This window comes from Streptosporangium sp. NPDC049376 (assembly GCF_044466505.1).
In the GTDB taxonomy this organism is placed as follows: domain Bacteria; phylum Actinomycetota; class Actinomycetes; order Streptosporangiales; family Streptosporangiaceae; genus Streptosporangium.
The window spans coordinates 1-51,889 of record NZ_JBITMT010000035.1; the positions used below are offsets into that span (position 1 = coordinate 1).

46 protein-coding genes are annotated in these 51,889 nt (G+C 70.2%); 21 read left to right on the plus strand and 25 right to left on the minus strand.

The window, feature by feature from the left end; genetic code table 11:
* From ACIBVQ_RS39265 to ACIBVQ_RS39275, 3 genes are all read left to right on the plus strand, one after another.
* Window positions 1-549: dipeptidase (locus ACIBVQ_RS39265; protein WP_399183957.1), on the plus strand; the 549-nt coding region annotated here is incomplete at its 5' end.
* Entirely contained in the window at window positions 546-1,637 is a 1,092-nt protein-coding gene (locus ACIBVQ_RS39270; RefSeq protein WP_352016430.1) for a M20 family metallopeptidase, read from the plus strand. The genes ACIBVQ_RS39265 and ACIBVQ_RS39270, both read left to right, overlap by 4 nt.
* A 171-nt stretch (window positions 1,638-1,808) precedes the next feature.
* Complete coding sequence (locus ACIBVQ_RS39275; protein ID WP_362911669.1) at window positions 1,809-3,152, plus strand: HAMP domain-containing sensor histidine kinase; 1,344 nt, start codon at window positions 1,809-1,811, stop codon at window positions 3,150-3,152.
* On the opposite strand, the gene ACIBVQ_RS39280 is transcribed toward ACIBVQ_RS39275, so the two are convergent.
* Entirely contained in the window at window positions 3,149-4,033 is an 885-nt protein-coding gene (locus tag ACIBVQ_RS39280; protein ID WP_352016432.1) for a DMT family transporter, read from the minus strand. The two genes, ACIBVQ_RS39275 and ACIBVQ_RS39280, sit on opposite strands and share 4 nt — an antisense overlap.
* Before the next feature lie 490 nt (window positions 4,034-4,523).
* Here ACIBVQ_RS39280 and ACIBVQ_RS39285 point away from each other — a divergent pair, with 490 nt between their 5' ends.
* The 3 genes from ACIBVQ_RS39285 to ACIBVQ_RS39295 all read left to right on the plus strand — a co-directional run bounded on the left by ACIBVQ_RS39285 (window position 4,524) and on the right by ACIBVQ_RS39295 (window position 8,905).
* A complete protein-coding gene (locus ACIBVQ_RS39285) occupies window positions 4,524-7,139 on the plus strand; it encodes a chitinase C-terminal domain-containing protein (protein ID WP_352016433.1) in 2,616 nt (871 codons plus the stop codon).
* A gap of 162 nt (window positions 7,140-7,301) precedes the next feature.
* Entirely contained in the window at window positions 7,302-7,877 is a 576-nt protein-coding gene (locus ACIBVQ_RS39290) for a copper resistance protein CopC (RefSeq protein WP_399183960.1), read from the plus strand.
* Window positions 7,874-8,905: a copper resistance D family protein gene (locus ACIBVQ_RS39295; RefSeq protein ID WP_399183962.1), complete on the plus strand. Its 1,032-nt coding sequence runs from the start codon at window positions 7,874-7,876 to the stop codon at window positions 8,903-8,905. Before ACIBVQ_RS39290 ends, ACIBVQ_RS39295 begins: the two co-directional genes overlap by 4 nt.
* Here the strand turns inward: ACIBVQ_RS39295 and ACIBVQ_RS39300 are convergent.
* Complete coding sequence (locus tag ACIBVQ_RS39300) at window positions 8,863-10,020, minus strand: hypothetical protein (RefSeq protein WP_399183964.1); 1,158 nt, start codon at window positions 10,018-10,020, stop codon at window positions 8,863-8,865. The two genes, ACIBVQ_RS39295 and ACIBVQ_RS39300, sit on opposite strands and share 43 nt — an antisense overlap.
* A 185-nt stretch (window positions 10,021-10,205) precedes the next feature.
* Here ACIBVQ_RS39300 and ACIBVQ_RS39305 point away from each other — a divergent pair, with 185 nt between their 5' ends.
* Entirely contained in the window at window positions 10,206-12,785 is a 2,580-nt protein-coding gene (locus ACIBVQ_RS39305) for an alpha/beta fold hydrolase (RefSeq protein ID WP_399183966.1), read from the plus strand.
* A complete protein-coding gene (locus tag ACIBVQ_RS39310) occupies window positions 12,782-13,693 on the plus strand; it encodes an ABC transporter permease subunit (RefSeq protein WP_352016438.1) in 912 nt (303 codons plus the stop codon). Before ACIBVQ_RS39305 ends, ACIBVQ_RS39310 begins: the two co-directional genes overlap by 4 nt.
* A 13-nt stretch (window positions 13,694-13,706) precedes the next feature.
* On the opposite strand, the gene ACIBVQ_RS39315 is transcribed toward ACIBVQ_RS39310, so the two are convergent.
* Complete coding sequence (locus tag ACIBVQ_RS39315) at window positions 13,707-13,886, minus strand: hypothetical protein (protein WP_352016439.1); 180 nt, start codon at window positions 13,884-13,886, stop codon at window positions 13,707-13,709.
* A gap of 153 nt (window positions 13,887-14,039) precedes the next feature.
* On the opposite strand from ACIBVQ_RS39315, the gene ACIBVQ_RS39320 reads away from it, so the two are divergent.
* Window positions 14,040-16,157: an AAA family ATPase gene (locus ACIBVQ_RS39320; RefSeq protein WP_362911673.1), complete on the plus strand. Its 2,118-nt coding sequence runs from the start codon at window positions 14,040-14,042 to the stop codon at window positions 16,155-16,157.
* A 9-nt stretch (window positions 16,158-16,166) separates the two neighbouring features.
* Here ACIBVQ_RS39320 and ACIBVQ_RS39325 read toward each other — a convergent pair whose 3' ends face one another.
* Window positions 16,167-17,078, minus strand: coding sequence for a 4-epi-cubebol synthase (locus ACIBVQ_RS39325; protein ID WP_352016441.1), 912 nt, complete (start codon window positions 17,076-17,078; stop codon window positions 16,167-16,169).
* A 133-nt stretch (window positions 17,079-17,211) separates the two neighbouring features.
* Window positions 17,212-17,613: an ankyrin repeat domain-containing protein gene (locus ACIBVQ_RS39330; protein WP_399183969.1), complete on the minus strand. Its 402-nt coding sequence runs from the start codon at window positions 17,611-17,613 to the stop codon at window positions 17,212-17,214.
* A gap of 104 nt (window positions 17,614-17,717) precedes the next feature.
* Between ACIBVQ_RS39330 and ACIBVQ_RS39335 the strand changes: the two genes are divergently transcribed.
* Window positions 17,718-18,626 (plus strand): proteasome assembly chaperone family protein, encoded by a 909-nt coding sequence (locus tag ACIBVQ_RS39335; RefSeq protein ID WP_399184008.1) that lies wholly within the window; start codon window positions 17,718-17,720, stop codon window positions 18,624-18,626.
* Between the two features lie 23 nt (window positions 18,627-18,649).
* On the plus strand, window positions 18,650-19,699 hold the full coding sequence (locus ACIBVQ_RS39340; protein ID WP_399183971.1) for a Gfo/Idh/MocA family oxidoreductase: 1,050 nt from the start codon (window positions 18,650-18,652) through the stop codon (window positions 19,697-19,699).
* Here the strand turns inward: ACIBVQ_RS39340 and ACIBVQ_RS39345 are convergent.
* From ACIBVQ_RS39345 to ACIBVQ_RS39355, 3 genes are all read right to left on the minus strand, one after another.
* Window positions 19,696-20,493, minus strand: a complete 798-nt coding sequence (locus tag ACIBVQ_RS39345; RefSeq protein WP_399183973.1) for a tyrosine-protein phosphatase — start codon at window positions 20,491-20,493, stop codon at window positions 19,696-19,698. The genes ACIBVQ_RS39340 and ACIBVQ_RS39345 overlap by 4 nt on opposite strands.
* 122 nt (window positions 20,494-20,615) lie before the next feature.
* Window positions 20,616-23,204, minus strand: a complete 2,589-nt coding sequence (locus ACIBVQ_RS39350) for a tetratricopeptide repeat protein (protein ID WP_399183976.1) — start codon at window positions 23,202-23,204, stop codon at window positions 20,616-20,618.
* Between the two features lie 224 nt (window positions 23,205-23,428).
* Window positions 23,429-25,528, minus strand: coding sequence for a M6 family metalloprotease domain-containing protein (locus tag ACIBVQ_RS39355; protein ID WP_362911676.1), 2,100 nt, complete (start codon window positions 25,526-25,528; stop codon window positions 23,429-23,431).
* Window positions 25,529-25,696: 168 nt separating this feature from the next.
* Between ACIBVQ_RS39355 and ACIBVQ_RS39360 the strand changes: the two genes are divergently transcribed.
* From ACIBVQ_RS39360 to ACIBVQ_RS39370, 3 genes are all read left to right on the plus strand, one after another.
* Window positions 25,697-26,767 carry a hypothetical protein gene (locus ACIBVQ_RS39360; RefSeq protein ID WP_362784867.1) on the plus strand — a complete coding sequence of 357 codons (1,071 nt, stop codon included), beginning with the start codon at window positions 25,697-25,699 and terminating at the stop codon, window positions 26,765-26,767.
* 74 nt (window positions 26,768-26,841) lie between these two features.
* On the plus strand, window positions 26,842-27,240 hold the full coding sequence (locus tag ACIBVQ_RS39365) for a YbaB/EbfC family nucleoid-associated protein (RefSeq protein WP_362784864.1): 399 nt from the start codon (window positions 26,842-26,844) through the stop codon (window positions 27,238-27,240).
* The gene (locus tag ACIBVQ_RS39370; RefSeq protein ID WP_352016450.1) at window positions 27,237-27,566 is read left to right on the plus strand and encodes a hypothetical protein; all 330 of its coding nucleotides are present in this window, start codon (window positions 27,237-27,239) and stop codon (window positions 27,564-27,566) included. The genes ACIBVQ_RS39365 and ACIBVQ_RS39370 overlap by 4 nt, the downstream gene beginning before the upstream one ends.
* 38 nt (window positions 27,567-27,604) lie before the next feature.
* On the opposite strand, the gene ACIBVQ_RS39375 is transcribed toward ACIBVQ_RS39370, so the two are convergent.
* From ACIBVQ_RS39375 to ACIBVQ_RS39385, 3 genes are all read right to left on the minus strand, one after another.
* Window positions 27,605-28,165 carry a type VII secretion system-associated protein gene (locus ACIBVQ_RS39375; RefSeq protein ID WP_399183979.1) on the minus strand — a complete coding sequence of 187 codons (561 nt, stop codon included), beginning with the start codon at window positions 28,163-28,165 and terminating at the stop codon, window positions 27,605-27,607.
* A 14-nt stretch (window positions 28,166-28,179) separates the two neighbouring features.
* Window positions 28,180-29,247 (minus strand): hypothetical protein, encoded by a 1,068-nt coding sequence (locus ACIBVQ_RS39380; RefSeq protein WP_399183981.1) that lies wholly within the window; start codon window positions 29,245-29,247, stop codon window positions 28,180-28,182.
* A 168-nt stretch (window positions 29,248-29,415) separates the two neighbouring features.
* On the minus strand, window positions 29,416-29,832 hold the full coding sequence (locus ACIBVQ_RS39385) for a MarR family transcriptional regulator (RefSeq protein ID WP_352016453.1): 417 nt from the start codon (window positions 29,830-29,832) through the stop codon (window positions 29,416-29,418).
* Between the two features lie 122 nt (window positions 29,833-29,954).
* On the opposite strand from ACIBVQ_RS39385, the gene ACIBVQ_RS39390 reads away from it, so the two are divergent.
* Entirely contained in the window at window positions 29,955-31,709 is a 1,755-nt protein-coding gene (locus ACIBVQ_RS39390; RefSeq protein ID WP_399183983.1) for an ABC transporter ATP-binding protein, read from the plus strand.
* Window positions 31,710-31,816: 107 nt separating this feature from the next.
* Complete coding sequence (locus tag ACIBVQ_RS39395; RefSeq protein WP_352016455.1) at window positions 31,817-32,170, plus strand: PRC-barrel domain containing protein; 354 nt, start codon at window positions 31,817-31,819, stop codon at window positions 32,168-32,170.
* A gap of 133 nt (window positions 32,171-32,303) precedes the next feature.
* On the opposite strand, the gene ACIBVQ_RS39400 is transcribed toward ACIBVQ_RS39395, so the two are convergent.
* Window positions 32,304-32,603, minus strand: a complete 300-nt coding sequence (locus ACIBVQ_RS39400) for a hypothetical protein (protein WP_399183986.1) — start codon at window positions 32,601-32,603, stop codon at window positions 32,304-32,306.
* A gap of 355 nt (window positions 32,604-32,958) precedes the next feature.
* Here ACIBVQ_RS39400 and ACIBVQ_RS39405 point away from each other — a divergent pair, with 355 nt between their 5' ends.
* Entirely contained in the window at window positions 32,959-34,608 is a 1,650-nt protein-coding gene (locus ACIBVQ_RS39405) for a hypothetical protein (protein ID WP_399183988.1), read from the plus strand.
* A 347-nt stretch (window positions 34,609-34,955) separates the two neighbouring features.
* Here ACIBVQ_RS39405 and ACIBVQ_RS39410 read toward each other — a convergent pair whose 3' ends face one another.
* The 7 genes from ACIBVQ_RS39410 to ACIBVQ_RS39440 form a co-directional block, all read right to left on the minus strand.
* Entirely contained in the window at window positions 34,956-35,180 is a 225-nt protein-coding gene (locus ACIBVQ_RS39410) for a DUF397 domain-containing protein (RefSeq protein ID WP_352016458.1), read from the minus strand.
* An 18-nt stretch (window positions 35,181-35,198) separates the two neighbouring features.
* Window positions 35,199-36,056, minus strand: a complete 858-nt coding sequence (locus ACIBVQ_RS39415) for a helix-turn-helix domain-containing protein (protein ID WP_399183990.1) — start codon at window positions 36,054-36,056, stop codon at window positions 35,199-35,201.
* Window positions 36,057-36,520: 464 nt separating this feature from the next.
* The gene (locus tag ACIBVQ_RS39420; RefSeq protein ID WP_352016461.1) at window positions 36,521-37,249 is read right to left on the minus strand and encodes a PIG-L family deacetylase; all 729 of its coding nucleotides are present in this window, start codon (window positions 37,247-37,249) and stop codon (window positions 36,521-36,523) included.
* A 100-nt stretch (window positions 37,250-37,349) separates the two neighbouring features.
* Window positions 37,350-37,982 (minus strand): SRPBCC family protein, encoded by a 633-nt coding sequence (locus ACIBVQ_RS39425; protein WP_352016462.1) that lies wholly within the window; start codon window positions 37,980-37,982, stop codon window positions 37,350-37,352.
* Window positions 37,979-38,377, minus strand: coding sequence for a metalloregulator ArsR/SmtB family transcription factor (locus ACIBVQ_RS39430; RefSeq protein ID WP_352016463.1), 399 nt, complete (start codon window positions 38,375-38,377; stop codon window positions 37,979-37,981). Before ACIBVQ_RS39430 ends, ACIBVQ_RS39425 begins: the two co-directional genes overlap by 4 nt.
* Before the next feature lie 32 nt (window positions 38,378-38,409).
* Window positions 38,410-38,805: a DUF5360 family protein gene (locus ACIBVQ_RS39435; protein ID WP_399183993.1), complete on the minus strand. Its 396-nt coding sequence runs from the start codon at window positions 38,803-38,805 to the stop codon at window positions 38,410-38,412.
* A 10-nt stretch (window positions 38,806-38,815) separates the two neighbouring features.
* A complete protein-coding gene (locus tag ACIBVQ_RS39440) occupies window positions 38,816-39,376 on the minus strand; it encodes a TetR/AcrR family transcriptional regulator (RefSeq protein WP_362784833.1) in 561 nt (186 codons plus the stop codon).
* Between the two features lie 84 nt (window positions 39,377-39,460).
* On the opposite strand from ACIBVQ_RS39440, the gene ACIBVQ_RS39445 reads away from it, so the two are divergent.
* Window positions 39,461-39,772, plus strand: a complete 312-nt coding sequence (locus tag ACIBVQ_RS39445; RefSeq protein WP_399183995.1) for a DUF5709 domain-containing protein — start codon at window positions 39,461-39,463, stop codon at window positions 39,770-39,772.
* A 33-nt stretch (window positions 39,773-39,805) separates the two neighbouring features.
* Here ACIBVQ_RS39445 and ACIBVQ_RS39450 read toward each other — a convergent pair whose 3' ends face one another.
* The 5 genes from ACIBVQ_RS39450 to ppgK all read right to left on the minus strand — a co-directional run bounded on the left by ACIBVQ_RS39450 (window position 39,806) and on the right by ppgK (window position 47,264).
* Window positions 39,806-40,450 (minus strand): HAD family hydrolase, encoded by a 645-nt coding sequence (locus ACIBVQ_RS39450; protein ID WP_399183997.1) that lies wholly within the window; start codon window positions 40,448-40,450, stop codon window positions 39,806-39,808.
* A gap of 100 nt (window positions 40,451-40,550) precedes the next feature.
* Window positions 40,551-41,708: an RICIN domain-containing protein gene (locus tag ACIBVQ_RS39455; protein ID WP_399183999.1), complete on the minus strand. Its 1,158-nt coding sequence runs from the start codon at window positions 41,706-41,708 to the stop codon at window positions 40,551-40,553.
* A 166-nt stretch (window positions 41,709-41,874) separates the two neighbouring features.
* Entirely contained in the window at window positions 41,875-45,747 is a 3,873-nt protein-coding gene (hrpA, locus tag ACIBVQ_RS39460; protein WP_362911688.1) for an ATP-dependent RNA helicase HrpA, read from the minus strand.
* A gap of 111 nt (window positions 45,748-45,858) precedes the next feature.
* Entirely contained in the window at window positions 45,859-46,413 is a 555-nt protein-coding gene (locus tag ACIBVQ_RS39465; RefSeq protein ID WP_352016470.1) for a hypothetical protein, read from the minus strand.
* Window positions 46,414-46,529: 116 nt separating this feature from the next.
* Window positions 46,530-47,264: a polyphosphate--glucose phosphotransferase gene (gene ppgK / locus ACIBVQ_RS39470; protein WP_362911690.1), complete on the minus strand. Its 735-nt coding sequence runs from the start codon at window positions 47,262-47,264 to the stop codon at window positions 46,530-46,532.
* A gap of 129 nt (window positions 47,265-47,393) precedes the next feature.
* Here ppgK and ACIBVQ_RS39475 point away from each other — a divergent pair, with 129 nt between their 5' ends.
* Window positions 47,394-47,873: a hypothetical protein gene (locus tag ACIBVQ_RS39475; RefSeq protein WP_399184002.1), complete on the plus strand. Its 480-nt coding sequence runs from the start codon at window positions 47,394-47,396 to the stop codon at window positions 47,871-47,873.
* Between the two features lie 7 nt (window positions 47,874-47,880).
* Here ACIBVQ_RS39475 and ACIBVQ_RS39480 read toward each other — a convergent pair whose 3' ends face one another.
* Complete coding sequence (locus ACIBVQ_RS39480; RefSeq protein ID WP_399184005.1) at window positions 47,881-49,518, minus strand: ABC-F family ATP-binding cassette domain-containing protein; 1,638 nt, start codon at window positions 49,516-49,518, stop codon at window positions 47,881-47,883.
* Window positions 49,519-49,808: 290 nt separating this feature from the next.
* Between ACIBVQ_RS39480 and ACIBVQ_RS39485 the strand changes: the two genes are divergently transcribed.
* Window positions 49,809-50,552, plus strand: a complete 744-nt coding sequence (locus ACIBVQ_RS39485) for a hypothetical protein (RefSeq protein ID WP_352016474.1) — start codon at window positions 49,809-49,811, stop codon at window positions 50,550-50,552.
* A gap of 356 nt (window positions 50,553-50,908) precedes the next feature.
* Window positions 50,909-51,715 carry an SAM-dependent methyltransferase gene (locus ACIBVQ_RS39490; RefSeq protein WP_362911692.1) on the plus strand — a complete coding sequence of 269 codons (807 nt, stop codon included), beginning with the start codon at window positions 50,909-50,911 and terminating at the stop codon, window positions 51,713-51,715.
* Window positions 51,716-51,889 lie beyond the last annotated feature (174 nt).

Consider the following 51,889-nt stretch of genomic DNA (forward strand, 5'->3'; position numbering starts at 1 on the left):
GAAACCCTCCACGAGATGGAACGCCTCGGCATCCTCTTCGACGTCTCCCACCTCAGCGCCACCGGCCTCTCCCACGTCCTGGAACTGGCCACCCGGCCCCTCATCGCCACCCACTCCAGCGCCCGCGCCCTGCGCGACCACCACCGCAACCTCACCGACGACCAACTCCGCGCCATCGCCGCCACCGGCGGCGTCATCTGCGTCAACTTCTTCGCCCCCTTCCTCGCCGACACCCCCGAACACCACACCCTCGACCGCCTCATCGACCACATCGCCCACATCGCCGCCATCGCCGGCATCGACCACGTCGGCCTCGGCCCCGACTTCGTCCGCGAAGTCATCCACGACACCACCCCACCCTGCTGCGAGGACACCGCCCCCGACGGACTCGACGCCACAGCCGCCATCCCCGGCCTGGCCGGACCCTCCGGTTTGCCTCTGGTGACAGAAACCCTGCTCAAACATGGATTCTCGGACGAAGAGATCGTCAAGATCCTCGGCGACAATGTCCTGCGGTTGTTCCGCTCCGAACTGGGAAGGCCCGCATGAACCTCGATCTGATGCTCGACGACCTGGAGGAACTCGTCGTCTGTGAATCCTTCTCCGCCGACCACGAGGCGCTGGCCCGCAGTGCCGCCGTGGTCGCGGACCAGGGGTTCAGAAGGCTCGGCGCGCGCCCCGAGACGATCGTGATCGGCGGTGTCCCCCACCTGCGCTGGACCTTCGGCACGCCCAGGGTCCTGCTGGTCGGCCACCACGACACCGTCTGGCCGATCGGCACGCTGCGTGAGCACCCGTGGTCGCTCGACGACGGGATCGCCCGGGGTCCCGGTGTCTTCGACATGAAGGCCGGGCTGGTGCAGACCTTCCACGCCCTGGCCTCCCTGCCCTCGCCCGAGGGGGTGTGCGTGCTGGTGACCGGGGACGAGGAGGTCGGTTCGCAGACCTCGCGCGAGCTGATCGAGGAGTCGGCGCGCGGGTGCGCCGCGACCTTCGTCCTTGAGGCGAGCGCGGACGGCGGCGCGCTCAAGACCGCGCGCAAGGGCACCTCCGACTACCGGATCACCGTGCACGGCAGGGCCGCCCACGCGGGTCTCGAACCGGAGAAGGGGGTCAACGCCGGGATCGAGCTGGCCCACCAGATCCTGGCGCTCAGCACGATGGGCGAGGGGCCGACGACGGTGACCCCGACCGTGCTGTCCGGCGGGACCACGGTCAACACGGTGCCCGCGACCGCGGGGGTCTCCGTGGACGTGCGGGTGCCGAGCGTCGCCGAGCAGGACCGGATCGACCGGCTGGTCCGTGAGCTGCTCCCCCGGGTTCCCGGGGCGCGGATCGAGGTGAGCGGGGGGCCGAACCGTCCTCCGCTTGAGGAGACGTCCTCGGCGCGGCTGTTCGAGCTGGCCTGCGCGATCGCCGCGGATCTCGGCATGGAGCCGCTGCGCGGGGCCGCGGTCGGCGGCGCCTCGGACGGCAACTTCACCGCCGGGGTCGGCTGCCCGACGCTCGACGGGCTCGGCGCGGTCGGCGGCGGCGCGCACGCGCCGCACGAGCACGTGATCGTCGGGGAGATGCCCGCGCGGACGAGACTGCTGGCCGGGCTGATCACCTCCGTGCTGAAGAACGAGACCGTCTGACGGGCCCGCGACCCCTGGGCCGCCGTGCCGGGCCGTCCCCCACGGCCCTCCGTGCGGACCAACACTCCGCAATGGAAGGGGTTCGGAACTTTGCCCCTCCTTGGCCATGAATGGCCAGGAAATGGCAATTAGTCCGCCTAGGAAGATCGTCGGACCTCGGGGGAAGCTGGCGTGGTCACCAAGGGCGCCTGGTCGGTGCGGACCCGGTTGACGCTGATCGCCGTCACCGTGGCCGCCCTGTCCGGCCTCACCCTCGCCCTGGTCGCCACCTTCTCCCTGTACGGCCTGGCGGGCAGTTTCCGGGCCCAGGAGATCGCCAACGCCGCCCTGGAGACCATCAACCTGACCGTCCGGGAGCAGTTACCCGCCGGGCTGCCCCAGGGGACCCTGGACGGCGTCCAGGTGCTCGACCCGTCGGGCCAGGTCCTGTCCTCGACGCCCAACCTGCACGGAAAGCCGCGGATGGCGGACTTCGTCCCCCCGCCGGGAGAGGTCAGCGCGGACAGACAGGTGTGCGACAGCCCCGAGTTCCCCGGCAGGTGCATGGTCGTCGTGGCCTTCCGGGTCCACCAGGCGGGCGGCGACTGGATCATCTACGCCGCCGACGACGTCGTTCCCTGGTACGTCCATCCCGGCCTGTTCGCCGGCATCGTCGGCGTCAGCGTGACGCTGGTGCTGCTGGCCGGGGTCGGCGCCTACCAGACGGTCAACAGGGCGCTGGCCCCGGTGGACTCGATCAGAGGCGAACTGGCGGAGATCACCGCGACCGACCTCGGCCGCCGGGTGCCCGTCCCGTCCGACTCGGGGGAGATCAAACAGCTGGCCATCACGATCAACCAGACGCTCGACCGGCTTGAGGCGGCGGCCGAGCAGCAGCGCAGATTCGCCTCGGACGCCTCGCACGACCTGCGCAGCCCGCTGACCGCGATGCGGGCGCAGGTGGAGGAGGCGCTGCACTACCCGGAGGACACCGACTGGAAGGCCAAGGCCGGGGAGATGCTCGCCAGCCTGGACCGGCTCCAGGCCATCGTCTCCGACCTGCTGATGCTGGCCAGGCTCGACTCCGGCGCGCCCATGGCCCGCCAGCCGGTCGACCTGGGCGAGCTGTGCCGGGAGGAGATGACCCGCCGCAGGCGCGGTGTCGAGATGAACTGCCGCGCGGAGCCCGGCGTCGTGGTGCAGGGCAGCCGCCTGCGGCTGGTGCGGCTGCTGACGAACCTGCTGGACAACGCGGAACGGCACGCGACCTCGCGGGTCACGGTGACCGTGGCCGCCCGGGGGGACACGGCCGTGCTTGAGGTGCTCGACGACGGCGCGGGGATCGCCCGTGACCAGTGGGAGGTGGTCTTCCGCCGCTTCGCCCGGCTCGACGCCTCACGTAACAGGGACGCCGGGGGCACCGGGCTGGGGCTGCCCATCGCCAGGGAGGTCGCCGAGGCGCACGGCGGAACCCTGGTGATCGAGGAGAGCGAGCGGGGTGCCCGGTTCGTCCTGCGCCTTCCCCTCAGCCGTTAACGGGCCCGGCGGGGCACCAGGACCAGGAGCATGGCCAGGGCGATCAGGCCGCCGCCGACCAGGACGGTCCAGGTGAGGCGTTCGCCGTACAGGGTGATGGCCAGGGCGGTGACCCAGAGGGGCTGGGCGGACAGGATCACCGCGGCGGGGGCGGCGGGCACGTGGGCCTGGCCGAAGGAGCGCGCCAGGAACCCCAGGGCACAGGCCACGACCGACAGGTGGGCCATGGCGGCCCAGTCGGCGGCGGTCCGGGGCAGGGTGAGGCCGTCGGGCACGGCCAGCACCCCGGTCATGAGCGCGATGACGCCGAGCTGGATCACCGCGAGGGCGTAGGCGTCGCGTCCGGCGCCCTCGAAGTCGCCGAGCACGAGGGTGTGTCCCGCGTACAGCACGGCCGACAGCAGCGTGACGGCCAGGGCGAGCAGCGGTACCGACCCGCCCTCCGCCCCCCTGAGCAGGGTGAAGATCGTCATCGCGGCGGTGGCCAGCGCGACCGCGACCCAGGTGCGGAAGGGGACCTCCGCGCCGAGCAGGATCAGCCCGAGAACCGGGGTGATCACCACGTAGGAGCCGACGGTGAACCCGGAGACCGACGAGGGCAGGTCGTGCAGCGCGATCGCCTGCGCCGTCTGTCCCACGCCGAACATCAGGCCGAGCAGGACGCCGGTCAGCCAGGTCTTCTCCGGCAGGCCGCGCAGGCAGCGTGGCCGCAGGGCGAGCAGGGCGATCGCGGCGACGGCGTAGCGCTCGGTGAGCAGGTCCGCGACGGGTACGCGGGCCATGAGGTCCTTCATCAGCGGGAAGGCCGACCCCCAGGCGGCGCTGACGAACAACAGAAGCACGGCTCCCATGAGGGGGCGGGGAGCGGAGACCGCTGCCATGCCAGCAGCATTCCATTACGCCCAGCTACCGGAGGGACGCGTAGTCCGTGGTGGAGTGGCCCGAATACCACGTTGAGTGAATGACCTCACCCCGGAGTAAGGGTCCTGTCACCCCTCAACCCCCGACCGCCCCTCGGCCGCCCCTCGGCGCGGAGAACGTTGAACGCGGCCCGTCCGGTCACGGGGGTACCGAGCCGGAGGGCCGCCGGAGTCGCCGGGGGTTTCCCGGAACGCGAATCCACTGGACACGGGCACGGGCCGTCCCGGCGCACCGCACGGGTCCGGGGTCGTTGGACGGCGCGGTCACGGGGGACAGGCCGTGGCCCGTCGTGGCCCAGCAGAGCCACCCCCAACTAACTATCAGGAAACTTTCTTAAAAGAAAGCATTGACGGACCTGGTGGGAGCGCATAGTTTCCAAAATCAACAACCCGTGGGGGGCCTCGGGGTTGGGGTAACTGCTGTGTTTCCTCATTCGGAGGTAGCTCTCCCATGTCCTCACGCTTACGCGCGGGCCTCGCGGCGGCCGGTGCGTCGTTCGCCCTGATCGCCTGCGCGCTCGCAGGCACGGCCACCGCCGCGGCCGACGACACGTCGTGCCGCCCCGACGGTCTCTACACCACCCCGGGCCTCGACGTGCCCTACTGCCAGGTCTACGACGAGTCGGGCCGGGAGAAGATGGGCGCGGACCACCCGCGCCGCATCATCGGCTACTTCACGAGCTGGCGGACCGGCAAGAACGGCCAGCCCTCCTACCTGGCCAAGAACATCCCCTGGGACAAGGTCACCCACATCAACTACGCGTTCGCGCACGTTGGCGCGGACAACAAGATCTCGGTCGGCGGTGACGGGGCCGACAACCCCTCCACCGGCATGGAGTGGCCGGGGATCGACACCATGGACCCGGCGCTGCCCTACAAGGGGCACTTCAACCTGCTGAACAAGTACAAGAAGGCCAACCCGAACGTCAAAACGCTGATCAGCGTCGGCGGCTGGGCGGAGACCGGCGGGTACATCGACGACACGGGCGAGCGCAAGCCGTCGGGTGGCTTCTACACGATGACCACCAACGCCGACGGCTCGGCCAACACGGCCGGGATCAACGCCTTCGCCGACTCCTCGGTCGCCTTCATCAGGAAGTACGGCTTCAACGGCGTCGACATCGACTACGAGTACCCGACGTCGATGAAGGACGCGGGCAACCCGCTCGACTGGCAGGTCGGCAACGCCCGCCGCGCCTCGCTGATGAAGAACTACGCGGTGCTGATGAAGACGCTGCGTGACAAGCTCAACGCGGCCTCGGCCGCCGACGGCAAGTACTACCTGCTCTCGGTCGCCGCGCCCTCCTCCGGCTACCTGCTGCGCGGCATGGAGACCTTCCAGGTCACCCAGTACCTGGACTACGTCAACATCATGTCCTACGACCTGCACGGCGCCTGGAACGAGTTCGTCGGCCCGAACGCGGCCCTCTACGACGACGGCAAGGACGCCGAGCTGGCCAAGTGGAACGTCTACAACACCGAGGCGTACGGCGGCATCGGCTACCTCAACACCGACTGGGCCTACCACTACTTCCGCGGTGCGATGCAGGCGGGCCGGATCAACATCGGCGTGCCGTACTACACCCGGGGATGGCGCAACGTCACCGGCGGCACCAACGGCCTGTGGGGCATCTCCAAGAGCACCAGCGGCTGCCCGATCGGCCTGACCACCTGTGGTGACGGCGCGCGCGGCATCGACAACCTCTGGCACGACCTGGAGAACAACAGCGAGGTCGGCGGCGGCGGCAACCCGCTCTGGCACGCCAAGAACCTGCTGGACGGCCGCGCCGGATCGTACGGCCCCGCCTACGGTCTCGACCCCAACAAGGCCGACGACAAGCTGACCGGCACCTACACCCGCAACTACAACCCGACCCTGGTCGCGCCCTGGCTGTGGAACGACAGCAAGAAGGTCTTCCTGTCCATGGAGGACGACCAGTCCATCGGCGTCAAGGCCAACTACGTCAAGGACAAGGGCATCGGCGGCCTGATGATCTGGGAGCTGGCCGGCGACTACGCCTGGGACTCCGCCAAGAGCGAGTGGTTCATGGGCAACACGCTCACCAGCCAGGTCTACGACGCCTTCAAGACGGCCACGCCGTACGGCGCGACCCGGGCGAAGGTCAGCATCCCCAACGAGAAGCTCGACGTGAGCGTGGACATCAGCGGGTTCCCCTCCGGTGACAGCAACTACCCGATCACCGGCAAGCTGAAGGTCACCAACAACTCCAAGACCACGATCCCCGGCGGCGCCGAGTTCCAGTGGGACTACGCCAGCTCCGCTCCGAAGACGGCCAAGGACCAGTCCGGCTACGGCCTGACCGTGATCAGCAGCGAACACGGCGGCGGCAACAACATCGGCGGCCTGAAGGGCGACTTCAACCGGATCTCCTTCAAGCTGAAGGCCAACGAGTCGCTGGCGCCCGGCGCGTCGCTGAGCATGGACTACGTCTACTACCTGCCCGCCCCGGCCCCGGCCAACTTCACCGTGAGCTTCGGCGGCAAGACCTACGGCCTGACCGGTGACTACGCCCGCGGCGGCGTGGTGGTCAACCCGACGCCGACGCCGACCGGCAGCGGCGGCCCCGGCGGCGACTGCTCGGCTCCCCCGTGGTCGGCCGGTGAGGTCTACAACGGCGGCGCCAAGGTCTCGCACAAGGGTCACCTGTGGCAGGCCAAGTGGTGGACCCAGAACAACGAGCCGGGCACCAACTCCGTCTGGACCGACCTCGGCGTCTGCGCGACCCCCACTCCGACCGTCACGCCCACTGTCACCCCGACCGTGACGCCCACCGTGACGCCCACCGTCACCCCGACGGTGACGCCCACGGTGACCCCGACGGTCACCCCGACCGTGACGCCCACCGTCACCCCGACCGTTACGCCCACCGTGACGCCCACCGTCACCCCGACCGGGAACTACCCGGCCTGGAAGGCGGGGACGTCCTACTCCTCCGGCACCCGGGTCACCTTCTCGGGCGTCAACTACGAGTGCCGCCAGGCGCACACCTCCGCCGTGGGATGGGAGCCCACGAACGTGCCCGCGCTCTGGCAGCGCCTGAACTAGCCACCTCTCCCATCGGCGCCCGGCGATCCATTCCTGCCACGGATCGCCGGGCGCCCCCGTCTTTTCCGCCGCCTGCGGCTGTTCCGTGGCCGATTCCCGCCCCCGCCCACCAAGATGGGAGCATTACCGGAACACGACGAACCCACAGGAAGGCCACGATCGGTGAGGCGGCTACTGACTGTCCTGCTGCTCACGGGCACCGTGCTCCTGAGCGTGGTCACCCCGGCGCGGGCCCACAACATCCTGGTCGGCAGCGACCCCGAGGACGGCGCCTCGCTGGCCACGGCCCCCGGGCGGATCACCCTGACCTTCGACCAGCCGGTACGGCAGGGCTTCGCGCAGATCAGTGTGACCGGTCCCGGCGAGACCCGCTGGGAGGAGGGCAAGACCGCCGTCTCCGGCGCGAAGGTGAGCGTCGGGGTCAGGCCGCTCGGCCCCGCCGGGCAGTACGTGGTGGGCTACCGCATCCTGTCCTCTGACGGTCACCCGGTCTCTGACAAGGTGACCTTCACCCTGACCGCGGCCGGCACCGGCTCCCCCGCGCAGGCCGCCCCAAGTGCCCCTGAGGCCTCCGGCGCCCCGGCCCAGGAGCTCGACCTGAGCGCCCAGGCCGCCGAGGCCGCGCAGAACGGCGGCGCCGGGATGGCCGTGCTGTGGATCGTGGCCGCCCTCGTCCTGCTCGGCGGTGCGACCGTCGTCGCGATGCGCCGCAGCGGAGGACGGGAGGAGACCCGGTGACCGCGACGCTGGAGCGCTCCTCGGAGGCCGGATCGGTCAGGAGGCTGGTGGCCGGTGGCTTCGTCTCCGGCGCGCTGCTGGCCGTACTGGCCGCGACGACGCTGACCGCGGAGGCCGCCGTGCCGGGCATCGCCGTGCCCGGCCCGGTCGTCGAGTACGGCCTGCCCGTGCTGCGGGTGCTGCTCGACCTGGCGGCGGTGGCGGTCGTCGGGCTCAGCGTGCTGCCGAGGATCCTCGGCTTCGACGACCCCGAGCGCACCGAACCGGTGATGCGCAGGGCCAGACCGGCCGCGGTGACGTTCGCCTGGGCGTGGGCGGTGCTGGCGCTGGTCGTCATCGTCTTCCAGACGGCCCAGCTCAACCCGGGGACCGTCCCCACCCCGGCGATGATCGCCGCGTACGTCAGCGAGGTCGGCGCGGGCCAGGGAATGCTCTTCAGCGCCGCCTGCGCCCTCGCCTACGCGGGCGTCGGGCTGCTGGCCGTACGGTTCGGGGAGAAGGTGCCCGCCGAGCTGCGGATCGTGATCGCCTTCTTCGGGCTGCTGCCGATCCCCGTCACCGGGCACGCGGTGAACTCGATATGGCACGACCCGATCATGATCTCGATGGAGCTGCACGTGATGGGCTCCGCCGCGTGGACCGGCGGGCTGCTGGTCATCATGCTGCTGGTCGCGCGGGACCGTGAGCTGCTGGCCGGGGTCCTGCCCAAGTTCTCCAGGCTGGCGACGCTGGCCCTGGTGCTGGTGAGCGTCTCCGGGCTGGTCAACGGCCTGGCCTCGATGGCCCTGACCCAGGGGGTCGAGTTGCCCGGAGCGCTGCTCGACGGGCACTACGGGCTGCTGGTGATCGCCAAGGCCGTGTGCGTGGGGCTGCTGATCCCGTTCGCCGCCCACATCAGGTTCCGCCTGCTGCCGCGCATCGCCGCGCGGCAGGGAACGGCCGTCGTCGCGTGGGCGGCGGCGGAACTCACCGTGATGGGCCTGGCCTACGGGTTCGCGGTCGCCCTGACCACGGCCTCCATGTCCTGAGCCCGGAGCCTGAAGCGGGTCAGCGCCCACTCGGCGCCCAGCCAGAGCACCGCCAGCAGGACCCCGCCCGCCGCCAGGACCATCGGTGAGACCAGCGGCGGGGTGAGGTAGGCGGCGCTCTGCAGGCGCAGAGCCTGGGCCACCACGACGGTGACCGCGAGCGATCCGGCCAGCGCCCGCAGCGCCGGGTTCCTGATCAGGAACGCCAGGTCGACCATGAGCGCCCCGGCGATCAGGAAGACGGGCACCGCCGAGCGCGGGAAGCCCGTCACGGCGAGCAGCGGCCAGATGACGGCGCGGTAGGCGACGTAGGAGGCGGCGACGGCGGTCGCGGTGAGGACGCGTCCCGTCATCGCGCGGGCGACGACCAAGACGATCATGGCCGCGGCCACCCCGTAGACCGGGTAGAGCTCGTCCGGCACCGGGAGCGAGAACTTGACCACCATGTCCCGGTCAATGGCGCGGCCCATCTGGTCGGCGGCGAACTGCAGCAGGATGGGTTCGGCCTCGGGCCGGCCCCGGTCCCAGGCGGCGATGCCGAACACGCCGTACTCCTGGTGCTGGGCCGGGAACCAGACGTTCTCCAGCAGGAAGACGCCCAGGGCGCCGAGGACCAGTGTGCGGGTGCGGCCGGGAGGCGCCCCCGTGAACCATCCCCTGGTCACACCGGAGACCATCAGCAGCGTGCCGATGTAGAGCATCATGTGCGACGGGCTCCACGAGGTGATGTCGAGCCCGTTGACGCGGTGGTTGATCAGGTCCAGCGGGACGGCGATGAGGAAGACCGCGGTTCCCCAGCCGATGAGCCGCTGCGCGGTCCTGTCCACGCCGTAACCGGTGTAGAGGTGGATGATCGTGAGCGTGAGCGCGATGGCGGTGCCGACGCTGTTGAGCAGGTGCGGCGGCGCCAGGTCGTCACGGAGCCACTTGAAGTGCCAGGAGACGTCCCAGGAGGCGCCCAGGACCTTGAAGGAGAAGGCGACCAGCCAGCCGAAATAGAGCACCCGGAACAGGTCCTCCGGGGTCTGCCTGCCCGCTTTTCCCCTGGTCCAGTAGGGCAGGGCCCACTGGATGGCCTGTGTGGCGCTTCGTTTTGGACTCACGACGAACTTCACGCGCGAAATGATGCCCGTCCTTTACCTTGGTCCGCAATCAGGAACATCCCTGAGAGATCGGCAGGGGTTAGTCCCATACGAAGATGCTTGCACCCTTCAGGGGCTTTTGTCGCCACTTGCCCCCTATGTTCTCACTGTCGGACCGTCTCAGGTCGCTCTCAGGCTGCCCTCAGTAAGCTCGCCGCATGAAGCTCGCGGGCAAGCCTGTCGCCGGAATCACGCTGGTCACCGTACTGGTGGCCGCCGTGATCACCTGGGTCCTGTGGCCGTCGGCCCAGGAGACACACCCCCGGGAACAGAGCGTCACGGTGCTCGACGGTCCCCGTGACGACCAGCAGGTCACGCTGGACGCCACGTTCTTCCCGCCCGCCGGGGGTGGCAGGGCCCCTGCGGTGCTGCTGGCCCACGGCTTCGGCGGCAGCAAGGAGAGCGTGCGCGAGGCGGCCGTACGGCTGGCCGGGGAGGGCTACGCCGTACTGACCTGGTCCGCCCGTGGCTTCGGCCGCTCGACGGGACAGATCGCGCTCAACTCCCCCGACTACGAGGTCAAGGACGTGCGGCAGCTCCTCGACTGGCTGGCCAGGCGGCCCGAGGTCAGTCTCGACGCGGCCGGAGACCCGAAGGTCGGCGTCGCGGGAGGCTCATACGGCGGCGCCATCGCGCTGATGGCCGCCGCGTACGACAACCGGATCGACGCGATCGTCCCCCAGATCACCTGGCACGACCTGGCCGACGCGCTGTTCCCCGAGGCGGGCGGGCGGGGCCCGCTGAACGGGGTGTTCAAGCGGATGTGGGCCGGACTGTTCTTCAGCAGGGGCGGCACCTCCCCCGCTCCCGGCCCGCTGCGGGGCGCCACCCCCACCGGCGAGGCGCCTCCGGCGAGCGCGCAGGAGGTCAGGTGCGGCCGGTTCCTGCCCGAGTTGTGCGACGTCTACCAGCGGATCGCCGAGACGGGCCGGGCGACACCGGAGGCGATCGAGACCCTGCGCAGGTCGAGCCCCGTCTCCGTGCCCGGCAGGATCAAGGTCCCCACGCTGCTGCTCCAGGGGACGCGTGACTCGCTCTTCCCCCTGGGCCAGGCCGACGCCAACGCCAGGGCCGTGGCCGCGACCGGCGCCCCGGTGGCCGTCGCCTGGTTCGACGGCGGCCACGACGGCGGCGACGGCGAGGCCGACTGGATCCACGAGCGGACCACCGCCTGGTTCGCCCGCTATCTGAAGGGGGATGCCGGGCAGGCCACCGTCCCGTTCACCGTCACCCGCGACGGCGGGCGCGACCCGGGCACCCGCCGCCCCGTCCAGCTGCACGCCACCGCCCCCGCCTACCCCGGCCTGTACGGCGCCACGACGACCCAGGTCGCCCTGACCGGGCCCGCCCAGCCGGTCGCCAACCCGCCGGGCGGCTCCCCCTCCTCGATCTCCTCCGTCCCCGGGTTCGGCGGCCTCGGCGGTTCACCCGGGGTGAGCCTGTCCACCGAGATGGCGGGCCAGAGCGCCCACTTCGACTCCGCCCCGCTCACCGCCCCTCTCCAGGTCACCGGCAGCTCGACGGTCCGGGTCCGGGTGCGCGCCGAGGGCACCGGAGGCACCGGAGGCAAGGTCTCCGAGGAGGGCGTGACGCTGTTCGCCAAGCTCTACGACGCCGGACCGGGTGGCCAGGCCCCGATCCTGCCCGACGGCCTGGTGGCCCCGGTGCGCGTCGCCCTCTCCCCGGACGGTACGGGCGAGGCCACCGTCGCGCTGCCCGCCGTCGACCACCGCTTCGACGCCGGGCACCGGCTGCGGGTCGCCTTCACCACGACCGACCTCGGCTACAGCACCCCGGCCGCCCCTGCCGTCTACCAGGTGGAGCTGGCCGCGCCCACGCTGACCGTCCCGGTGGACGCCGCGCTGCGGACCCCGCAGAACGGCCCGTCCTGGTGGACGTGGGCGCTGCCCGCAGCCGCCGTCGTGGCCGCCGCGGTCCTGCTGCTCACCGGGCGCAGGCGCCGCCGTACGGACCACGATCCGGCCCTGGCCGACGTCCCGCTGCGGATCGACGGCCTGACCAAGGCCTACCGCAACGGTGAACGGGCGGTCGACGACCTGTCCTTCACCGTGGAACGCGGCCAGGTGCTCGGCCTGCTCGGCCCGAACGGGGCGGGAAAGACAACGACCATGCGGATGATGATGGGCCTGATCCACCCCGACGCGGGCGAGATCAGGATCTTCGGCCACCGGATCTCCCCCGGCGCCGCCGTGCTGTCGCGGCTGGGGTCGTTCGTCGAGGGGCCCGGCTTCCTGCCGCACCTGACGGGACGGGCCAACCTGGAGCTCTACTGGAAGGCGACCGGCCGCCCGGAACACGACGCGCACTTCGCCGAGGCCCTGGAGATCGCCGGGCTCGGCGCCGCGCTGGACCGGGCGGTCCGGACCTACTCCCAGGGCATGCGCCAGCGCCTGGCCATCGCCCAGGCCATGCTCGGCCTGCCCGACCTGCTGGTGCTCGACGAACCGGCCAACGGCCTCGACCCGCCGCAGATCAGGGAGATGCGCGAGGTGCTGATCGCCTACGCGGCGCGGGGCCGTACGGTCATCGTCTCCAGCCACCTGCTGGCCGAGGTCGAGCAGACCTGCAGCCACGTGGTGGTCATGCGCCGGGGACGCCTGGTCACCGCGGGCCCGGTGCGCGACCTGCTGGGCGAGCACACCTCGGGTGGCTCGGGTGGCGGCTCCGGCAGCCGCCTTGAGGACGTGTTCCTTGACCTGATCGGGGAGAAGGCATGAGCGAGATCCTGACGCGGACCGGTTCGCCGGTCGAGGAGGTCCCCGAGGGCCCGGGGCGGGGCGAGGGCCAGGCGGCCGGTTACCTGCCCGGCCGTACGCTGCCGCTGTCGGTCGAGTTCGCCAGGCAGCTCAGGCGGCGCCGCACACTGGTGATGTTCGGCCTGCTGCTGGCGTTGCCGTGGATCCTGGTGGCCGCCTTCCAGCTCGGCGCCGGGTCCGGTCAGCCCTCCGGGGTGCCGCGCCTGTCCGACCTGGCGACCGAGGGCGGCCTGAACTTCGCGGCGTTCGCGCTGTCGGTCTCGGCGAGCTTCCTGCTGGCGGTGGCGGTCGCGCTGTTCTGCGGCGACACGGTGGCCAGTGAGGCGAGCTGGTCCTCGCTGCGTTACCTGCTGGCCGCCCCGGTCCCCCGCGACCGGCTGCTGCGGCAGAAGCTGGTGGTCGCCCTGACCTACTCGGCGGCGGCGGTCGTCTGCCTGCCGGCGATGGCGTTGCTCGCCGGGACCCTGGTGTTCGGCTGGCACGACGTGCGGGTGCCGGGCACCGGCGAGACGGTCGCCGCCCTGGACGTGCTGCCCCGCTTCGGAGTCGTGGTCGGCTACGTGCTGGTCAGCCAGTTCGTGGTCGCCGCGCTCGCCTTCCTGCTCTCGGTCGGCACGGACTCACCCCTGGGCGCCGTCGGCGGAGCGGTCGGCCTGGTGATCGTCAGCGGCATCCTGCAGGCGGTCGACGCCCTCGGCTCGCTGCGGGAGTTCCTGCCGACGTTCTGGAGCACGGCGTGGCTGGACGCCCTCGCGCCGCAACCCGACTACGGCGGCATGGTCAAGGGCGTGGCCGTCTCGGTCACCTACTCGGTGGTCCTGGTCGCCCTCGCCTTCCGCCGGTTCCGGCGCAAGGACGTGGTTTCGTGATCCCCGGCCGCCCCTACCAGTGGGGCGGCCGGTCCTCCAGAAGCCTGTCGTCGTCGCTGGGCTCACGCCAGGTGCCCCAGCCGATGTCGGTGTCGTCCCCTGTCTGGTCAGGCAGGATCGGCGGGCCGTCGTCGGAGAGATCGACGGGACGCAGATCGTCGGGATGCAGGTCGTCGGGCTCAAGCGAAGTCACGGGTCCATGCTAGCCAGCGTCGCGCCGACTCCTCCGCGCCACGAGCTGACGGATGGGGAAACTCCTGCCCGCTTTGCGGCCTCAGGGACAGCCGGCCGCCCGGACGGGTACGATTCGGATGGTCAGGTGTCAAGCTACCCCCGTGAGGCGGCCATGGCAGCGCCATCAGGATGGCGGCGAGACGGCAATCTCCCGAACGAGCTCACCAGCTTCGTCGGGCGCACCAGGCTCCTGACCATCCTGCGGCAACGGCTGCGCGAGCACCGCCTCGTCACCGTGACCGGCATCGGCGGGGTCGGCAAGTCGCGTACGGCGCTGCGCATCGCGCACCAGATGCGCGACCAGTTCAAGGACGGCGTCTGGTTCGCCGACATCGCCAGGCAGCGTGACCCGGGGATGCTCAGGCACACGATCAACTCGGCCCTGGGCATCGCCGACCAGTCGTCGCGCTCCGCCGAGGAGGCGCTGGTCGAGTGGCTGAACGACCGCGAGGTCCTGCTGGTCATCGACGCCTGCGAGCATGTCGACTCGGCCTGCGCCGAGCTCTTCGAGGAGCTGCTGACCCGCGCGAGCGGCCTGACCATCCTGGCGACCAGCCGTCACTCGCTCAACGCCAGGGGCGAGCACACGGTCACCGTCCCGCCGCTGACGGTGCCGGGCAGCGTGCCGGGCGAGAACGTCTTCACCAACGAGGCCCTGCTGCTGTTCGCCGCGCGGGCGAGCGCGGTGGTGCCCGGCTTCGAGCTCGACGAGCGCAACGTCGGCTCCGTCAGCGAGCTGTGCCGCCGCCTCGACGGCATCCCGCTGGCCATCGAGCTGGCGGCGGTGCGGCTGCGGGCGCTGTCCGTCGAGCAGATGCTCGACCTGCTGGCCGACCGGTTCAGCCTGCTGGCGGGCGCCAGCCGTACGGCGCTGCCCAGGCACCAGACGCTGCGTGCGGCGATCGGCTGGAGCCACGAGCTGTGCGAGCCCGCCGAACGACTGTTATGGGCGCGGCTTTCGGTGTTCGCGGGCGACTTCGAGCTGGACGCCGTCCACTACGTCTGCGCCGGGGACAACCTTCCCCACGAGACGATCGTGGACCTCATCAGCAGCCTGGTCGAGAAGTCGATCCTGCTGAGCGACGGCACCCCGTCCGGGCACCGCTACCGGCTGATCGACACGCTGCGCGACTACGGCGAGGAGTGGCTCAAGCACCTCGACGAGCGGGAGCGCATCAGGGAACGGCACCGCGACTACTACCTGCAGCTGGCCTACCGGAGCGAGGAGGCCTGGTCGGGTCCCCGTCAGGTCTACTGGCACGTCCGGATGCGTCACGAGCACGACAACATCAGGGTCGCCCTCGACTACTGCCTGAACACCCCGGGTCAGGTGCTCTCCGGGCTGAAGCTGCTGTCGTCGCTGTGGTTCATGTGGGTGGCCTGCGGGCTGGCGCGCGAGGGCAGGCTCTACCTTGAGAAGACCCTGGAGCTCTCGCCCGAGCCGAGTCCCGAGCGTTGCAAGGCGTTGTGGGTGCTCTCCTACATCCACAGCGCCCAGGGCGACATCACCGGCGCCATCGCGGCGGCCGAACAGTGCAGCGCGGACGCGGTGCGCGTCGGCGACTCGGGCGCGGTGATCCTGGCCACCAAGATGCTCGGCACGGCCGCCTTCCTCCAGAACGACCTGCACAAGGCCAGCGCGCTGCTCGGCGTCGCCATCGAGTTCCACAAGAGCGGCCGGGAGCTGAACCCCGGTCTGCTGCCCTCGATCGTCGAGCTGTCGATGGTGCTGCTCATGCAGGGTGACCCCGGCGAGGCCGAGACGCTGCTGCGCGACTGCATCACCGTGTGCACCCAGCGCGGTGAGCTGTGGCTGCGTTCCTACGCCATCTACGCGCTGGCCAGCGTCCACCAGGCGATGGGCCAGACCACCGAGGCCATGACGAACGCGCGTGAGGCGCTGCGTCTCAAGCGTTACTTCCACGACGTCCTGGGCATCGGCCTGGCGATCGAGGTGGTCGCCAGGCAGGCGCTTGAGGCCGGTCAGCCGGAGCTGGCCTCGCGCCTGATGGGCGGTGGCCAGGCGAACTGGCGCACGTTCGGGATGCCCCAGCTCGGTTCGCCCTTCTTCAACGCCGAGCACGACCGCTGCGTCAAGGAGTGCAAGAGCCTGCTGGGTGAGCAGGAGCACGAGAAGGCCTTCGCCGCGGGCAAGAAGCTGGGTCTGGAGGAGCTGATCGAGCTCGCACTCGGAGAGCAGGAGAGCGACGACCGGCTCCCCCAGGACTGAGCGCTCGGTTCACTCCTCGGCGATCCGCTGCCGCCAGGCCATCGTGTAGCGGGAACTGGTCAGTGAGTAGTCGACGCTTCCGCTGATCCAGAACTCCAGGCCGCGCACGTACGCGTGCACCGCCTCCGAGCCGAGTGCCTCCAGCGTGGGGCGCCGCTCGATCATGTCGGTTATGGCCTTGTTGCGCATCATGCCGATCCGCTCCATCGCGGCCTGCCTGGAGACCCCGCCGTGTACGGCCAGCACGTTCACCAGGTTGTTCCTGGCGTTGCCGCTCTCGCTCTCCTTGGCGTAGGAGATGAGGTCGTTGTCCCACACGACGACGTCGTTGGCGCTCTCGGTGATCGCGCGCACGGCGGGGTGCCGCCACTCGGCGGGGGTCAGGCGATGGCCCGCGGCGATGTCGATCAGGGCGAAGACCGTGAGCATGGCACCGGTCCTGCGCCGCATGAACAGGTAGTCCTCGATGGAGGGAACCACCTCGTCCTCACGGTTGGCCGCCTCCCAGACCTGCGCGAAGAGATAGTCCTTCGTGACGGAGCACCAGCGGTCGAGCTGGTCTCCGTCGGCGTGCGCGGAGATCCTGTTCTTGATCTCCAGCAGCATCCTGGCGAACCTGTCGTCGACCTCGTACCCACCGTCCAGTCCTTCGAGGACGGCGTAGAACTGGGGCAGCGCGCGGGCTATCTCGGCGGCTCTGCGGTCGGACTCGCAGAAGGCGTCGTCGAAGGCGAACAGCCACACGCACCAGTCGGTCACCAGGCGGAGCAGGTCGTGCTCCGCGTAGGGGTAGGTCCGGCCACCCAGCCAGCCGTACCTCGCCTGTCTGTAGCGCTCGACCGTTTCGGCGTCCTTGAGCATTCCCGAGGCGATGAGCCAGTCCAGGGTCTCCCGGTCGACTCTCTCGACGTGGGGACTCACCTCACTCGGGAAGGGGCAGGGCAGCGGGGGGATGTGCAGACGCCGATCGGACTGAGGTGTAGTAGTAGTTCCCACCTGTCAAGGATCCCCGAACGCCACATGATTTCAATATGTCGCCATATAGGAGACATCACTAATCAGGGTAACGTTCGAACCATTTCAGATACTGCTCGTGGCCGAACATCCGGGCGGTCTCCCGCGCGGACGGGGTCCCCTGGTCCGGATCGGCGCCCGCGTCCAGAAGCGCCTTGATCACCTCGGGCTCCTTCTTGAAGACCGCTCCGGACAGCGGGGTCTGGCCCCGGTCGTTCGCCCGGCCGGGATCGGCGCCGAGGGCGGTCAGCGCCCTGACGGTCTCGGCGTGGCCGTGGTAGGCGGCGAGCATCACCAGGGTGTCGCCCCTGTCGTTGGTCAGGTCGGCCGGCACCCCGGCCTCGACGTACGCGCGGAGTCTGTCGGTCTCACCAGCCCTGGCCAGGTCGAACAGGCGGGTGGCGAACTCCTCCAGCTCAGGGTCGGACTGCATGGGAACCATTCTGCCCCGGTAGGGTTCCCAGTGATCGCCGGGGTGCGTGGAATTCACCGGACGGCCCAGGGGTTCATGCTGTGGAGAGACGACCGACGAAAGGCTGGGAGACGGTGTTCGACCCGACGGATCTCTACCGGCTCAGCGGAGAGATCCCTGAACTGACCGATCCGGTGCTTCTCTACCACTTCGACGGGTTCGTAGACGCGGGCGGCGCCGGACGGCTCGCCCTCGGTCACCTGCTGGGCGAGCTTGAGCACCGCGTCGTGGCCACGTTCGACGTGGACCGCCTGCTCGACTACCGGTCCCGGCGCCCGATCATGACCTTCGACACCGACCGCTGGGTGTCCATGGAGAGCCACGAGCTCGCCCTGCACCTGGTCCACGACACGACGGGAACCCCGTTCCTGCTGCTCACCGGCCCCGAGCCGGACCGCGAGTGGGAGCTGTTCACCGAGGCCGTCGGCACGCTCGTCACCAGGCTCGGCATCGGCAGGCTGGTGACCCTGCACGGCATCCCGATGGCCGTGCCGCACACCCGTCCGCTCGGGATCACCGGCCACGCCAGCCGTCCCGAGCTGGTCTCCGGCCACAACAGCGCCTTCGGCAGGGTCCAGGTCCCCGGGAGCGCAGCCGCGCTGGTGGAGTTCCGGCTCGGCGCCCGGGGGCACGACACCCTGGGTTACGCCGTGCACGTCCCGCACTACCTCGCCCAGGCGGAGTACCCCGCGGCGGCTCTGACGGCGCTGGAGGCGGTCACCAGGAGCACCGGCCTGGTGTTCCCGCTGGACGGCCTGCGTGAGGCGGCGGCCAGGACCGACAACGAGATCGCCGAGCAGATCAGCGCCTCCGAGGAGCTCTCGACGGCCATCACCGGCCTGGAGCAGCAGTACGACGCCTTCGCGGCGGGCGCGCAGCGCGAGAACCTGATGGCCGAGTCCTCCGAGATGCCGACCGGCGACGAGCTCGCCGCCCAGTTCGAGGCCTTCCTCGCCGAGCGTGACGAGCAGCGCGGTGACTGACCAGGCCCGGCGGGTGCCCGGTGATGGGTGAGACGGTGCCCGCCCTGCGCGTCGGTCTCGCCGGGTACGGCGTCGCCGGGGCGCTCTTCCACGCCCCGCTGATCGCCGCGACCCCCGGCCTGAGCCTGTCCGCCGTGGTGACACGCTCTCCGGAACGGGCCGCCGAGGTCGCCAGGAAGTACGGCGCGCGGGCGGTCGGCGACGCCGAGGAGCTGTGGGGCGTCTGCGACCTGGTGGTGGTCGCCTCCCCCAACCGCACCCACGTCCCGCTGGCCGAGGCGGCGCTGCGCGCGGGGGTGCCGGTCGTGGTCGACAAGCCGCTGGCGGCGACCGCGGCGCAGGCCCGGGGGCTGGCGGAGCTGGCGCGTGAGCGCGGCCTGATGCTGACCGTGTTCCAGAACCGGCGCTGGGACGGCGACTTTCTGACGATCCGGCGGCTGCTGTCGTCGGGGGAGCTCGGCACGGTGAACCGCCTGGAGTCCCGGTTCGAGCGGTGGCGGCCCGTGCCGAAGGGCGGCTGGCGTGAGTCGGGCGGCGCCGAGGAGGTGGGTGGCCTGCTGTACGACCTCGGCAGCCATCTGGTGGACCAGGCGCTGAGCCTGCTTGGCCCGGTGACGCGTGTCTACGCCGAGTCCGACGCCCGGCGGCCCGGGGTCGCCGCCGACGACGACACCTTCGTCGCGCTGACGCACGTCTCGGGCGCCCGCTCCCATCTGTGGATGAGCGCGCTCTCACCCATGCCCGGCCCGCGTTTCCTGGTCGCGGGCTCACGGGCCGGATACTCCAAGCACGGTCTCGACGTGCAGGAGGAACGGCTGCGCGCCGGGCTCTCCCCGAGCGTCCCCGGCTTCGGCGACGAGCCGCCGCAGCGGTGGGGCACGATGGGGGCCGGTGACGACCTCCATCCGGTCCGCACCGAACCCGGCGCCTATCTCGACTTCTACCGTGGCGTCGTGGCGAGCCTGCGCGAGGGGGCGCCCGCGCCGGTCGACCCCGAGGAGGCGGTCGAGACCCTCACCGTCCTTGAGGCCGCCCGCCGCTCGGCCACGGAGGGCCTGGTCGTCGGGCTCTAGTCCCGCAGGCGTGCGTGCAGGGCTCCGGTGTCGTCCTCGTTCCACCCCTGGGCGCCCAGCCAGGTCAGCGGGCCGCCGAACCGGTTGTCGAGCACGTCGAGGAACTGCTGGATGTACTCCGCGCGCGGCCGGTGGTCGGAGTCCGGACGGGAGTCGAGGTCGGCACGGTAGGTGGGGCTGGAACGCAGGCGCGCCAGGATGTGGTCGATGCGGTCGCCGGTGGCGACGTAGTCGGCGACGATCGCCTCCCGGGTGACCCCGGCGACCTCAAGGGCGAGGGCGGTGACCACGCCGGTGCGGTCCTTGCCCGCCGCGCAGTGCACGATGGCGGCGCCGTCGTCGTGGGCCAGGGCCCGCAGCGCGGCCACGACCGAGTCGGGGCGCTCGCGAAGGTAGCCGTAGTAGTAGCCGGTCACCCGCAGTTCGGCGAGGGTGTCCTCGTCCATCTCCTGCCAGGGAAGCACCCGGTCCGCGTCGATCCTGTCGGCGTCGACGTCGGTGTTCACGCCGCCCTCGGCGAAGAGGGTGAGATGGTGGATGCTCACCTCGGGGAAGCGGGTGAGCGGTCCAGGGCCCTCCAGGGTCACCTCGGCCACCGAGCGCAGGTCGACGACGTGGCGAAGCCCGAGGTCGCCGACGAGCAGGCCGAGGTCGCGTTCCGTCAGCGCCTGCAGGTTGTCCGACCGGTACACCCGGCCGAAGCGTGTGGTCCCGCCGTCCTTCGTCGCGAGCCCGCCGAGGTCGCGCACGTTGACGGCACCTTCAAGATGAATCCATCGCGTCAGTTCGTTCATCACTGCTGAGCTTATACGTCAAGGTATGACCAAGCAGTGAACGTCTGGGGCAGATTGCCGCAAATGACAACCCCCATTGGGCGATGCCCTTTCCCGGGATACCGTCGCGCCGAATACCGCTCTCAGGAGGTCACCTGCCCGAGGCACTCCTGCGCCCTGCGGAGGAGTTCGAGCACCCGGCCCACATCCCCCTGGTTGCCGAGGCTGCGGTAGATGTCCTGGGCCTGTTCGAGCAGGGGCAGGGCCGCCTCGCAGTCGCCCGCCTCCAGGTGCGTCTCGCCGAGGTAGCGCAGGCTCCTGGCCATCCACCAGCGGTCGCCCAGTTCCTCGAACTGCCGTACGGCCCGCGTCAGCGCCTGCTGCGCCTCCCAGGTACGGCCCAGCCTGCCGTGGGCGCGCCCCGCGGAAAGCTCGGCCCTGGCCACGCCCCAGGAGTCGCCGAGCGCGGTCAGCATCTCGGCGGCCCGCCGTACGTAGATCAGCTCGCGCAGTCCGTTGGCCGGGTTGCCCACCTCGCCGGCCGCGCGCAGGCACCTGGCCTCCTCCCACAGCTCTCCGCGCAGCCGGAACATCTCCGCGGCCCGGTCCAGGCTGAACCCGGCCCGGGTGAAGTTCTCCCCCGCGGCCTTGGCGTCTCCCTGGCTCTCCAGCGCCCGCGCGGTCGCGCCGAGCACCTCGCCGTAGACACGCAGGGTCTGCGCCTCCGAGTAGCGGTTACGGTCGTGCTGGAAGACCGCCAGTGCGTCCTCAAGCAGCTCTCCGGCCTCCTCCGGCCTGCGCTGGGCGAGCCTGAGCTCGGCCAGGTTGCGCTGGCTCCTGGCCGTCCACCAGCGGTCGTCCTCCGCCTTGAACGCGGCGATCGCCTCGTTCAGGTAGCCCTGGGCCCGGTCGAGGTTGCCGTCGTTGAACAGGGTCATGCCGACCGAGCGCATCGCCCGCGCCGCCCACCACGACTCCCCCAGCTCGGTGAAGATGTCCAGTGCCCTCTCGGCGTCCTGCCTGGCGCTGTCGCGGCCGCCCTGCCCACCGGCGACCGCGGCCCGGTCCAGCAGCGCGATGCCCAGGGCCCGCCGGTCGTCCAGCCGGGTCGCGGCCTCGCAGACGATCTCGGCGACCGCGCGCCAGTCGGACCAGTAGGCCCGCAGCGAGTGGCACAGCGAGCAGAAGGCACGGCCCAGGCTCCAGGCCAGCTCCCACATCTCCAGGCTCTTCGCCTGGTGGATCATGGCGACCAGGGTGCGGCGCTCGGCGTTGAGCCAGTCGGCGGCCGAGGCCTGGGTCAGCTCACCCGAGACGGCCAGGTCCGCCCGCCTGCCGCTGCGGCCCCAGTCCTGCGGCCACCGGGCCACCGCGGCGCCCTCGGCCCGGCGGCGGTAACCGGACAGCACCCGTTCGATGGCCGCCCTTCTCTGCACGTCGTCGTCACGGGCGAAGGTCACCTCGCGGGCGAAGATCCGGACCAGGTCGTGCAGGCGGTAGCGCATCGCGCCGGAGAAGTCGACGCCTGCGGAGTCGGCGAGCTGGGCGTCGATGAGCGCCTCAAGCTGGTCGGCCCCCTCAAGCTCCGAGGCCGCCAGCAGCTCTCCGGGCACCCAGCCGGGCACGTCGGGGGCGGTGAGCAGGCTGAGCATGCGCAGCAGGCGGCGCTGGATGCCGGTGCAGTCGTCGTAGCTGAGCTGGAGCGAGGCCCGCACGCTCCGGTCCTGCCCGCCGCGCAGTTCGAGCTGGTCCAGGCGGCGCCGTTCGTCCCTGAGGCGGTCGGCCAGCCGGCGCAGGGTCCAGTTCTCCCGGGTGGCCAGGCGCCCGCCGCAGATGCTGATGGCCAGCGGGAGGTGGTCGCACATCCGTACGATCTCGTCGGCCGCCTCAAGGTCGGCGGCGACCCGCTCGCCTCCGGCCAGCCTGGCCAGCAGTTCGACGCCCTGCGCCGAGCTGAACACCGACAGCTGTTTGTCGTAGGCGTTGAGCAGGAACAGCGGGTTCCTGGAGGTGACCATGACCACGCATCCGGGGTCGGCCGGGATCAGGTCCCTGACCTGGCTCGCCTCCTGGGCGTTGTCCAGGCCGATCAGGATGCGCTTGCCCTTGGTCCAGGTCAGCCAGAGTCTGCGCAGCTCGGTCAGGCCCCCGGGGTCGGTGGTCAGCCGCACGCCCAGCGCGCGCAGGAAGCCGATCAGCACCTCCTCCGGGCGGACCGGCGCCTCGATCGTGCCGCGCAGGTCGGCGTGGAGCCTCCCGTCGGGGAAGCGGTCGGCGACCTCCTGGCCGAACCTGGCGATGAGCGCGGACTTGCCCACCCCGCCTCTGCCGTACACCGAGATGACCAGCGGCGCGAGGGGCTCGGTGCGGGAGCGGTCGCGGTGGCGTTCGGTGAACACCCGGCGCAGTTCGGCCAGTGACTCCACGCGCCCGGTGAAGTGCGCCGGCCTCGGCGGCCACTGGTCGGGCGGACGCCAGAACGCCCCGTCGTCCGCGACGGTCTCCTCCCGGCGCGGTCTTGAGGTCGCCCAGGCGATCGCCCCGGCCAGCATGCCGGAGACCATGACGATCGCGGCCCTCCACCACGGTGAGAGGGAGACCACGTCCGGCAGCGCCGTCAGGACGCTGGCGCCGGTGGCGGCGATCGCCAGCGCCGCCGGGGCCGCCAGCGGTATCCGTCGCCTCGGCGAGGCGGTGTCACGACGAGCAGGCACCTTCGGCGGACCGGGCATTCACACCCTCCGGAGAGAAGCACACCACGGCGCGGCCCCCCGACTCAGCCGACGCGTCGTCTCTGCCTCGATTCAACCAGACACCCGGCGGACGGAGGCGCCCGCCGAGGGACTGATCATCCGATAGAGCGATATCTCGGAAAATTGATGATTTATCGCTGTACAGCGGGATACGGCGGCCTCCTCGCGAGAGCCCTCTCGCGAGGAGGCCGTGGGGTGTCAGGTCACAGGCCGACCACGTGACAGGTCGCCCTGGCGGTCTTGGACGGGTCGCTCTCCGAGGTCGCGGTCAGCGTGACCTTGGCCAGGCGCGAGCCGCCCGAGGCCCGCTGGGCGTTGACGGCCACGAGGGTCCGATCGCCGAAGCCGGCGGTCGCGAGCTGGTTGGGCAGCGTGGCCGTCCAGCCCCTGCCCTCGACGCTCGCCGACAGACGGTAGACGTCCTCACCGAGGTAGGCGCTCACGTCCTCGGGGTGGCTCCCCTGGGCGGGAGCCTTCCTGCCGGTGTTGAACAGCGGGAAGCGGCAGGTGGACAGTCCCCGGTCCGTGGGCAGCCCGGCCGCGGGCAGCAGCCGTACCCCGCGCTTCTGGGGACCGGCGCCGTCCAGGGAGCGGATCGCCACCGTGTAGGACAGGACGCCCTTGCGGTCGCGCTCCACGTCGAGGACGTAGAAGTGGAGCCGGTTGGCCTGGTCCACGTACTCGAACTCGGAGCCCGAGTCGCTGCCCGCGTGGAACAGGGCGTCCGACAGCTGACGGTAGTCGCCGATCGTGATGGGTACGGCGGTGCCGTCCGGCAGGACGTAGTCGGTCATCCCGATGTCCTGCGGGTTGGCGTCCACGACCCACTCGAAGGGCGCGCTGTCCACGTTCTTGGTCTTGGCCAGCAGCACACCCGAGTCGGGGGTGAAGGAGTCGGCGCCCATCCGGTCGACGACCTCGACGGTGTAGTTGTCGTAGCCGCCGCCGTCGCAGAACGGGTCCTTCGTGACGTCGCAGGCGGGGCTCCGGTCTCCGGTGCCGAAGGCGATGTTGACGCCGGACAGGTCACGCGGCCCGGGCTGTACGGCTCGCGCGGTCACCCTGGCCACGACGAGACCCGACTGGGCCAGGGCGTCGCGGGACAGGCGCAGCACGTTCCGCTCGTCGACCATCTCCAGCTTGATCTTGTTGCGGAGCATGTGCTGGGCGCCCATGGAGCCACCCGAGGTCGGCGGGATCAGCCAGCGGCTGTGCGGTCCGCCGGGGCCGTTGAAGCTGCCCCGGCTGAGCATCTCCCAGACACCGGTGTAGGCGCGGCGCGGCGGCACCCCGAACGGGTTGTTGTAGTTGTCGCCGATGCCGAGGATGTGGCTGAACTCGTGGGCGTAGACGCCCTGCCCGGAGCTCTCCGCCTGGGTCGAGGAGCCACCTCCGGCGTTGGGCCAGATGGAGGAGGCCGACGCCCAGGAGGTCCAGTCCACGTAGCGGGTCCTCGCCCAGTTGGGCAGCGCGGCGTCGGGCGGGCCGAAGTCGTCGGTCACCGCCTCCTTGGTCGGGAACTTGATCGACCCGAACTCCTGCCAGGTGGCCGACTCGTCCTGACCGGCGCTCAGGTAGAAGACGAAGTCGAAGCCCGCGGGGACATCCTGTCCCTCGGCCGAGGTCCAGGCGGCCCGCCCGTCGGTCCTGATGTTCTTGTTGCAGGTCGCCCCGGCCGGGCAGCCGGTGCCGCTCTGGAACTCCATGCCGTACTCGTACGACTTGCCGGGCATCTCGTACGGGCCGAATGCGGTCAGGTCGACGCCGTAGCGCCCGCCGGAGTCCTCCATCCAGTATTCGTGAATGGTGTGTCCCCGGTTGAGCTGGTTCGGGGTGTTGAGGAAGTCCTTGTAGAACTGGGCGACCTTGTCACGCGGGACGTCGTGGGCCTCGGCGCTGGGGTTCCTGAAGACGGTCGAGCCCTTGGGCTGGGTGACCACGAACGGCTGGTTGGCGTAGTCGAGCAGGACGAGCGCGCCGCGGAAGGTCCGCTTCGAGCCCTTGACCGAGGGGTCGGCCCACTTGGTCCCCGGCGGCTTGCGGTAGTCGGCCCACGTCATGTGGTCCGGGTTCTTCCAGTTCTGCGGGTCGATGGGCGGCGGTCCGGTGGGCCTGCCGCGCAGCGCGGCGGCACCGTCGGGTTCGTCCTGCTGCCACGGCTGGGTCTGGGGCCACTGGTCGAGGCGCCATGGGTGCTCAGGGTCGGGCGACGGATCGGCGGAGGCGGGGGCCGCGGCGAGTCCGATCGGGAGCAGCACGACGGCCGCGATCAACGCTTTCAGTAACCTGGGGGGACGAGTCACGACAAATGACGCTATAGATCGCTTTCGCGCCGATCAATCGACTTCTGTAGGAAGGTCGTCTGTCAGGTGTAGGAAGATAATCTCCCACACTTCGTCGGCGCGGCCGTTTGAGATCATCAGGTCGCTAGACTTAATCTCTCTTAAAGGGACAAACACCCAGGAGTGCCTATGCCCACGCCCGCCGGCCACGTCGCCGGTGCGCGTGCGCTTCCGGCGGTCGCCATCCACACCGCGCCGCTCGTCCTGCCGCTCTGCCGGCCTCCCGTGGAGGACGGCGCCGTCGTGGTCAGGGGAAACCGTGTGCTGCGAGCCGGACCGCGCGGAGAGATCGAGAGCGCCTTCCCCGGCGTCGCCCCCACCCGCTGGCCGGGCATGATCGTCCCCGGTCTGGTCGACGCCCATCTCAGACTCGACCGCGCCTACGGCCCCGCCTTCGCCCACGGCGTCACCGCGGTCGCCGGTGTCGCGAACGACCTGGACTCCGCCTCCGCCTTCGGCGCGACCGGCATGGGCGGCATCACCTACCTGGAGACACACTGCCCGGACGAGGGCACCTGGGAGCGTGAGGGACGCGACCGGCTGATCACCGCCATCCGCGAGGTCGACCACCCGGGGACCGTCGGCATCGCCGCCCACTCCCCCGACCCGGTCGTCATGGAGGACCTGGCCATCCTGTCGCGGACGTTCGGCCTGCGCCTGCACATCGAGCTCGGCCGCCATCCGCTGATCTTCCTCGACGAGGTCGGGGCGCTGGGACCCGGCTGCCATGTCGCGATCTCCATGCCGCTCGACGAGGCCGACCGCAAACTCCTGCGGGTCAGGGGTACGGCGGTGGCCATCTCCTCCCCTTTCGCCGCCGAGGGGTTGCTCGGCGGCGACGAGGCGATCGCCTTCGGCACCAGGACCGGCGGCGACCCGCTGACCCTGGCCAGGGCGCTGCTGCGCGAGGCCCCCATGGCCCGCCGGGAGGAGCTGGCCCGGATCCTCGTCGAGGCGGCGACCACGGGCGGGGCCAGGGCGCTCGGCATGGCCAACGGCCCGCACCGCATCGGCTGCCTCGACCAGGGGAGCCGCGCCGACTTCTCCGTCTTCGCGGTCGAGGCGAGCGCCCGCACGGCCTACACCGCCCTGCTCGGTCAGGGGGCGGGCCGCTGCGTGGCCACCTTCGTCGGCGGCCGTCCCCGCTGGCGTCTCACCGAGGGGACGGAAGGCGCGGAGACCACGAGACGTCTGGCCTGATCCCGGGTCCGGGGCGTGCGCCCGCGTAGGCTTCCCGGTGTCAGGCTTCTCCTCCCCTACCGAGAGCGATCAACGTGCACCAGAACGGGAAGCGCTTCGACGACATGCTTGCGGAGAGCATCCGGTCCCTCTCCTCGCCGGAGAACCGGGGGGACCCGCTTCAGGGCAGTGGCCGGGCGGCGGACGGCCAGGTGAGCGTCCTGGTCGGCCCCGACGGGCGGCTGGCCGCGCTGAACCTCAATCCGCGGGTCATGCGGATGGCCTCCGAGGACCTCGCGCGGGAGATCCTCACCGCGGTGAACGCGGCCCTCGACGACCTCCGCGCGAACATTCCCGGCCTGGACCCCGCGGCGATCCCGGACCCCGGAAGGCTCGCCGAGAGCCTTGAGGGCGTTCACGCCGATGTGACGCGCCGCCTGGACGAGTTCGCCTCGGGGATCGAGTCCACCGTACGGCGCCTGGAGGAGCGATGACCGCGGACCACGGGGTGGACGTCTCGCACGCGGACCTCCGGAGCACGGGCACGGGGCTCTCCGGCACCGGCACGAGCCAGTTGGAGGAGGTCCGGGCCCTGCGCGCCTACCTTGAGGGAGAGGGCGACCCCTGGGGGGAGGACATGATGGGCAGCATGGTCGGCGCGGCCTATCACGCGGTGACCCGGCACGCGCTGGAGGTCTACGAGTCGCTGGCGGAGCGTCACGTGACGACGGGCGACGGCGCCGAGTTCATGGCCGTGAGCTACCGCTCGGCGGAGCAGCGGAGCGAGGAGGAGGTCGACCGGATCACGCGGGCCGTCTGAACGCCTCCTGAACGCCGCGGCCGCCAGCCCGGGAGGTGTCAGCGACGCAGGTCGGCGGGGGGCAGTATCACGCCGGCCGGCCCCGAGGGATTGATCGCGACACCGACGTCCACCGGCAGCAACGCGACCAGGTCCCCGCCGCGGATCGGCTGCCAGCCCGTCGCGCCCTCCGGGAACTCGCCGGGCAGGTGGGTGTGGGCCGTGTAGGCGAACACCGCCCGGCCCTCAGCCGTGTCGAACACCGGAACGCCTCCGTCGGGACCGGCGGCCACGATCACCTCGGCCTCCCTGAGCAGGGGGACGATCCTCTCCCCCGTTTCGTAGCCGGTCGCGCTGAGCTGGACGGCCGCGTCCAGGGGGTCGGACGGCTCGGGATAGCCGAGCGCCACCGGAGAGGGCCGGTAGTTCGGATTGTGGCGGAACTCCCCGGTGATCTCACCCCGCTCGTCGGCCCGCCACGCGCCGACGACACCGTACGGCGGCACCTCGCCGCCGGGATCGAAGAAGGGGTCGATCGCGTACAGCCACGTCCCGGGACTGCGCCGCGCCTGGGCCCTCAGCTCGTCGGTGAGCGGCGGGGGCGGCGGGACATCGTTCACTCAAATCCTCCTGATCATGCCTGAGAGTAGCCGGGATAGGGATCGAAGTGGGGATTGGGGATGAAGTTCTCCGGCGTCTTCGGCACCCCTTCCGGCCAGGCGCCGGAGACGTAGCGCCGGTGCACGCCGCCGGGAAAGGCGATCTCCTGCTCGTGGTGCAGGCGGGCGCTGCCCGTGGAGAAGGTGCGGTTGGCGTCGATCCCGCCGGGGGCGTCCACCTCGTAGGTGTAACGGCGGGGCAGGACGTTGTCGATGTCCCGGCGCGTGCTGGTCCCCACGAAGGCGGAGTCGGCCCCTCTGTGCACGTAGTCGTCCAGGTCGGTCATGGACGGGTCCCGGGGGTGGAATCCCTGCTCGAACACCTCCTCCGGTGACCTGTTGTCGGCCCGGTAGAGCGGCTCGCGATCCCTGCGCCATATCGGATAGGGGGTGATCTTCTTGACGTCGACGCTCTTGTCCGCGGCGGCCTCCAGGTAGTTGTCCGGGCCGCGCGGAGGCGTGGGCGGACGCTGCGGGCGCTTCGGCGGCAGGGGCGGCACGGCCCCTGCCCGCTCGGCCGGCTTCCGCAGGAGCGTGGAGGCCCGTTTGAAGAGGCGGAGCGCGCTCCGTTCAAGCAGTTCGACCACTTTACGGATGATCTGCCGTACGGCCAGGCGGGCGCCGCCCACGAGGGCGGGCACGGCCGTCAGGGAGACCCCGGCCGTGGGCCCCGAGGCCGCGGCGAGCCGGTACAGGTTCTGCGCGAGCCGTACGGCGACGGCGATCAGCGTCACCTTCGTGGCGAGCACGGCCATGGCAGAGATCTGCTGGGCGGAGCCGATGAGCATGGCGGCGGCGATCGCGTCGCCGGACCGGTCCGAGGTGTCCCGCCAGTCCTGGTCGAACGCCTCGATGTCGTCGCCGTCGTTGCGGAACGTGGTCCGGGTGACGTACGCGTCGGCGGCCGAGGAGTTACGGCTCGTCGTCGTCGCGAACGCGATCCACCGCTGTCCGGACGCGTAGAGCCTGTCCTCGTCGGCCACCGGCCAGGACCCGACAAGGTTGAGGACGGCGGCGAGTTCGGGCGGCGGTTGCAGTGCCACGGTGATCTACGAACCTGGCGACCGGCACACGTCGCTGACATGCCGCATGAGATCGGCCTCCTCGCCGAACGCCTTTTCTTGACTCCCACCGATCCGGCGACGGCGGTTCCTGGCCGCGGGACGGACGACTTCCTTGATCCTATCCGGTGACGACACCGGACCACGGCCTCAGGCCGGACGGCTCTCCACCAGGCTCAGCAGCTCCCTGAGCTGCTCCTGCTGCTCAGGGGTGAGGACCGAGAACAACTCCTCCGCCGCCTGCCTGCGCGCCTCGCGGACCTGCTCGTGACGGACCCTGCCCTCCGGTGTGAGCGTCAGGAGAGTCGATCTGCGGTTGGCCGGATCGACCTCGCGCCGCACCAGGCCCATCTCCTCAAGCGCGTCCACGACCGGGGTCACCGAGCGCGGCACGATCTTGAGTGTGTCGGCGAGCTGCACCATCCTGAGCGGCGGCTCGGCCTCGGCGATCACCCACAGCGCCCGCACCTGTCCCGGTGTCAGGCCCAGCGGGCCGAACCGCGCGCCGTACCCCCGGCGCAGCCGACGGCCGACTCCTCGCAGCAGTTCGGCCAGTTCCGTCTCCACCCCATGAACTTATCTCATTGTCCCCGATGGTGAATATGAGCTAACCTCTGTTTGAGTCAACATCAGAAAGAGGTTGCATGCCCGAACGAACCAAAGACCCCCTTTCCACCGAAGAACCCGACATGGCCGACGAACCCCGCGCGCCGCTGCGGCGCATCGTCACCCTGTTCCGCCCCTACCGGGGCCGCCTGGCCGTGGTCGGCGCCCTCATCGCCCTGTCCTCGGTCGTCTCGCTCGCCTCGCCGTTCATGCTGCGCGAGGTGCTCGACGACGCCATCCCCAACCACAGGACCGGTCTGCTGGTGCTGCTGGTGCTCGGCATGATCACGGTCGCCGTCGCCACCAGCGTCCTCGACGTCGTACAGACCCTGATGTCGAACACCGTCGGCCAGCGCGTCATGCACGACCTGCGCACCGGCGTCTACGCGCACCTGCAGCGCATGTCCCTGGCCTTCTTCACCAGGACCCGCACCGGCGAGGTGCAGTCGCGCATCGCCAACGACATCGGCGGCATGCAGTCGGTGGTCACCTCGACCACCGCCTCGATCGTCTCCAACCTGACCACCGTGATCGCGACGATCATCGCCATGTTCGCGCTCGACTGGCGGCTGACCCTTGTCTCGCTCCTGCTGATGCCGGTCTTCGTGTGGATCAGCCGCAAGGTCGGCCGGGAGCGCAGGAAGATCTCCTCGGAGCGGCAGCGCAAACTGGCCGCCCTCTCCTCGATGGTCCAGGAGTCGCTGTCGGTCAGCGGCATCCTGCTCGGCCGCACGATGGGCCAGTCTCCCGAGCTGACCGGCCGGTTCACCACCGCCTCCGACGAACTGGCCACCCTGGGGGTCCGCTCCAGCATGGCCGGGCGCTGGCGGCAGTCGACCATCCAGATCGTCCTGTCGGCGATGCCCGCGGTGATCTACCTGGCGGCCGGGCTGGCCTCGACGGTCTCCATCGGCACGGTCGTCGCCTTCACCACCCTGCAGATGAGCCTGTTCCGGCCCGCCGTTTCACTGCTGCGGCTCGGCGTGGACGTGCAGAGCTCCCTGGCGCTGTTCGGCCGTGTCTTCGAGTATCTCGACCTGCCCGTGGACATCACCCCCGGGACCGGGACGCTGCAGGACGTGCGCGGCGAGGTGCGCTTCGAGCACGTGGACTTCTCCTACGCCGCCTCCGGCTCCGGCGCCGAGGTCACCCCGACGTTGTCGGACGTGGACATCACCGTGCCCGCGGGCACGACCCTGGCCGTGGTCGGCGAGACCGGCTCGGGCAAGACGACGCTGAGCTACCTGCCGCCCCGGCTGTACGACGTGACCGGCGGCAGGGTGACCGTGGACGGCGTGGACGTGCGGGAGCTGAGTTTCGAGACGCTGGCCGAGGTCGTCGGCGTGGTCTCCCAGGAGACCTACCTCTTCCACTCCTCGATCGCCGACAACCTCCGCTTCGCCAAGCCGTCGGCGACCGACGAGGAACTGGCCGAGGCGGCGCGCGCCGCCCGCATCCACGACCACATCATGTCGCTGCCCGACGGCTACGAGACGGTCGTCGGCGAGCGCGGCCACCGCTTCTCCGGGGGCGAGAAGCAGCGCCTGGCCATCGCCCGCACGCTGCTGCGCGACCCGCCCGTGCTGATCCTCGACGAGGCGACCAGCGCCCTGGACACCCGCACCGAGCGCGCCGTCCAGGAGGCCCTGGACGCCCTGTCGCGGGGCCGTACGACGATCACCATCGCCCACCGCCTTTCGACCGTCCGCGACGCGGACCAGATCGTGGTCCTCGACCACGGACGCGTCGCCGAGCGGGGCACCCACGAGGAACTGCTGGCCGCTGGCGGCCACTACGCCGCCCTCGTACGGCGTGACGCCGCTCTGACGCCCGCCTGATCTGCCTCATCGGCCTGATCGGAAAACGCTCTCCGAGCCCGTTTATCCCGGTCACCGCGGGTAGCCCTGTCCCCTGCGCAATCCATGATCGGTGAGGAGGGGCGGACATGACCGTCGAGAGCCTGTGGACCTACCGTGCCGGTGTCTTCGAGGACGAGAGCCTGAGTGTGATCGGCTTCGACGTCGAGGCCGTCGACGGCGTGATCGGCACGGTCGACGAGGAGAGCAACGTGGCCGGGGACAGCTTCGTGGTCGTGGACGTCGGCTTCTGGAGCTTCGGCAGGCGGGTCCTGCTGCCCGCCGCCGCCGTCACCCGGATCGACCCGCACGCCCGCAGCGTCCACCTCGCCCTCACCAAGGAGGAGATCGAGGGGGCGCCGGAGTTCGACGAGAACACCTACCGGGCGCCCGCGTACCGCACCCGTCTCGACGACCACTACGGCCGCCTGCCCGCCGCCTGAACCGTCACGAGAGGCCGTCCCAACCAGGACGGCCCGTCTTCGTTCCAGGCGGGAAGTGCTAGTACTCCAGTGACACTTCGGGATCTTGAGGGGTCGGGGTCATGACCCTCCCGCCCGCGATGGGCCCGGCGGCTCACCTGCTCAATGTCCTGAACGGCGTCATGCTCCGCCAGCAGCCGCCGCCACGGCCCCGGGGCGTCCAGCAGGAGGGGTGCGCCGGAGTCACCGGGGCGCCGGGCGGCGACTCGTACGGGACGCCGTCCGCCGTCCTGACGCTCACCCGCCTGTCCTCGGACACCTCCTCCAGCAGCTCGGCCCGCCCCTCCACGCGGACCACCAGGTGCCGCAGGCAGGCCCGCCACCAGGGGTCGGGCCACGCCCCGGCGAGGAGTCCGGCAGGCACCGGCAGCCCGTTCAGCATCCATGACTCCACGGTGGCGCGGCACTCCTTTTCGTGCCCGTCCAGGTGCTCAAAGCGCCGCGAACTGCTCACCGACCGGGCCGGACCGCACGGCCCTGGGCACGGACGCCAGCAGCTGGCCGCCGGTCTTCCTGCAGCGCAGGGTCATCCCGTCCAGCGCCTGGCTCGTGGCCGCGGACGGCGCGGACTCACGTGAGGGGAATCGTCATGGCGACGACTATGTCGGCGGGCACCGACAATCGTCCCGGTCTCTAACCCCGGAGAGTGCTTGATCACGGTTTGGTGTCGCGCGACCGAATGATCTTGACGTGGGAGCACCCATGAGACGTTATTAGAACATATTTTCCCATCCCGGCAGGAGGCTCTCGTGTCCCCATCCCTGGTTCGCCGATTAGCCGCTTACTGCGGGGCTGCCGGCCTGATCACCGGCCTGCTCACCGTCACGGCCCCCGCCGCCTCGGCGGCCGGCACCACCACCGACCTCGGGGTCACCGACTTCTACACCGCCGACCTGGCCGTCGGCGGTGGCCGGGTGTTCGTTCCGGCCGGCGACCGCATCATCGTGGCCGGCACTGACGGAAACCTCACCGGCGGTGTCGTCACCGACCTGCCCGGCGTCCAAGAGCTGGCCGTGAACGCGGACGGCACCCGCCTGTACGCGGCTCTCACCGGCCCGAACGAGGTCGCCGAGATCGACACCGCGAGCCTCGCCGTCACCCGCCGGATCGACCTGTCGGCCCACCCCTGCCCGTCCACCCTGGCGTTGCTGGGCGAGCGGTTGTGGGTGGGGCACGGATGCGACAACGGCCCCGGCGGCGTCGTCGGTCTGGATCTCAGCGCGAGCGCCCCGGCGCCCGTGGCGGTCGGGGGCGAGCACCTGCGGCCTCCCGTGCTCGCGGCCGCCGGCGACACGCTCGTGGTCGGCCAGACCGCCCTGCACCACGCCGACATGCTGGTCTACGACCTCGGCGACGGCGCCCCCATGCTGCGCGGCACGATCGACGGCGAGGAGTGGCGCATCGACTCCCTGCGCGACCTCACCCTGAGCTCCGACGGCGGCACCCTGTTCAGCGCGGCCGACGCCCCCGGTCACTTCACCAGGTACGACACCAGGACCCTGGCGGCGACCGGCACCTACGGCGACGGCTGGGACGGGTACCCGTCCGCCGTGGCGCTCGGCTCGGACGGCGCGTACGTCGCGGCCGGACGCCAGTGGGGCAGCACCGACCTCACCCTCTACGACGCGGCGACGGGCGCGGAGCTGTTCGCGGCCGACCAGTCGGACGCCGAACTGCTCCCGGACAGCGTCGCGTTCTCCGGCACGGACGTCTTCGCACTGCTGCGCAGCTCCACGGACCGGCTGCTGCTGTGGCGGGTGACGGGCGTCGCGCTACCGGCCACCAAGCTCACGGTGACGGCCCCCGCGGACGCGTACGCCGGCTCGCCGATCACCGTCGAGGGGCGGCTCACCCGCGCCGACGGCGAGGCGCTCGGGCTCAAGCCGCTCACGGTGATCCAGTACCTGCCCGGCTGGAGGAAACTGCCGATCACCGGCGTGACGACGCGGCAGGACGGCACGTTCACCTTCCAGGACACGCCCGTCTTCGAGCTGCCGCCGTACATCGGCGAGGTGATCTACTGGGTGTTCTGGGACGGCGACGACGGCCACCGCCGCAGCAGCGCCTCCGTCACCGTGACGGTCAAGCGTGAAGCCACGCTCACCCTGACAGGGCCGCAGTCCGGCGTCGCCGGCACGGCCGTGGACCTGAGCGGCGTCCTGGCGGCGGGTGACAGGCCGCCCTCTCCGGGGTCCACGCTCACCGTGCAGCGCACCCTGTACGCCAAGGGCACCAGCGGTAAGACCGTCAAGCTCCCGCCGGTGAGGGTGAACGCCGACGGCACGTACACGTTCACCGACACGCCCGCCAACGCCGGCAGGTACAGCTACCTCGCGAGCTATGCGGGGGACGGCGGGACCGGACCGGCCCAGGCCACCCATCAGATCATCGTCAAGTGACCCGACGACCGGTGCCCGGCCGCCGGACCGGGCACCTCGGCCGGAATCCGGCGGGACTCACCAGGCCCTGACGGTCCCGGTAGCCCATGACTAATACCCCAGTGACAGTTCACGATCTTGTGGAACCGGGTCACATGGCAACGGCCACCGCGTGATCATTCGGAGTTTGTGAAGACAACCAAAGATCGTGCGGTGGCCGCGCGCCACAGCGTAGATCCTGACGGCTGGATGGTCATCTTCAACGAGCCGATGACCCGAATCGCCAGCCACTTCGGCCGCGTCGAACCACGCCGCGCCGCCACTACCAGCGCAAATCCGAGCAATGATCGCGAAGTGTCACTGGAGTACTAGGCGGGGAAGTCGAACTCGCCGTCCTTGACGCCGCCGATGAACGCCTCCCACTCACCCCGCGAGTAGACGATCACCTCACCGTCGGGCCGATGACTGTGCCGCACGGCCACCCGCCCACTCCCGTCCAGCAACGGCCCCGCCTCGACGCAGCTTCCGCCCATGTTGTCGCTCTTCGTGCTGATGTGCCAGGCCACCCGGGCCAGGTCCTCAGAGCTGGACATGCCCTACCTTCCACTCGCCTACCGCGACAAATCTTCCGCTGTCGCGATGATGAATTCAACTGACTCCTTGGGGCTGAGCGTGAGCTTCAGCGTCTCCTCGTACATCCGCACAAAGCTCTCACTATCCGGCGATTCTACGTAGATAGCTCCCTTCGGCGTTTCGGCATAGCCGACCCCAGGAAACCCCTCTCCCAGGGTGAAAATCCGGAACGCGCCCGTAGAGCAGGAATGCGCTCCCGCACTGAGCGGCAGGACGCGAATCTCCACATTCGGCCTGGCTGCCTGGTCGGCGAGATGGCAGAGCTGTTCCGCCTGGCATTCCCTGCCGCCGACTTCGCGGCGCAGCACCGACTCGTCGATGATCGACATGAAACGCGGCGGGTTGTCTCCGTCGAGAATCTTCTGACGCCCCATACGAAAATCGATCCAGCGGTCGATCTGCGTCTCGGCCGCGCCGCGCTCGACCGTCGAGATCACCACCCGCGCATACCGCGAAGTCTGGAACAGACCGGGCAGGATCATGCTGTCGAAGCCTCGGATCTCCAGTGACCGGGACTCCAGCCAGACGAAGTCTACGAACGCCCCGGTCACCTCTCCGGCGTAGCCGTCCCACCAGCCCTTCTTCCAGACCTCCTGGCTGAGCCTGATGAACTCCTCACGACCCCTGGGGTCGGCGACGCCGTAAAGGTCGAGGAGGGCGAGCAGGTCGGGGCGGCGGATGGGGTAGCCGCCCGTCTCGAAACGACTGACGGTCGCGGGGTCGCGCTGCAGGTATTCGGCGGCGTCCTTGAGAATCAGGCCATTGGCCTCACGTAGCTCCCGCAGTTGCTGACCGAGCCATTGGGAACGCAACGTGACCCATTTCGCGGCAGCCATAACCCACCTTTCCGGGCACATCCACGCAACACAAGGGGCTTTCCAAACAAAGATGCTGGACAACTTGTCGAGCGATCCCCGTGCGTGTAACTATACACACAGTAATGACAAGGTCACGCTGAATACATCACCGGGAAGCTCTCTGTCAGCCGAACGGACTCACGGCAGAGCGAAGAAAAGGGAAAGGCCGGGATGGGCTCTGCTTGAAGGGCAGCCCGTCCCGGCCTCTGACGTCGAAAGGAAGCACTCCGTGATGGAGCACTCCACTGGTTCCGACCTCTCGATTGTCCCCCATCCCCCCGCCGGGGACGTCGGTTTCGGGGTACGCGCGTTCGCACTGGTCCAGGAGCTCGACGAAGGAGAGACCGAGGTGATCGCCTACGGTCTCCAACTGCCGTGCGATACGGCGGCCACCGTGGGCGTCGTCCAGGGTTACGGCAGGTGGCGAAGCGCCGACAGCGCCGTCAGTCCGCCGACAGGGCGCTCTCCTGGGGGCCGTCGTAGGACAGGCGGCGGTACCACTCGTTGTTCAGGCCGAGCGCCAGCATGTCGTCGGGCAGGGACAGGAGCATGGTCAGCGACCCGCCCCGCTTGACCTCGGAGTCGTGCGCGCGCATGGCCGCCAGCTTGCGTTCGGCCCACGGCCCGACGTCGAGGCGGGTGGTGATCTCCTCGTCGGGAACGCCCGGCAACGTCTGGCCCGGTTCGGGAGGCGTGCCGAACACCGCCTGCCACTGCGCGATCACGACGGAGCGCGGGAGGGTCGCCAGGTAGAGGGCGCGGGGCCGCCACGGCGTACCCGCGTCCCGGTAGAGCTGGTCGTATCCCGCCGCCTCGACCGCGGCCACGGTCACCCGGTGCGCGTGGACGTGCTCGGGGTGACCGTAGGCGCCGTATCCGTCGTAGGTGATCACGATGTCGGGCCTGAACTCCCTGATGTGCTCGACGACCCGCCCCACGGCCTCGTCGAACGGCGCCTGGCGGAAGCGCGGGGTGCCGTTCGCCAAGCCCGTGTAGCCCAGCAGCCTCGGCTTTCCCGCGCCGAGGATCTCCAGGGAGCGTTCGAGCTCCTCGACCCTCTGGGGCGCGTCCGCCCCGGTGCACGTGACGACGGCGGTCGTGGCGCCCTCGTCGGCGTATCTCGCCAGGGTCCCCCCGGTCCAGATCGCCTCGTCGTCCGGATGCGCGTGCACGCACAACAACCTGAGCCCCACCGTGTATCCCCCACTGTGAACGATCAGTAGCCGCTCATCGTAACGGGAGCTTTCGGACCAGAGGGTTGTAACGGATATTTCACTGCGGGGGCGCGTAGAAGGCGGTGGTACGGCTCTCGGCCGCCCGCGCCTCGGCCTCGTCGGTGCCCGCCGCGACGCTCGCCTCGCGCCACCCCTGGCTGCTGAGCTCGATGAACCGCCTGCCCTCCTCGGAGAGCGTCCACGCCACGCCCTCCCCCGGGTCGACGGCCTGCCCGGACGACAGGTGCAGGGCCAGGCCGACGAACGCCAGGTCCCAGCCGACACCGACCGCCCCGGGACCGAACTCGGCCCAGCGCTCGTCGTCGACGTGCGCGATGTGCTCCAGGGTGAAGCGCGTCCGGCCGTCGGACTCGGCGTCGAGACTGACCTCGATCCAGCTCATCCCCCCGCCGAACTCCCAGGTCGCGGTGAAGCCGTTGGGCGGGTCACACGTCTCGATCACGCCGCCCGCGTTGCCTTCGAGCTGGTAGCGGCCCTTCAGCCGCAGGTCGCCCGAGACGGGCATGAACCACCGGGGGATGCGCTCGGGGTTGGTGCAGGCGTCCCAGACGTCCTCGACGGAGGCGTCGTAGGTCTGGCTGATGACGGTGACCCGGGCCTCGCCCTCGTCGAGCACCCGGGTGCCGACGCGACGCCGTACGGCGTTGATCTGGTGGGTCGTCTCGATCATGAACTGCTCCTGTCGTCGGGAGCCGGGGACTCCGGCTCCGCCGGGTTCGCGGGAGGCTCCTGTCCGGCCAGGCGCCGCTCGCGCCTGCCCCGGGCCAGCTCGGTGGCCAGGGCGTCCAGGCGTGGAGCCCAGAAGGCGCGGAAACGGCCGAGCCAGGCGTCCAGGTCCCGCAGGGGTTCGTGCCGCACGGTGTAGAAGCGGCGGGTCCCCTCGGGACGCACGTCCGCGAAGCCGCTGTCCCGCAGCACCCTGAGGTGCTGGGAGACGGCGGGCTGTGAGATCTCGAATTCCCGCTGGATGACCGCGCACACCGCACCCGAGGTCATCTCGCCGTCGGCGAGCAGCTCCAGGATCCTGCGGCGCACCGGGTCGCCCAGCACATCGAACGCGTGCACGAGAAAAAAATATCGACAGTCGCTTATATAAGTCAACCTCGATATATACGACCGGTCGGCCTGACGAGGCGGACGATCGCGGGCATCGGGAACAGCAGCAGATAGAGGTTGGGGAGCCACCAGGCGAGGGAGAAGTCCCCGCGCAGCGTCCAGAAGGCGACGGCCATGAGCCCCGAGGCCGAGGTCAGGACCAGGGAGACGAGCATCAGCCGTTCCGCCTCGGGCGCCCCCCGGCGCAGCAGGTGAAGGCTGAGCAGGCCGGTCGCGCTCGCGAGTAAGTCGATCCAGAGGAACGACCAGTTCCAGGAGACCATCAGCGGCTCGGTGTAGTCGGCGAAGGCCCAGGCGGCCGGGATGAGCCCCAGACCGGTGACCGAGAAGTAGACCAGGAAGCCCACGTCAGTGAGCAACATCAGCCTCTTGGTCACGGCGAAACCCTTACCGGCCACTGTCGACCACCCCGTCGATCATCTCCATGAGGTGTCCGCGGACCCGCTCGTGCAGCCCCGCCTCGGGTACGGCCAGGCCGAGCAGCCGGGCCGCCCACCAGCCGTCGACGGCCAGGCGCACGAGGGTGGCGACGGCGGGATCGACCCCGTCCTCGACGAGCCTGCGCTGCCAGGCCGCGTAGCGCTCGCGCAGCGGCGCCAGACCCGCCGGATCGACGAGCACCCCGGCGAGCAGGGCGGCGGTGACCCGGTCGGCGGGCAGCCCCCCGGCGGGCTCCGGAGCCTCGGGGATCGTCGCGGTGACGTAGGCGCGCAGGGCGTCGCCGGGGCGTTCTCCCGCGCCGGCCAGCGCCGCGTCGAAGGCGCCGACCAGGCGCTCGACCATCCCGGCGACCAGGGCCTGTTTGGTGGGGAAGTGGTAGAACAGCCCGCCCTTGGAGACCCCGGCGCGGCGCGCGACGGCCTCCAGGGTCAGCGACTCGGCCCCCTCGGTGAGCAACACCTCGGCTGCGGCGTCGAGCAGCCGTTCCTTCGAACTCGGTCGTGGCATGCCCGTAACCATACCGGCCGACCGGTACAGTTTCAGACATGCGACATTCGGGGTTTCGCCTCCCAAAACGGGTAGGGCGGGAGTATGAGTGAGATGCCTCCGGACCGTGAAGGTCTGAGCGACGAGCAGGCCAACGAGGTCGAGGAGTGGACCGACGACCTCGGCTTCGAGCACGAGATCACCCCGGACGACCCCGAGCACCGCGACACCCTCGACGAGCGGCTCTGGCGTGAGGCGCCCGACCGTCAGCACGTCCCGCGCCCGGAGGACCGCCTCGTGGCGCCGGACGAGGGGATCGGTCCCGACGAGACCTCGGAGGAGTACGCGACCGACGTCGGCCCCGACAGCGGCGACCTGTCGGCCGAGGAACGCGCGATCCACATCGAGCCGGACTGACCCGGCCCAGACCCGGGGAAAAGGAGCCCGGGCTCAGGAGAGGGCTTCGACCAGCTCGGGGAAGCCGCCGACCACGTGGTCGGCCAGGGCCGCCTCGGGGCTCAGCGCGTGCAGGTGGCCCCACGGGCCCCGGCGGATCAACGCCGTGCGCATGCCCGCCGTACGGGCGGGCAGGACGTCGTTGTCGAGCCGGTCGCCCACGTAGAGGATCTCCTCCGGCTCACGGCCGCAGACCTCCCCCACTCTGGCGAAGAACGCCGGCTCCGGCTTGGCCACCCCCCAGCCGTCGGAGGTGTGGATGGAGTCGACCGGAAGGTCCATCGCGACCAGCGCGTCGTAGGCCTGCGGCGGCTGGTTGCCCGCGACGACCAGCTCGTAGCCGAGGTCGCGCAGCGCGGCCAGGCCGGGCCGTACGTCCGGGTAGAGGTCGTCGGCGTCGAAGTTGACCCGCAGCCCGTCCGGGTCGTCCCGCCGCCAGGCCTCCTGCTCCTTCTCAAGGTCGAAGCCGGGCCTCAGGAGCTGGAAGGCGTCCTCGAAGGACCTGCCGAGCGCGGCCATCCCGCCCAGCACGCCGAGCATGGTGAAGCGGGTGACCCCCAGCCGGTCGGCCCAGCGCGACCAGATCCGCGTCTCGTCGATGAGGGTCTCCCCCACGTCGAACACCACCGCCTTGACCACGGCCCTCCCCCTTCGATCGGCCCCGATCCTACTTTCCGTCCCGGGAACGGGCCCCGGCGCCCCGCCCGCCGTACGCCCGCCCCGGATCAGGACTCGCCGGTCAGCGGTGGCAGGGGTACTGCATCAGCCGGCTGCCCTCGACCTCCAGGCCGTTGTAGAAGTCCAGGGACCCGCACTTGGCGGTCTTCTTGTTCCTGAGGAAGAAGGCGGGCTGGCCCTCGTAGAAGGGCGGCAGCCCGGCCGTGACGGACTCGGTCAGCCAGCTCTGCACCGGCGCCGTGGGCACACAGGTGTACAGCTCAAGGGGCAGCCCGTCCGCCTGCTCGTTCCCGCTGACGTCGAGGCACTTCTTGGTCTTGGAGTTCTTGTACATGACGTAGGGGACCGGGCCGTCGGGGCGCTTCACGGTCTCCCAGAGCTGCTCCTTGGGCCGGTCGGGCTTGCAGTCGTTCTGCACGATCCTGGTCCCGTCGGCGGAGGCGCCGTTGTGCACGGTCATGCACTTGAAGCTGTAGGTGCTGAGCAGCCGGCCCTGGCTCTTGGTCCAGAAGCGGAAGTCGGGGCCGTAGGTGGCCGCCTGCGCCGAGACCTCGGCGGCGACCGGGGCCTCGGAGGTGGGAACGGAGGTGACCTTGAGCCCGGTGCCGGCGGCGAGGCCGTTGCCGCAACGGTTCTTGATCTCCCAGTCGGTCAGCGGCCTGCTGCGCAGCACCCAGAGGTTGTCCTTGTTCGGGTTCGGGGCGTAGATGACCTGGTCCTTGGCCTTCTCGGCGAAGCCACGGCCGTCGTCGTAGTCGGCCTTGATGTTCACGACCAGCTTGCGCACCGCGTCCCTGCTCTCGATCCAGCCGACGGACCAGCCGGGGATGCGCACGCTGACGGCCCAGCCCCGGCTCTGGGACCAGCTCCAGGTCCAGCCGAGCTTGGCGCCGACCTGCCCCTCAAGGTCACCGAACTTGCGCTTGCCGCCGATGTCGAGGCCGAAGGAGAAAGAGGTCGAGGTGGTGCTTGAGGCGTTGACGGTCGTACTTCCCCCGCTGGAGTTGCAGGCGAGAGCCACCTGGCCCACGACCTTGGGAGCGGCGTACGTCTCCGTGCCGGAGATCACATCGACCCGGCAGTCGGGCACCCAGTACAGGTAGTCGCCCTGCATCGCGGGTCTCGCGTTGGCGCAGTCCTCGGCGATCCGCGCCGGCGGGCGGTCCGCCAGGGCGGGCGTGGCGGAGACCACGACGGCGGAGACCACGGCCGCCGACATGGCAAGCATGATCGCTAAGACCTTACGCACAATCGGTTTCACAATGCTCCTCAGGAAAAATAGCCAGACAATCCGGCCTTTCGGGGAGCAATGTAGAGCGCAAAGCGAGTACGACTCATGAAGCGATCATGAATGCACCACGAAACAAAGAAGATCAATCAGCTGCTCACAGCTTCTCCATCGCCTTGCGGATGCGCTTGTCGGAGATCGAGTACGGCGTGCCGAGGGTCTGGGCGAAGTAGCTGACCCTCAGCTCCTGGATCATCCACCGGATCTGCCGGACGTCGTCACCGGTACGGCGGGCGGGGGGAAGCTTCTCCACCAGCTCGTGGTACTCGTCCTCGATGTCGTGGACCCGGTGCATGCGCTCCTCGTCGCGGAAACGGTCGTCCGGCATCTTCTCCAGGCGGCGCTGTGCCCCCCTGAGATAACGCAGCAGGTCGGGCAGGCGCCGGTAGCCGGTCTCGGTGACGAACCCGTCGTGGACGAGGTCGTCCACCTGGTCGCGGATGTCCTCCACGGCCGGGGTCGAGGCGCCCTGGGGCAGCAGGGTGACGACCGTGTGCCAGACGGCCAGGATGTCCCTGACCCGGTCGACCACCTCGGCCGTGGTGTCGAACAGCTCGGCGCGGACCTTGTCGTGCAGGGCGGTGAAGGCGGGGCCGTCCCAGACGGGCCCGCCGGACCTCGTCATCAGCTCGTCGACGGCGCAGGCGACGCAGTCGTCGAACAGCGCGACGGCGCCCGCGTGCGGGCTGCGGCTGAGTGCGAGCTTCGCCTGGTTGTCCAGGCGGCCGAGCACCCATTTGACCGGGGACGGGGTGTTGAGCAGCAGCAGCCTGCGGGTGCCCTCCCACATGGCCCTGCGCTGCTCGACCTCGGTCTCGAACATCCGCACGGCCACGGTCGCGCCCTCGTCGGCCAGTGCGGGGTAGGCCTTCATCCTGCGCTGCTCGAACGTCTTGGGCAGCTCCCCCACACTCCAGGCGGTCAGGCCCGAACGTTCCAGGCCGTCGGCCGCCTTCGAGAGGGTCTGACGGAGCTTGGGGGCGAGCCGCCGTTTCAGCTCGGCCAGGTCCTTGCTCTCGGCCAGCTTGTGCTTGCGGCCGTCGATCACCCGGAAGGTGATCTTCAGGTGCTCCGGGACCAGGTCGGGCTGCCAGGCCTCCCTGGGCACCTGGATCCCGGTCAGGTTGAGCAGTTCCCGCTCCAGCACCGCCAGCAGCGGCTCCTGGGTCGGCCTGGCCCGCTGGAGCACCTGCTTGGCGTAGTTGGGGGCGGGCACGAAGTTGCGGCGGATGTGCTTCGGCAGGCTGCGGATCAGCGCGGTGAGCAGTTCCTCGCGCAGGCCGGGGATCTGCCAGTCGAAGCCCTCGACGTTGACCTGGTTGAGCAGCGAGAGCGGGATGTGCGCGGTGACGCCGTCGGCGTCGGTCCCGGGCTCGAACTGGTAGGTCAGCGGGAAGCGCAGGCCGCCCTGGCGCCACACGTCGGGATAGTCGCGCTGGCTGACCTCGCCCGCCGCCTCGCTGATCAGCATCGACTTCTCGAAGCTCAGCAGGTCGGGCTGGTCGCCCCTGGTCTTCTTCCACCAGACGTCGAAGTGGCGCCCGGAGACGACGTCGGCGGGGACGCGCTGGTCGTAGAAGTCGAACAGCGTCTCGTCGTCCACGAGGATGTCGCGGCGCCGGGCCCGCTCCTCAAGCTCCTCGACCTCCTCAAGGAGTTTGCGGTTCTCCTTGAAGAAGGCGTGGTGGGTCTCCCAGTCGCCTTCGACCAGGGCGTGCCTGATGAACAGCTCCCGGCTCAGCTCCGGGTCGATGCGGCCGTAGTTGACCTTGCGCTGCACCACGATCGGCACGCCGTACAGGGTGACCTTCTCGTAGGCCATCACCGCGCCCTGGTTCTTCTCCCAGTGCGGCTCGGAGTAGGTGCGCTTGATCAGGTGCGGGGCGAGCGGTTCGACCCACTCCGGCTCGATCTTGGCGTTGACCCTGGCCCAGAGTCTGGAGGTCTCGACCAGCTCGGCCGACATCACCCACAGCGGCTGCTTCTTGGCCAGCGCCGAGCCGGGGAAGATCGCGAAGCGGGCGTTGCGCGCGCCGACATACTCGGTGATGGGCCTGCGAGGACCGTCGTTGGTGGTCTTCCTGTCGATGTCCTTGACGCCGACGTGGGACAGCAGGCCGGACAGCAGCGAGATGTGGATCTTCTGCTCGTCGCCGGGGACCTCGTTCTGCGTGACGCCGAGCGACCTCGACATCTGGCGGAGCTGGCTGTAGACGTCCTGCCACTCGCGCACGCGCAGGTAGTTCAGGAAGTCGCTCTTGCACAACCGCCGGAAGGCGCTCGACGACAGCTCCCGCTGCTGTTCCTGCAGGTGGTTCCACAGGTTCAGGTAGGAGATGAAGTCCGACTCCTTGTCGGCGAAGCGGCGGTGCTTCTCGTCGGCCGCCTGCTGCTTGTCCGCGGGCCGTTCCCTGGGGTCCTGGATGGACAGCGCGGCGGCGATGACCATGACCTCGCGGACACAGCCGTTGCGGTCGGCCTCGATCACCATGCGTGCCAGGCGGGGATCGACCGGCAGACCGGCGAGCTTGCGGCCCAGCGGGGTCATCTGCCTGGCCTGGTCGAAGGCGCCGAGTTCGAGCAGCAGGTCGTAGCCGTCCTTGACCTGGCGCTGGTCCGGCGGCTCGACGAACGGGAAGGCCGCGATGTCGCCCAGGCCGATGGAGGTCATCTGCAGGATGACGGAGGCGAGGTTGGTGCGCAGGATCTCCGGGTCGGTGAACTCCGGCCTGGTGAGGAAGTCGTCCTCCTCGTAGAGCCGGATGCACACGCCCTCCGAGACACGGCCGCAACGTCCCTTGCGCTGGTTGGCCGAGGCCTGGGAGATCGCCTCGATCGGCAGGCGCTGCACCTTGGTGCGGTGGCTGTAGCGGGAGATGCGGGCGAAGCCGGGGTCGACGACGTACTTGATGCCCGGCACGGTCAGCGAGGTCTCGGCCACGTTGGTCGCCAGCACGATCCGGCGCCCTGAGTGCCGCTGGAACACCCGGTGCTGCTCGGCCGCCGACAGTCTGGCGTACAGCGGCAGCACCTCGGCGTCCTTGCGTTTGGACAGCGCGTCGGCGGTGTCGCGGATCTCACGCTCTCCGCTCAGGAAGACCAGGATGTCGCCGGGGCCCTCGGCGCACAGCTCGTCCACCGCGTTGCCGATGGCCTGGATCTGGTCGTCGTCCTCGCCGAGAGGGCGGTAACGGACCTCGACGGGGTAGGTGCGTCCGGAGACCTCGATGATGGGCGCGCCGCCGAAGTGCCTGGAGAAGCGCTCGGGGTCGATGGTCGCGGAGGTGATGACGACCTTGAGGTCGGGGCGCCTGGGCAGCAGCTGCTTGAGGTAGCCCAGGATGAAGTCGATGTTGAGGCTGCGCTCGTGGGCCTCGTCGATGATCAGCGTGTCGTACTGGGCGAGGTCGCGGTCGGTCTGCAGCTCGGCCAGCAGGATGCCGTCGGTCATCACCTTGACGAGGGTGTCCTCGCCGACCTGGTCGGTGAAGCGCACCTTGTAGCCGACGGCCTCACCGAGCTGCGTCTCCAGCTCCTCCGCGACGCGCTCGGCCACGGTCCTGGCGGCGATCCTGCGGGGCTGGGTGTGCCCGATGAGACCCCGGACGCCCCGGCCGAGCTCAAGGCAGATCTTCGGCAGCTGGGTCGTCTTGCCGGAACCCGTCTCACCGGCCACGATCACTACCTGGTTGTCGCGGATCGCCGCCAGGATGTCGTCTCTGCGCTGGCTGACCGGAAGCGCCTCGGGGTAGGTGACCACGGGCACCGCGGCGCGGCGGTCGGCGACCCGGCGTTCCGCCCGCTCGATGTCGGAGGTGATCTCCGCGGCGATCTTCTGCTGCGCCGCGCGGTTCCTGACCCGGCGCGCGCCGTCGAGCCTGCGCCGTAGCCGTCGCTGGTCACGCAGCGTGAGCTCGGGCAGACGTGCCTGGAGTTCGGCGAGTGGAGATGTCAACGGAGGCGTTCCCATACTGCGACCAGAATACGTTCGGCTCGTGGGTCACGGGCCAACGGCCCATCGTGCCCCAGGCCGCCTCCCGCCGCACTCCAATATCGCGCCCGCCCCCGCCGCGGTACGGCCTCAGCCCCGTCCGGCCGGGCCGCGCCGCCGCAGCAGCGCCAGCGCCCCCGCGCCCACGAGCACCGCGGCCACGCCCGTCTCCCAGCCCGGGGTGAACCCGGGCTCGCGGTGCCGGGGGACCGTCTGCCAGCCCTCGGCCGCCCGTGCCGCCCCCCTGGCCAGGGCCAGGCCGCCCACGGCGCGGTGGGCGTACCCGTCGACGACGTAGAACTCGCCGTAGAGGGTGCCGCCGTCGCCCCGGCAGTCCACCTCGACGGTGTGCGGGCCGCTCTGGGCGCCGTAGTCGACCTGCGCCCAGCCGACGGCGACGCCCGAGTCGTCCTCCTCCAGCTCGGGCTCGTTCTGGAAGGCGTCCGAGCGGGCGTAGGCGGGCCCTTGACAGTCGTACGCCGTGATCCTGAGGTCCGCCCCCGGTCCGGATCGGTAGGGCGACAGCCGTACCTCCTCGCCGCCCACCCCGTCCGCGACGGCCGTCCCCGCCGCTCCGGCGACAGCGAGGGCGGCCACCCCGGCGACCACCGCCCAGCGAGCCAGCACGCCAGTCGACTGCAACACGTCTCCCCCAGCAGGTGCGATCTTGCCAACTCTCGCTACCTACCCAGGTCAGAGGGCGTGTCCGTCAAAGGAAGATCCAAATCTTCGCGGCCTTTCCGGCATATGACACAAGGGCCTTACGGCAAAGCCGCGGCCATGGCGGCCCCCACGATGCCCGCCTCGTTCTGCAGGGTCGCGGGAACGACGCGGGTTTTCACCTTGACCAGTGGCAGGAACTTGTCGGCCTTCTTGCTGACCCCGCCTCCGATCACGATGAGCGAGGGCGAGAACAGCGCCTCGACGTGGCGCAGGTACTCCTCGACCCGTCCCGCCCACTTGCTCCAGCTCAGCTCGTCCTCCTCCCTGGCGTGGTCGGAGGCCCGCTTCTCCGCCTCCTTGCCCCTGATCTCCAGATGCCCGAGTTCGGTGTTCGGCACCAGGTGGCCGTCGACGAACAACGCGCTGCCGATTCCGGTGCCGAAGGTCAGCATCAGCACCACGCCGCCCTCTCCCCTGGCGGCGCCGACCGCCACCTCGGCCACGCCCGCCGCGTCGGCGTCGTTGAGCACCACCGTCGGCAGGCCCGTCATCCCGGCGAACAGCGCCCGCGCGTCCGTGCCGATCCACTCGTGGTCCACGTTCGCGGCGGTGCGCGCGACGCCGTCGATCACGACCCCGGGAAAGGTGACCCCCACCTGCCCGGTCCAGCCGAAGTGCGCGACGATCTCCGCGACCACCTCGGCGACCGCCTTCGGCTTGGACGGGATCGGGGTCGGTATCCGCAACCGCTCCTGGGTCAGCTCGCCCCTGGCGACGTCCACCGGGGCACCCTTGATGCCCGACCCGCCGATGTCGATTCCCAGCGTCTCCATGACGACCTCCTCCTGTCCCGGGCTCCTGCCCCCGGCATGTCCCTGATACTCGCTTGCAGCGGGCGGTCAACCCGTCTGAAAGCGACCCGGCGCAGACTACGGGCACCACCGCAGGAAAGGATCACCCCGATGACGATCGTCAGGACCGTCGCCGGTCTCGCCGCCGCCGCCCTCACCGCCACCGCTCTTCTCGCCGCTCCCGCCGCCGCGGGCGCCGCCTCCCAGAAGGCCTCCTCCCCGTGGGGCCCCTACGACTCCGCCGGGCACCGGGCGCGGGCCGCGGGCTCCCTGACGGTCTCCGGTGAGGACCACGCGGACATCCCGGCCGCGGCCACGGCCCGTGTCTCCGGCAAGGTCCACGACCTGACCAGGGGCTCCTCCTGCGGCTGGGTGATCTTCCGCGTCACCTACCGGACCTCGGGCGGGAACCTGCCCTTCAAGCAGCACGGCGTCCGCAACTGCTCCTACGGCACGCCCAAGTCCTTCACGTTCACCGGCAGGAACGTCTACGAGATCGAGGCCAAGATCTGCTCCGAGGCCAAGGCCGCCAAGCCCTCGCTCAACTGCGTCAGCGGCGGCACCTGGAAGGTCGTCTACCTGTCGAAGTGAGCGGCTCTCAGCGCTCGGTCACCTGTCCCCCGGCGACGTGCAGACGCCGGGTGGTGTGCACGGCGCCGAGCATCCGGCGGTCGTGGGTGACCAGCAGGAGCGTGCCGGGGTAGGAGGCGAGCGCGGACTCAAGCTGTTCGATCGCCGCCAGATCGAGGTGGTTGGTCGGCTCGTCGAGGACGAGCAGGTTCACCCCTCTGGCCTGCAGCAACGCGAGCGCGGCCCTGGTGCGCTCCCCCGGTGACAGGGTCGCGCCCGTGCGCAGCACGTGGGCCGCGCGCAGGCCGAACTTGGCCAGCAGCGTGCGCACGTCCGCCGGGGTCATCCCGTCTGCCGCGCCCGCGAAGGCCTCCGCCAGGGGCTCCTCCCCCAGGAACAGGCCACGCGCCTGGTCGATCTCGCCGACGACCACGCCGGGGCCGAGCGAGGCGTCGCCCTCCTCCAGCGGGATCCGCCCGAGGAGGGCGGCCAGCAGCGTGGACTTGCCCGAGCCGTTGGCCCCGGTGATCGCCACCCGCTCGGCCCAGCCGACCTGCAGGTCGACCGGCCCGAGGGTGAAGGAGCCGCGCCGGGCCACCGCGCCCCGCAGCGTCGCCACGACCGCTCCCGCGCGGGGCGCGACCGCGATCTGCATCCGCAGTTCCCACTCCTTGCGCGGCTCCTCGACCTCGTCGAGCCGCTCGATCATCCGCTCCGTCTGCCTGGCCTTGGCCGCCTGCTTCTCGGTCGCCTCGGTACGGAAGTTCCGGCCGACCTTGTCGTTGTCCTGGGCCTTGCGCCGCGCGTTCTTGACGCCCTTCTCCATCCAGGCGCGCTGCATCCCGGCCCGCTGCCTGAGCGCGGTGAGCGTGTTCGCGTACTCCTCGTACTCGTCACGGGCGTGCTGCCTGTCGAGTTCGCGTTCGGCGAGGTAGGCCTCGTAGCCGCCGCCGTAGGAGCGGATCCGCCGCTGGGGCAGGTCGATCTCGACGACCCGGTTCACGGTCCTGGCCAGGAACTCGCGGTCGTGGCTGACCAGGACCGTGCCCGAGCGCAGCCCGGTCACGAAGCGTTCGAGCCGTTCGAGACCGTCCAGGTCGAGGTCGTTGGTCGGCTCGTCCAGCAGGAAGACGTCGTAGCGGCTGAGCAGCAGGGAGGCCATTCCCGCCCTGGCCGCCTGGCCGCCGGACAGCGCCGTCATCGGCCGGTCGAGCCCGGCTTCGAGACCGACCTCGGCGACGATCTCCTCCGCGCGCTCCTCCAGGTCGGCCCCGCCGAGGGTGAGCCACCGCTCCAGGCTCACGGCGTAGTCGTCGTCTGCTCCGGGGCGTCCCTCGACCAGTCCCTGGGTCGCCGCGTCCAGCGCGCGCTGTGCCTGGGCGACCCCGGTGCGTCTGGCCAGGAAGTCCGCGATCGTCTCGCCCTGTCTGCGCTCGCGCTCCTGCGGAAGGTAGCCGACCACGGCGGTGGGCGGGCTGAGCCGTACCGATCCGTGCTCGGGGGGCAGTGCCCCGGCCAGAATCCGCATCAACGTGGACTTGCCCGCGCCGTTCACCCCGACCAGACCGACCACGTCGCCGGGGGCGACGACCAGGTCGAGGCCGGAGAACAGCTCACGGTCGCCGTGCCCGGCGGCGAGTTCCTTGGCGACGATGGTGGCGCTCATGAGGGAAACGCTATCCGTGATCTCGCGTCGCTCCGCACCCCCTTACCACCAAACCCCCAAATAAGCATATTCCGGACAAAACGGACAAGATTTACTTCGAGGTCAAAGAAAGGAGAGACTTACCGATACCGCCCTGACCTGCGGGTTTACCGGCAAACGTTACTAGAAGGCAACTTTCTTCGGGCTTTTTTGAGATTTGTAGCAACTTTTGCACCCAGCTGCCTGTCTTATAGAGGTGGAAGCGATCGCCTCTGATCGTTTTCGGTAACGGGGAAAAGGAAAAAATCTTCATGAAACGAATCACCGTCGGTCTCCTGTCCGCGGCCCTGGGCGGCTCCCTCCTGCTGAGCGCGAGCCCGGCCTCCGCCCAGCGCGCGTCCCTCAGCGTGCACATCGACAGCGTGAACCCCAACCCCGTCGTGGTCACCGAGGACCGCGACACGAACGTCACGGTCGAGGTCCGCACGACGGAGGCGATCCGCGTCGAGCTCCGCCTCAGGCCGGCCGTCAACACCCTCGCCGCCCAGGAGGCGCCCGAGGCCAAGCTCTTCCACGACGGCGACCTGTGGCGCTTCAGCACGCGCTTCGACAGCGACGACTTCGAGGGCCGCTGGCTCGCCATCGCCGACGCCTACGACAGGGACGGCAAGAAGCTCACCGACCAGGTCAACTTCTCCGTCAAGCACGAGCAGGCCGCGAAGACCGAGACGCGCGTCGGCAGCTTCCGCGTCAGCCCCACCTCGGTCCGCAAGGGCCGCTCGGTCTACTTCACCGGCCGTCTTGAGGTTCGCAACCACCGCTACTGGGCGGGCGCGCGCGGCGAGGAGGTCGGCATCTACTTCCGTTCGCGCGGCTCCAGCGCCTGGAAGTGGGTCGCCTCGGCCGACACCGGCTGGCGTGGCCAGTTCCGCACCAAGGCCCGCGCCTCCCGTAGCGGCGAGTACCGCGCCGTTTTCGAGGGCACCGACAGGCTTGAGGACAGCTCCAGCCGTTCGGTCCGGGTCCGCGTCTGGGGCGGCGGCTGGCACCGCTGAGTCCCTGAGACGGCTCACCGAGGTCCCTGAGGCCTTCGTGTAAAGCATGGCCTCTGGCAAGGAGCGCGACGCCTGCCCCCCTCGGGCGGGCCCGCGTGGCGCGGAAGCCCGGGTTTCCCCGGGCTTCCGCCCCTTTTTCACGCGCCGGTACGGCCGGCCCCCTGACACCCCCGCGGCCCCGCCGCGACGGCACTGCGACAGCACTGCGGCGGCATCGTGGTAGCGCTCCCACATCTCCCCAGGTACGGCGGACGCAAGTCCGGTAATGCTTGCTGCTGAAAATATTGCCTATGGCTACACATTGGGCATTACGCTCAGGCTAGAGATCTTCACGACTGTCCAGGCGGAGGGTGAACGTGGCCGACGAAGAGTGGACGCACCGCGGGATCGACGTCAACACTCCAAGCGTCGCCAGGCTGTACGACTACTACCTCGGTGGGAAGGACAACTTCCCCGCCGACCGCCTCGCCGCCGAGGAGATCCTCGCCTCCGTCCCCCAGGTCCGCACCGCCGCCAGGGAGAACCGCGCCTTCCTCGGCAGAGCCGTCAGGTTCCTCGCCCACGAGGGCGTCGAGCAGTTCCTCGACATCGGCACCGGGCTGCCGACGCAGGGCAACGTCCACGAGGTCGCACAGGAGATCATCCCGGAGGCCCGTGTCGCCTACGTCGACCACGACCCGATCGTCCTGGCACACGCCAGGGCCCTCCTACGAGGGGCGAAGGGGGAGGTCACGGTCGTCTCCGGCGACCTGCGGCGGCCCGAGGAGATCCTCGGCGCCTCCGAGATCCACGACCACCTCGACTTCTCCAAGCCCGTGGCCCTGCTCCTGGTGGCCATCATGCACTTCATCACCGAGGCCGACGACCCCCGGCGCATCATCGCCACGCTCAGGGACGCCCTGCCCTCGGGAAGCTACCTGGTCCTCTCCCACGGGACCCACGACCTTCGCCGGGAGGCCGCGCGGAAGGGCACGGAGGTCTACCGGCGGGCCAGCTCACCGCTCACCCTGCGGTCCAGGACGGACATCCGGCAGCTGTTCGACGGGTTCGACCTGGTCAGGCCAGGACTCGTCTGGCTGCCGGAGTGGCGCCCCGACGACTTCCCGCTCTACGACGACCCGTCGGAGGCGCTGATCGTGTGCGGCGTGGGCCGCAAGCCCTGACGCCGATCTCGCGTCTCAGACCGGGGAGCCCGCGACCGTGACCTGGGGCCCGAAGACGAAGTCGGGGTCGATCTGCGCTGCGAGATCCTCCCCCGTGGCCCGGTTCGCCCAGGCCCGCGCGTTGCGCAGATGGAACTCCACCGCCTGACGACCGAACAGCCCCCAGTCCTTCTC

Bases quoted from the DNA above. Each gene is read 5' to 3' on its own strand.
- ACIBVQ_RS39410 (WP_352016458.1), bottom strand. From the start codon at position 35,180: ATGTCCAGCTCTGAGGACCTGGCCCGGGTGGCCTGGCACATCAGCACG.
- ACIBVQ_RS39485 (WP_352016474.1), top strand. From the start codon at position 49,809: ATGAAACGAATCACCGTCGGTCTCCTGTCCGCGGCCCTGGGCGGCTCC.
- ACIBVQ_RS39415 (WP_399183990.1), bottom strand. From the start codon at position 36,056: ATGGCTGCCGCGAAATGGGTCACGTTGCGTTCCCAATGGCTCGGTCAG.
- ppgK (WP_362911690.1), bottom strand. From the start codon at position 47,264: ATGGAGACGCTGGGAATCGACATCGGCGGGTCGGGCATCAAGGGTGCC.
- ACIBVQ_RS39345 (WP_399183973.1), bottom strand. From the start codon at position 20,493: ATGAACGAACTGACGCGATGGATTCATCTTGAAGGTGCCGTCAACGTG.
- ACIBVQ_RS39330 (WP_399183969.1), bottom strand. From the start codon at position 17,613: ATGGTTCCCATGCAGTCCGACCCTGAGCTGGAGGAGTTCGCCACCCGC.
- ACIBVQ_RS39285 (WP_352016433.1), top strand. From the start codon at position 4,524: ATGTCCTCACGCTTACGCGCGGGCCTCGCGGCGGCCGGTGCGTCGTTC.
- ACIBVQ_RS39370 (WP_352016450.1), top strand. From the start codon at position 27,237: ATGACCGCGGACCACGGGGTGGACGTCTCGCACGCGGACCTCCGGAGC.
- ACIBVQ_RS39480 (WP_399184005.1), bottom strand. From the start codon at position 49,518: ATGAGCGCCACCATCGTCGCCAAGGAACTCGCCGCCGGGCACGGCGAC.
- ACIBVQ_RS39455 (WP_399183999.1), bottom strand. From the start codon at position 41,708: ATGTCGGCGGCCGTGGTCTCCGCCGTCGTGGTCTCCGCCACGCCCGCC.
- ACIBVQ_RS39340 (WP_399183971.1), top strand. From the start codon at position 18,650: ATGGGTGAGACGGTGCCCGCCCTGCGCGTCGGTCTCGCCGGGTACGGC.
- ACIBVQ_RS39280 (WP_352016432.1), bottom strand. From the start codon at position 4,033: ATGGCAGCGGTCTCCGCTCCCCGCCCCCTCATGGGAGCCGTGCTTCTG.
- ACIBVQ_RS39390 (WP_399183983.1), top strand. From the start codon at position 29,955: ATGGCCGACGAACCCCGCGCGCCGCTGCGGCGCATCGTCACCCTGTTC.
- ACIBVQ_RS39425 (WP_352016462.1), bottom strand. From the start codon at position 37,982: ATGATCGAGACGACCCACCAGATCAACGCCGTACGGCGTCGCGTCGGC.
- ACIBVQ_RS39270 (WP_352016430.1), top strand. From the start codon at position 546: ATGAACCTCGATCTGATGCTCGACGACCTGGAGGAACTCGTCGTCTGT.
- ACIBVQ_RS39305 (WP_399183966.1), top strand. From the start codon at position 10,206: ATGAAGCTCGCGGGCAAGCCTGTCGCCGGAATCACGCTGGTCACCGTA.
- ACIBVQ_RS39350 (WP_399183976.1), bottom strand. From the start codon at position 23,204: ATGCCCGGTCCGCCGAAGGTGCCTGCTCGTCGTGACACCGCCTCGCCG.
- ACIBVQ_RS39440 (WP_362784833.1), bottom strand. From the start codon at position 39,376: ATGCCACGACCGAGTTCGAAGGAACGGCTGCTCGACGCCGCAGCCGAG.
- ACIBVQ_RS39395 (WP_352016455.1), top strand. From the start codon at position 31,817: ATGACCGTCGAGAGCCTGTGGACCTACCGTGCCGGTGTCTTCGAGGAC.
- ACIBVQ_RS39310 (WP_352016438.1), top strand. From the start codon at position 12,782: ATGAGCGAGATCCTGACGCGGACCGGTTCGCCGGTCGAGGAGGTCCCC.
- ACIBVQ_RS39360 (WP_362784867.1), top strand. From the start codon at position 25,697: ATGCCCACGCCCGCCGGCCACGTCGCCGGTGCGCGTGCGCTTCCGGCG.
- hrpA (WP_362911688.1), bottom strand. From the start codon at position 45,747: ATGGGAACGCCTCCGTTGACATCTCCACTCGCCGAACTCCAGGCACGT.
- ACIBVQ_RS39445 (WP_399183995.1), top strand. From the start codon at position 39,461: ATGAGTGAGATGCCTCCGGACCGTGAAGGTCTGAGCGACGAGCAGGCC.
- ACIBVQ_RS39475 (WP_399184002.1), top strand. From the start codon at position 47,394: ATGACGATCGTCAGGACCGTCGCCGGTCTCGCCGCCGCCGCCCTCACC.
- ACIBVQ_RS39320 (WP_362911673.1), top strand. From the start codon at position 14,040: ATGGCAGCGCCATCAGGATGGCGGCGAGACGGCAATCTCCCGAACGAG.